The organism is Microlunatus sp. YIM B11417 (genome assembly GCF_059617205.1).
The window spans coordinates 167,265-224,935 of sequence record NZ_JCAMPJ010000006.1; the positions used below are offsets into that span (position 1 = coordinate 167,265).

The following is a 57,671-nucleotide window of genomic DNA, read 5'->3' on the forward strand; positions in this document are numbered from 1 at the left end:
CACGATCGAGGTGACTCCGTCGACGAGCCAGCCGGCCGCGATCAGGATGGCGATCACGAGGAGCGACGTGCCGGGGCGGACGAAGCAGATGATGCCGGCGATGACGGTCAGGCCGCCGAGCACGCCGACCAGGCCGCGCCACCAGCCGGGCGCGGCCCTGGTGGTGACCGCGACCATGATCCGGAACGCGCCGACGAGCAGCAGTTGCAGGCCGAACAGCAGGGCGATGATCAAGAGCGTCTGACCGGGCCAGACCATGACCAGGATGCCGAGGACCGCGGTCAGGACACCGAGCACGATGGCCAGCCCGCCGAATCGGGGTGGTGAACTGGAGATCGCGCTCTCGGTTGCTTCAGTGCTCACACCGCACCTCCTGGTGCCTCGACGATGTTCCCGCAGCAGCGACTGAACGCCTCAGTTCATTGAATCCCCGGGAACCTGCCGTGGCAAGGCAAAACGCTGAACCCGTCGCGTGCAGCGACGGGTTCAGCGGCAGGTCGGTCAGCCGGCCGGTGCGATCGCGGTCAGCGGCTGGCCGGCGGGGGAGCCGGAACCGTCCCGGCGGCCGTCCGCCGCGGGCAGGTCGATCGGTGCGCCGCTGGCCGCCGCGGCGACGGCAGGGGCCGGACCGGCCCAGGCCAACAGCAGCGTGTCTTCGCCCTTGAGGAAGCGGTGGCACCGGACGCCGCCGGTGGCCCGGCCCTTGCCCGGATATTCGGAGAACGGGGTGACCTTGATCGTTCCCGAGTCGGTGCCGGGCAGCGCGCCGGAACTCCCCGCCACGGTGACGACGACAGCCTCGCCGGCCGGCACCGCACCGAAGAAGACCGCGGTCGCGCCGAGGGACAGCTTGATGCCCGCGATGCCGCCGCCCGACCTGCCCTGCGGCCGTACCGCCGAGGCGGGGAAGTGCAGCAGTTGCGCGTCGGACGAGACGAAGGCGAGCTCGGTCTCGGCGGTGGTCAACTCCAGCGCGCCGACCACCCGGTCGCCCGGTTCCAGTCGGATCACGTCCCAGCTGTCCTTGGCCAGCACCTCGGGATTCACCCGCTTCACGATGCCGCGAGCGGTGCCGAGCGCCAGCCCGAGGGAGTCCTCGGCGAGCGTCGTCAGAGCCAGGACGGTCTCGCCGTCGTCCAACGTGACCAGTGCGGTCAGCGGCACGCCACCCTGCAGGTTCGGCGCCGCCGCGGTGGACGGGACCGTGGGCAGGTCGATCGCGTTGACCTTGATCACCCGGCCGGCCGAGGTGACCAGCCCGAACTCGCCGCGCGCCGTCGCGACGATCCGCGAGGTGATCACGTCGTGGTTGGCCCGGGCGATCGCCGGCGGCAGGGGCTCGGCGTGGTCGGTCCGGGCCAGCAGCCCGGCGGAGGAGAGCAGGATCCAGCACGGGTCGTCGGCCACCTCGAGCGGGGCGGCGGTCGCCGAGGTGGCGACGCCGTCGGCCGCGAGCAGGATGGTCCGGCGGGGCGTGCCGTGCTGCTTGGCGATGTCGGCCAACTCGTTGCCGACCAGGCTGCGCAGCTGGTCCTCGTTCGCGAGGATCGCGGTCAGTTCGGTGATCGTCTGCTGCAGCTCGTCGCGCTGACTCTCCAGTTCGATCTTGGAGTACTTGGTCAGCCGGCGCAGCGGCATGTCCAGGATGTAGTTGGCCTGGATCTCGGAGAGGTCGAAGACCTCCATCAGCCGAGCCCGGGCCGCCGCCGAGTCGTCCGACGCTCGGATGATCGCGATCACGTCGTCGATGTCGAGGATCGCGGTCAGCAGGCCCTCGACCAGGTGCAGTCGGTCGTTCGCCTCGCCCAGCCGGTACTGCGTCCGTCGTCGTACCACCTCGAGGCGGTGGTCGAGGTAGACGGTCAGCATGTCCCGCAGCGTCATCGTGCGCGGCTGGCCGTCCACCAGGGCGACCGCATTGATCGAGTACGAGTCCTCGAGCTTGGTCAGCTTGTAGAGCTGCTCCAGCACCGCGTCCGGGTTGAACCCGTTCTTGATCTCGATCACCAGCCGGGTCGGGTTCTCCATGTCGGAGAGGTCGACCACGTCCGCGATGCCCTGCAGCCGCTTGCTGGTGACCAGCTGCTTGATCTGCTCGATGATCTTCTCCGGGCCGATCAGGTACGGCAGCTCGGAGACCACGATGCCCTTGCGGCGCGGATGCACCTGCTCCACCCGAGCGGTGGCCCGGATCCGGAACGAGCCCTTGCCGGTGGCGTAGGCCTCCCGGATCCCGTCCAGGCCGATGATCTTGCCCCCGGACGGGAGGTCCGGGCCCGGCACGAACCGCATCAGCGCGTCCAGGTCGGCGTCCGGGTGCTTGATCAGGTGCCGCAGTGCCTGGACGACCTCGATCAGGTTGTGCGGCGGGATGTTGGTGGCCATGCCGACCGCGATCCCGGTGGTGCCGTTGACCAGCAGGTTCGGGAAGGCGGCCGGGAGCACCGACGGCTCGACGTCCTTGCCGTCGTAGTTGGGCTTGAAGTCGACCGTGTCCTGGTCCAGGTCGGTCGTCATCGCCAGCGCCGCGGGCGCCATCCGGCATTCCGTGTAACGCATCGCGGCCGGGCCCGCGTCCAGCGACCCGAAGTTGCCGTGGCCGTCGGTGAGCGGGAGCCGCATGTTCCACGGCTGGGCGGTCCGGACCAGGGCGTCGTAGATCGCGGTGTCGCCGTGCGGGTGGTACTTACCCATGACCTCACCGACGACGCGCGCACACTTCACGTGCGGTCGGTCCGGCCGGACCCGCATCTCGTCCATCGCGTACAGCGTGCGCCGCTGCACCGGTTTCAGCCCGTCCCGCGCGTCCGGCAACGCCCGGGCGTAGATCACCGAGTAGGCGTACTCCAGGAAGCTGTTCTGCATCTCCGACGAGACGTCGATGTCGACGATCCGTTCGGTGAAATCGTCATCCGGCGGTGCTGGGGTCTTGCGGGCCATGGGGCTGTTCGTGGTCCTCACTGCGATCTGATCGGGGGCGCGGTTCACCCCTCCCTGCATTCTGCCTGTTCGGTACGACAGTGGCGCGGACCGGCACGCAGCGGGCGGCGACCGGGTCGGTCAGCCGGGCGTACCCAGCGGCGGCCGCCAGCAGTCCGCATCCCCAGGCCGTGTGGGCGCCGATCATCAGCCAGGCCGCCGGCTCGGCCGGAGTGCCGCCGGTCAACAGGGCGCCGATCCCGCCGATCCCGAAGTAGACCGCCAGCCAGGTGCCGATCAGCAGGCCGGCGACCGCCAGCCGGCCTCCGGCGACGGCCCAGCCCGGGGACCGGTGCGCAACTCCGGGCGCCGGGCTCCGCAGCGCCGCCAGGCGGACCACGAGCCGGTTGAGGTCGTCGACCGACAGCGGCAGCCCGAACGACACCATCAGCAGCATCAGCAGACCGATCCAGGCCGGCAGGCTGTACGCCAGCAGCGCGGGCCCCGGCCGCCGGCGCCGCCACGATCGCCGGTGGCCGGGACCGTCCGGGACAAGATCATGATCATGATCGGCCCGGCCGCGATCACGGCGGGGACCACCGGGACCCGGCCGCCGGGGAACACCGAGATCCCGCGGGCCAACTGGGTTCGTCCATGATCATCCAGCTGGCATGGACCAGTGCATGGCCGAGGGTGACCACGACCGCGGCCCCGGCGAGGAGCTCCAGATGTCGGTTCTCGATCATGGTCCGCGGCCCGGAGTGGGTGGCTCCCGGTGCGGGGGAACGGCCCCCTTGCCCGGGTGAGCAGGGAAATCTCGAGCCGGTGTGCAACCTCGGCGAAGGTTCGGCGGTAGTTCAGGACAAGAGGCCTCGAGACAGCGACACCGAGCGACGAAAGGCACATTGATCATGAAGACGACCGTTCGTACCAAGATCATGGCGATCCTGGGCGGCGTCGCGGCCGCCGGAACGCTGGCCGGCGGGATCGCCGCAACGGCACCGGTCGCGGCCCACGCCGACACCGGATCCGGGCCGCGGGCGATCACCGCGGCGAACCTGCGGATCGGCCCCAGCACGCATGTCGGGATCCGCGCGGTGGTGCCGGCGGGCGACGACCTCGCGATCGCCTGCGTCTCGCCCGGCACTCCGGTCGACGACAACCGCGACTGGTACGCGCTGACCGACCAGAAGGGTTGGATCTCGGCCACCCTGGTCGAGGGTGCCGGTCGGGTCGAGCCCTGCCAGGGCGGGCTGGCGGGCCCCGAGGCGATCGCCGGCGCCACCGTGAACGTCCGCCGCGGCCCGTCCACCCTGGACGAGAGCGTCGGCATCCTGGCCGGCGGCACCAGCGTGACCGTGGTCTGCGGCGCGAAGGGTGAGGTGATCGACGACGCCCACCGCTGGTTCCTGCTGGCCGGCGGCAATTGGGTGACCGGCGCCTACCTCCCGTCCGTCCCGCCCGAGGACGTACCCGACTGCGACGCCTGATCCCTCCCGCGTCGATCGCCCCGCTCCAACCCCTGGGAGCGGGGCGATCCCTGGCGTGGCGGCGTCGTTGTCAGTGGGTCGTCCTAGGGTCCCTGACATGCGGGACAACCGGATTGGAGCGTGGTGGCGATGGGGGCACTGACGGGACGCGTCGCGGTCGTGGCCGGAGCGACGCGCGGCGCAGGCCGAGGCATCGCGCGCGCCCTCGGGGAAGCGGGCGCGACCGTCTACTGCACCGGGCGGAGCGTCCGCGGCCGTCCGTCCTCGTTCGGTCGCCCGGAGACCGTCGACGAGACCGCCGAACTGGTCACGGCGGCCGGCGGCATCGGGATCGCCGTTCGGCTCGACCACACCGAACCGGAACGGGTGCGTGCGCTGTTCGACCGGGTGGACCAGGAGCAAGAGGGCCGACTGGACGTCTTGGTCAACGATCTGTCCGGCAACGACCAGCTCGATCACGGCATGTTCAGTGATCACAGACCGCCACCGTTCTGGGAGAACGATCCCGTTCAGGATCTCAAGGCTCTCGAGGTCGGAATCGGTGCGCACTTCACGACCAGCCATTACGCCGCTCGGCTCATGATCAAACGGCGTCGCGGCCTGATCGTCGAGATCGGTGACGGAAACTTCGTCGGCTACAACAACGCCGGGGTCGCCTACAGCCTGATGCGGACCTCGGCGGTCGTGCTGGCCCACCTGCTGGCCGAGGAACTCCGTCCGTACGACGTCGCCGCGGTCTCCCTCACGCCCGGATTCCTCCGCTCGGAGGAGATGCTCGAGGCGTTCTCGGTCGGTGAGGGCAACTGGGCCGAGGCGATGCCGGAGACGGCGGAGTCGCCCCTCTACATCGGGCGGGCCGTCGTGGCGCTGGCCTCCGATCCTCGGGTGCTGGACCGGACCGGGCACGCCCTCAGCGCCGGCTTCCTGGCCGAGGAGTACGGCTTCACCGATGTCGACGGACGCCGACCGCCGGGCTATCGGCCGGAGAGCCACTTCGAGGAAGGGCTCTTCGTCCGGACGCCGAGCCGCGCCTCGCCGGGCTAGCTAGGAGAGTCGGGTCTCGTCGGCGATCGATCGTTCCCGGTCGAGCAGGCGGCGCCGCACCGCCGCAGGTTCTGTCGCGTCCGCCGATCTCGCCTCGAGGAACTGGGTGGCGACGACCGCGTCCTGGTGCCGGCCGAGGCGCTGGTGCAGTTTGCGGCTGCGGCGGGACCGGCGGCGGTGCTTCTTGCGCTTCTTCTTCGAGCGGTGGAGGGGGAGCAGGTCCTCGAGTTCGAGGGCGTAGCGGTGCCGCTTCGCGGCCTTGCGGGCCCGGTGCAGGGTCTCGTCGTCGGCGTCGTCCTGGGCGGCGCGGCGGACCCGCTTCTTCTGGGTACGGCCGGCGCGCCGGATCAGGTCGACCAGGTCGGCGGGCGAGACGTCGTCGACGACGATCGGCGGTGCGTTCCGCCACCGTTCGAGCTCGGCGCGCAGGCTTGCGTACCGCTCGGACTCGAGGGCTTCGGCGGCGGACTGCCGGGCCTGCTGCCGCCGGTCGTCCAGGTCGGCCAGGACCGGCGCGACCTGGGCGGCGTCGAGGTCGGGTTCCTGATCGGCGTGCTCCGTGATGCGTTCGGCCAGGACGTCGGGGTCGCGGATGTCGCCGAGCACTCCGGTCAGCCAGCGGGCTTCTTCCTCCAACGGCCCGGCCCGGTCGGGGTCGATCACCGGGGCGAAGGTCCGTAGGGTGCTGCGCAGCCGGCGGAGGGCGATCCGGGTGTCGTGGACGACCTCGGTGTCGTCCAGGCCGGCGGCCGTCAGCCCGGCGACGATCCCGCACTGCTCGCTCAGGTAACCCTGCAGCGCCGCCCCCGTCGTGTCGCCCATGGCTCGATGGTTCGGGTCGTGATCAGAACGCGAAATCGGAGTCGTAGAACTCGCCATCGGCGCGGCCGTCCCGCCCGTCCTCGGCGGTTCGGAGCTCGACCCGGCGGATCTTGCCACTGATCGTCTTCGGCAGCTCGGTGAACTCGAGTTTGCGGATCCGCTTGTACGGCGCGGCATGATCACGAACGTAGGCCAGGATCGAGCGAGCGGTGTCGGCGTCGGGGGCGTGGCCGGCGGCGAGCACCACGTACGCCTTCGGCACCGCATGCCGGATCGGGTCGGGCGACGGCACGACGGCGGCCTCGGCGACGGCCGGATGTTCGATCAGCACCGACTCCAGTTCGAACGGGCTGATCCGGTAGCCGCTGGCCTTGAACACGTCGTCGGCGCGTCCGATGAAGGTCAGGTAGCCCTCGTCGTCGATCGCCACCACGTCGCCGGTGTGGTAGACGCCGCCGGCGAAGGCGCCGTCGTTGAGCTCGCCGTCGTACTCGCCGGCCCGGTGCTGATAGCCGGTCATCAGCGGCAGCGGCCGGTCCGGCGCCGGGCCGGGATCGCTGTCGCAGCCGCTCCGGGCGGTGCCGGTCAGCTCCAGGCAGAGTTCGCCCTCCCGCTCGGCGGGTTCGCCGGTGGCCGGGTCGACCAGCTTGATCGCGTACCCGGGCAGTGGCCGGCCCATCGAGCCTGGCTTGAGCGGCTGGCCCGGCGGGTTGCCGATCTGGGCGGTCGTCTCGGTCTGGCCGTAGCCGTCGCGAACGGTGAGGTGCCAGGCCTGGCGTACCTTCTCGATCACTTCGGGATTCAGCGGTTCACCGGCCGAGACGCACTCGCGGAGGGTGTGCCGGGCCGTGGTCAGGTCGGCCTGGACCAGCATCCGCCAGACGGTCGGCGGCGCGCACAGGGTGGTCGCCCGGGTCCGTTCCAGCACTCGCATCAGGTCGTTCGGGTCGAACCGGGCGTAGTTGTAGACGACGATCGTGGCGCCGGCCAGCCAGGGTGCGAAGAAGCTGCTCCAGGCGTGCTTGGCCCAGCCCGGTGAGGCGGCGTTGAGATGGACGTCACCCGGTTTCAGGCCGATCCAGTACATGGTCGACAGGTGCCCGATCGGGTACGAGGTCTGGGTGTGCTGGACCAGCTTGGGCTGCGCGGTCGTCCCGGAGGTGAAGTAGAGCAGCAGCGGATCGCCGCTCTTGCTGGCCCCGGGCAGGTGCGGGTTTGCGCCGCGGAACTCCGCGGCCCGGCCGTAGTCGACCCAGCCGTCCACCGGTCCGTCGGCGCCGACCAGGATCCGGCCCAGCTCGGGGCGCAAACCGGCGAGCCGTTCCGCGTCGGCGGCCTGGGCCACCAGCAGCCGGGCACCGCCGCGGTCGATCCGGTCGGCCAGGTCGGCCGCTGCCAGTTGCTGGGCGGCCGGAATGATCACCGCGCCGAGCCGGATGGCGCCGAGCATGATCTCCCAGAGCGGGGCGATGTTGCCGAGCACGAGCAGCAGCCGGTCGCCGCGGCGCAGCCCGAGATCGGCGAGCAGGTGGGCCACCGCCACCGACCGGGCCGACAACTCCGCGAAGCTCGACTTCTCCTCGCGGTCGCCGTCGATCACCCACAACGCCGTGCCGTCCGGATTCTCCTCGGCGAGGCCGTCGAACCAGTCGGTCGCGAAGTTGAACACCGGCAACTCGGGCCAGGTGAAGCCGGCCTGGGCCGTCGGGTGATCCTCCCGATGTTGGATCAGGAAGTCACGAGCTGCCCTCAACGACGCCGGCTGCACCATGGGGGCGACGTTACCGAATCCCGTCCACGGCGTGGGCCCGCGTCAGGAACCGCCGCCCATCCGGACGTCCGGGGCACCGAGCCGGGCCGCGTCGGCGGACAGGTCGTCCGGCTGGTGCTGCGACTCGCGCTCGGCGGCGACCCGCTTGCGGTAGTGCTCCACCTCGCGGGCGATCGCGGCGGCGTCCCAGCCCAGGACCGGGGCGACCAGTTCGGCGACCTCCTGGGCCGCCGCGTCGCCGCGGTCCCAGGTCTCGATGGAGATCCGGGTCCGCCGGGCCAGGATGTCGTCCAGGTGCAGGGCGCCCTCGTGCGAGGCGGCGTAGACGGCTTCGGCCTTCAGGTAGTCCGGTGCGGTGTCCAGCGGCCGGCCCAGGCCGGGGTCCAGCTCGATCAGGTCGGTCAGTTCGCCGATCAGGGACCCGTACCGGTTCAACAGATGCTCCACCTGGCCGACCCGCAGCCCGACCCGCTCGGCCAGGATCGCGCGGCCGTTCCAGAGCGCGGTGAAGCCGTCCGCTCCCAGCAGCGGTACGTTCTCGGTGCAGGACCGCGGCACCGTGCTGCTCGCGCCCGGCGGCACAAGATCATGTACGGCGGCGTCGACCGCGTCCTTGGCCATGATCCGATAGGTGGTGTACTTGCCGCCGGCGACCATGATCAAACCGCGCACCGGCGAGGCGACCGCGTGTTCCCGGGACAGCTTGCTGGTCGAGTCCGACTCGCCGGCCAGCAACGGCCGCAGCCCGGCGTACACGCCGACCACGTCGTCGCGGACCAGTTTGTCGGCGAGCAGCGTGTTGGCGTGCTCCAGCAGGTAGTCGATGTCGGCCTGGCTGGCCGCCGGGTGCGCCTTGTCCAGGTCCCAGTCGGTGTCGGTGGTGCCGATGATCCAGTGCCCGCCCCACGGGATGATGAAGAGCAGGCTCTTCTCGGTCCGGGTGATCAGCCCGGTGGAGGAGTTGATCCGGTTCCGCGGTACGACCAGGTGGATGCCCTTCGAGGCCCGTACCTGGAACTGACCGCGGCCACCCAGCATGGCCTGGATCTCGTCGATCCAGACGCCGGTCGCGTTGATCGTCTGCCGGGCCCGGATCTCGAACTCGCCGCCGCCTTCAAGATCACGGACGATCACGCCGGCGACCCGGTCCTCCTCGCGGAGGAAGCCGACCACCCGGGTGCTGCTGGCCACCAGTGCGCCGTAGTGGGCGGCGGTCCGGGCCAGCATCATCGTGTGCCGGGCGTCGTCGACCTGTCCCTCGTAGAAGGCGATCGAGCCGACCAGCGCCGACCGGTCCGCCGACGGGAAGTACTCCAGGGTCTTCCGCCGGGACAGGTGCCGCAGATGATGCGGTACGCCACGGCCGGCGCCCATCACGTCGTAGAGGCCGATGCCCAGCCCGGCGTAGCCGCGGTCGATCACCTTCTTCCGCAGCGGATAGAGGAACCGGACCGGCTTGGCCAGGTGCGGACAGAGCCGGTTCAGCGCCAGCGAACGCTCCTTGAGCGCCTCGAAGACGAGCGAGAAGTTCAGCTGCTCCAGGTAGCGCAGGCCACCGTGGAAGAGCTTGCTGGACCGGCTCGAGGTGCCGGCGGCGAAGTCGCGCGCCTCGACCAGGCCGACCCGCAGGCCGCGGGTGACGGCGTCCAGGGCTGCGCCGGCACCGGTCACACCGGCCCCGATCACGAGCACGTCGAGCTCGTCGGCCGCCAGCCGGGCCAGCGCCTCCCGCCGGCTCTCCGGGTTCAGCGGTGCGGTCACCGATGTCACAGGTCCTCCTCCGATCGGAAGCTGATCATGATCCCCGATGATCGTGAGCTGGAGTTGATCATGAGACGTCGACCCAGTCGAGCGTCCGGTCGACGGCCTTCTTCCAGGTGGCGTAGCCGGCGGCCCGGTCGTCGTCGGACCAGGTCGGCCGCCACCGCTTGTCCTCCCGCCACTGCCGGCGCAGCTCGTCGGTGCCGGACCAGAAGCCGGTGCTCAGCCCGGCGGCGTAGGCGGCGCCCAGCGCGGTGGTCTCCGCCACCACCGGCTTGCTCACCTCGACGCCGAGGATGTCGGCCTGCAACTGCATGCAGAGTTCGTTGGCGGTGATCCCGCCGTCCACCTTGAGCACGTCCAGGTGCACGCCGGAGTCGGCCTCCATCGCCTCCACCACGTCCCGGCTCTGGTAGCAGATCGCCTCCAGTGCGGCCCGCGCCAGATGGCCGGCCGTGTTGTAGCGGGACAGGCCGACGATCGCGCCGCGGGCGTCCGAGCGCCAGTAGGGCGCGAACAGGCCGGAGAACGCCGGCACGAAGTAGACCCCGCCGTTGTCCGGCACGCTGCGGGCCAGCGTCTCGCTCTCCTCGGCCGCGCCGATGATGCCGAGTTGATCACGGAGCCACTGCACGGCCGAGCCGGTGACGGCGATCGAGCCCTCCAGGGCGTACACCGGCTTGGCGTCGCCGAACCGGTAGCAGACGGTGGACAGCAGGCCGCTGTTCGAGCGGACCAGTTCCTCGCCGGTGTTCAGCAGCAGGAAGTTGCCGGTGCCGTACGTGTTCTTGGCCTCGCCGGCTTCCAGGCAGACCTGACCGACCATCGCCGCCTGTTGATCACCGAGGATGCCGGCGATCGGCAGTTCGGCGCCGAACGGCCCGTCGGCCCTGGTGCTCCCGTACGGGCTCGTCGGCGACGACGCGGCGATCGTCGGCAGCATCGACCGGGGGATCGAGAAGAACGACAGCAGCTCGTCGTCCCAGTCCAGCGTCTCCAGGTCCATCAGCATGGTCCGGCTGGCGTTGGTCACGTCGGTCACGTGCACGCCGCCATCGGTGCCGCCGGTCAGGTTCCAGAGAATCCAGGTGTCCATGGTGCCGAACAGCACCTCGCCGGCCTCGGCGTCGGCTCGTACCCCGTCGACGTTGTCCAGGATCCACTGGGCCTTGCCGGCCGCGAAGTAGGTGGCCGGCGGGATTCCCGCCTTGCGGCGGATCACGTCGCCCCGTCCGTCGGCGTCCAGGGCCGCGGCGATCCGGTCGGTGCGGGTGTCCTGCCAGACGATCGCGTTGTGGTACGGGCGCCCGGTCCGCTTGTTCCACAACACCGTGGTCTCGCGCTGATTGGTCAGGCCGACCGCGACCAGATCGGCCGCGGTGATCTTCACCGCGTCCAGGGCGCCCTTGATCACCTCGCCGGTGCGCTGCCAGATCTCCACCGGATCGTGCTCGACCCAGCCCGGGTTCGGCAGGAGCTGTTCGTGCTCGAGCTGGTGCCGGCCCGCCTCGTGGCCTTCGCGGTCGAACACCATGCAACGGGTGCTGGTGGTGCCCTGGTCGATGGCCGCGATGTAGTCCGCCATGAACTGCCTCCTCGGTGATCGTGCCCAGCCAACCACACCCGGCATGCCGATCCGTCGACCGTGCCCCGGTCGGGCCGGATTACGATGTTGCCGGACGCGAGGGACGGCGCGAGGGAGCGATAGGGATGTCGGTTCTGGAGCAGGTCGGCGGCGGGGTACGGGACGCGGTACGAGCCGTCGCGATGGCCGGGTTGCGGGCCAAGGGCGACCTGCTCGGCGAGCTGATGAGCCCGAAGATGATCACGGACCCGTACCCGATGTATCGACGGCTGCGGGAGTCCGGTCCCGTGGTGCAGACGGCGATGGGAGCCCTGTCCACGCGGTACGCGGTCTGCGACGGACTGCTCCGGCACCCGGCGACGGTGACCGGCACCAGCCGCCGCCGTGAGATCACCGCCGGCACCGGACGGGTGCAGCAGTGGCTGTTCGGCAGCCCGTCGCGGGACGGCCTGGTCGACCCGACGGGCCCGGATTCCATGATCAGCAAGAACCCGCCGGACCACACCCGGCTGCGGAAGCTGGTCAGCAAGGTCTTCACCCCGTCCTCGATCGGCGCCCTCAAGCCGCGGCTCACCGAGATCGCCGCCGGCCTGATCGACCGGGCCCGGACCGCCCCGTCGTTCGACCTGATGCGCGACGTCGCCGGCGTCTTCCCGGTGCTGGCGATCTGCGAGGTGCTGGCGATCCCGCAGCCGGACCACGAGCGGTTCCGGCAGTGGGGCAGCGATCTGGCCGCGGACCTGGACGCGATGGCCCCGGCCTCGAAGCAATTGGCGGCGAACCGGTCGCTGGCGGCGCTGCAGGTCTACTTCCTCGACCTGTTCGAGCGGCGCCGGGCCGATCCGGGCGACGACCTGGTGTCGAAGCTGATCGCCGTCGAGGAGGAGGGCGAGCGGCTCACCGCGGACGAGCTGCTGGCCACCTGCATGCTGCTGCTGTTCGCCGGCTTCGAGACCACGGTGAACCTGATCGGCAACGGCACCCTGGCCCTGATCCGGCACCAAGATCAGCTTCAGCTGCTCCGCGATGATCATGACCTGGTGCCGGGTGCGGTGGAGGAACTGCTCCGGTTCGATCCGCCGATCCAGCTCAGCTCGCGGGTGCCGACCGAGGACCTGGAGATCGACGGAGCGCTGTTGCCGGCCGACCAGCCGGTGTCGCTGATGCTGGCCGGCGCCAACCGCGACCCGGCCGTGTTCGCCGATCCGGAGACGCTCGACATCACCCGGTCGAACGCCCGCAAGCACCTGTCCTTCGCCGCCGGCCCGCACCACTGCCTCGGCGCCGCGCTGGCCCGGCTGGAGGCCGACATCGTGTTCCGGCTGCTGCTGGACCGGCTCGGCGACCTCCGGCTGGCCGGCGAACCGCGACGCCGGCCGACCTTCGTCCTGCGAGGGCTCACCTCGCTGCCGCTGCGCGGCGGGAGTTGATCATGGCGCAGGCGACGGTGGAGGCCTATCTGGCCGGGCTGCCGGAGGACGTGCGGCCGGTGCTCGAAGAGGTCCGGGCGACCATCCGCCGGGCGTTGCCGGAGGCCGGCGAGCGGATCAGCTACGGGATGCCGACGGCGACGCTGGACGGCCGCAGCGTGATCCACTACGCGGCCTGGAAGACGCATATCTCGGTGTATCCGGTGCCCGATGGCGACGCGGACTTCGAGGCCGAGATCGCGCCCTACCGGTCCGGTCCGGGCACCCTGAGGTTCCCGCTGGACCGCCCGCTCCCGTACCAGCTGATCGGGCGGGTCGCCCTGCTCAACGCCGGCCGCTAGCAGTCCCCGTGCCCTGAGCCTGTCGAAGGGCCAAGGCTGATCGGGCCTTGCCCTTCGACAAGCTCAGGGAACGATCCGAACGTCGGGGCCCTATTTCTACGATTCGGCAGGCGGGACGCCTCGACCACCGTACGAACACGGGCGATACTTGACCGGACAGCGCAGTTGATCATGGTCGGCGGAGTTGATCATGAGCGGGTACGGCGAGGGAGCCGAGCATGGGCAGGCAGGCGGAGGAGATCAGCGAGTCGGTCGACCGCGGTGGCGGCGACTACGATCCCGGGCTCTACCGGGCGGCCGAATCCGTACCCGCCGAGCCGTTCGACGGCCTGACCGACGCCCTGCGCGACCGCTATCGCCGGAACGGTTTCCTGTCCGCCGCCAGTCTGGTCGACGAGGTCCGGGTGGGCCGGGCGATGGCGGGGATCGACCGTCTGATCGGCGGTGGGGCGCCGGGCTTCCGCGGGATCCAGTGGGAGGCGGGGGTGAAGGGCCGGCTGGCCGAGCTGGACCTGGAGCAGCGCCGGCACGCGGTTCGCAAGCTCGTCTACTACGTTGATCATGAACCACGGCTGCACGCGATCGCCCACGACCCGGCGATCCTCGGCCTGGCCGCCGACCTGCTCGGCGCGGAGCCGGAACTGTTCGCCGACCAGGCGCTCCTGAAGCCGCCGGGGATCGGCCGGGAGAAGCCGTGGCACCAGGACATCGCCTACTTCGACGTCCGGCCCGGGGCCCCGGTGGTCGGCCTGTGGATCGCCCTGGACCGCACCGACCCGGACAACGGCTGCATGCACATCATCCCGGGCAGCCACCGGGCCGGGCCGGTGCCGCACTTCAACCGGCGGGACTTCCAGTTGTGTGACACCGACGTGGCCCGGGACCGGGTGGTCGTGGTGTCGCTCGACCCGGGCGGCTGCCTGATCTTCGACGGGCTGCTGCACCACGGGACGGCAACTCCTCGACCCGCAGGCGGTGGGCGTTACAGTTCCACTATGCGCCGGCGGAGGCGATCTGGCGGTCTCGCGAGGAACGAGCCGCCTACCGGGAACGACGGCTCGCCGTCTTCGGCGGCGACGGACTGGACGTGACCTGCTGACGAAGCGGAGGTGAGCGCGGTGGCGAAGGGCGCACCGGGGCCGGACCAGGGCGACGCGAACCTCAAGATCAAGAAACCGAAACGCTGGGCCGCCGGCGTGCCCGGGGTGGCGGCCGCGCTCAGAATGAGCCAGGAGCAGATGGGGGTACGGCGCAGCGCGCTGACCCTGCTCCGGGTCAACCAGCCGGACGGCTTCGACTGCCCGGGCTGCGCCTGGCCGGAACCCCACCACACGCACACCGTCGAGTTCTGCGAGAACGGCGCCAAGGCGGTTGCCGAGGAGGCGACGCTGCGCCGGGTCACGCCCGAGTTCTTCGCCGAGCACTCGATCGCCGACCTGGCCGCGAAGTCCGACCACTGGCTCGGCGCGCAGGGCCGGCTGACCACGCCGATGTACAAGCCCGCCGACGCCGGTCACTACCAGCCGATCTCGTACGCGGGAGCGCTGGACCTGATCGCCGACCGGCTGCGGGCGCTGGACACCCCGGACCAGGCGATCTTCTACACGTCGGGCCGGACCAGCAACGAGGCCGCGTTCTGCTACCAACTGTTCGTCCGCAGCTTCGGCACCAACAACCTGCCGGACTGCTCCAACATGTGCCACGAATCGAGCGGCTCGGCGCTTACCGAGACCCTCGGGATCGGCAAGGGTACGGTCACCCTGGACGACCTCGGCCGGGCCGAGTTGATCATCATCGCCGGCCAGAACCCGGGCACGAACCACCCGCGGATGCTGACCGCCCTGGAGACCGCCAAGCGCGGCGGCACCAAGATCATGGCGGTGAACCCGCTGCCCGAGGCGGGCCTGCTCCGGTTCAAGAATCCGCAGCGTCCGAGCGGCGTCGTCGGCTCCGGTACCGAGCTCGCCGACCTGTTCGTGCAGCTCCGGCTGAACGGCGACCTGGCCTTCTTCCAGGCGCTGGGCAAGCTGGTGCTGGAGGCCGACCGCGCCGGGCGTGGAGTGATCGACACCGACTTCATCGCCCGCCACACGGACGGCTTCGCGGACTACGCGGAGGCGCTGGACCGGCTCGACTGGGACCAGGTGCTGCGCGCCACCGGGCAGACCCGGGAGCAGCTCCAGCAGGCGGCCGAGTTGGTACTGGGCTCGAAGTCGATCATCGTCTGCTGGGCGATGGGGTTGACCCAGCACAAGAACTCGGTGCCGACCATCCGGGAGATCGTCAACCTGCTGCTGCTCGGCGGCAACATCGGCCGCCCCGGCGCCGGCGTCTGCCCGGTCCGCGGCCACAGCAACGTGCAGGGCGACCGGACGATGGGGATCTACGAGAAACCGGCCGAGGCGTTCCTGGCTTCGCTCGACGCCGAGTTCGGCATCACCGCGCCGCGCCGGCACGGGCACGACGTGGTGGACTCGATCCGCGCCCTGCGGGACGGTACGGCGCGGGTGTTCATCGGGATGGGCGGCAACTTCGTCCGGGCCACGCCCGACACGGCGCTGACCGAGCGGGCCATGGCGAACGCGGACCTGACCGTGCACGTCTCGACCAAGCTGAACGGCTCGCATGCCTGCGTCGGCCGGGAGGCGCTGATCCTGCCGACGCTGGGCCGGACCGAACGGGACCGCCAGTTGACCGGTGATCAACGGGTCACGGTCGAGGACTCGATGGGGATGGTGCACGCCAGCCGCGGCCGGCTGGCCCCGGCGTCGGACGAGTTGCTCAGCGAGGTGGCGATCGTCTGCGAGCTGGCCCGCCGGACACTGCCCGACTCGCCGGTGCCGTGGTCGACGTTCCGGGCCGACTACGACCGGATCCGGGACCGGATCGCCCGGGTGGTGCCCGGCTTCGACGGGCTGAACAGCAAGATCGACAGCCCCGGCGGCTTCGCCCTTCCCAACGGTCCCAGGGATTCCCGGACCTTCAACACCGCGACCGGCAAGGCTCGGTTCACCGTGAACCGACTCGAGGTGATCGAGCCCGGCCGGGGCCGGTTGATCCTGCAGACGCTGCGTTCCCATGATCAGTACAACACGACGATCTACGGCCTCGATGATCGTTACCGGGGCATTGCCGAGGGTCGCCGGGTGGTCTTCGTGAACCCGGATGATCTTGCCGACCTCGGTTTCGCCGACGGCCAGCTGGTCGATCTGATCTCCGAGTGGCCGGGGCCGCGCGGGCTGGAGGAGCGGCGCGCGGAGCGGTTCCGGGTGGTCGCCTATCCGACGGCCCGGGAGTGTGCGGCGGCGTACTTCCCGGAGGCCAACGTGCTGGTGCCGGTCGACTCGACCGCGGAGATCAGCAACACCCCGACCTCGAAGTCGGTGATCATCCGCCTGGAGGCGGCGACTCCCTGATCAGAGGTACGCACGTGAAAGTAGGTACTTGTCCGGACGGCTGGGCCCGGGTGAGATCGGGACCATGCACACCACAGACGTCACCGTCCTCGGGCTCGGCGCGATGGGCTCCGCGCTGGCCCGGGCCCTGATCAACGACGGGTACGCGGTCACCGGGTGGAACCGTACGGCCGGCCGGGTGCCCGAGCTGGCCTCCCACGCAGAGCCGGCCCTCGACCGGGCCATCGCCGCCAGCCCGGTGATCATCGCCTGTCTGACCACGTACGACGCCACCCGGTCCGCCCTCGAGCCGATTGCGGCCGGGCTGCGCGGGCGTACCTTGATCACGCTGAACAGCGGCACCCCCGGCGGTGCCCGGACCTTCGCGGACTGGGCCGCCGGGCAGGGTGCCGCCTTCCTGGACGGCGCGGTCAAGAACGTGCCCGAGGCGGTCGGCAAGCCCGACACCCTGCTCTACTACAGCGGTGATCGCGCGGTGTTCGACCGCCACCACGCCCTGCTCCGCACGCTCGGCGGCGACACCGTCTTCCTCGGCGAGGACGTCGACCTGGCCATGCTCTACGAGTCGGCGGTCGGCGGCACGCTGCTGCCGGCGCTGCTCGGCTTCTTCCAAGGCGCGGCCCTGGTCACCGCCCGCGGCCTGCCCGCCGCTTCGCTGGTGCCGTCCACGGTGAAGTGGCTGGAGATGATCGGCCAGGTGCTGCCGAGCCTTGCCGAGCACATCGACAGCGGCGACTACAGCAACCCGTCGTCGGCGCTCGGCCTGTTCCACGAGGCGATCGCGTACGACCACGAACTCGCCCGTGAGTCCGGGGTCGACTTCTCCTGGAACACGCCGATGCACGAGTTGTTGATGAAGGCCGTCGAGCTCGGTCACCGCGACCACAGCATCGCGGCGCTGACCGAACTGCTGCGACGGCCGGCCGCCGAGGACGCCGCCCAGCCGACCTCAGCCCTCGCCGGGGCGGCGGGCCAGCAGCCTGAGCAGGGCGGGATTCTCTTCCCGGTAAGGGGAGAGACCGGTGCCCTCCTCCCGGTCGACGACGGTCCAGCCGCGTTCGGTGAGCTGGGTGATCACCTCGTCCGGAGGTGGGAACCGGCGCACCGAGCGGAAGTTCGCCTTGGGGCGGTTCCGGTCGGCGTCGGTCCGGAGCTCCAGCGCCAGCAGGTCGCCGGGACGGCCCGCGGCGGCGGCGAGGCGGTCGAGCAGGGTCAGCCACGCGGGCTCGGGCAGCGTGCCGGCCAGGCCGCGGGCGTAGTGCAGCAGGGGCGCGTCGGACTGGCCCCGGGCTCTTCCCAGCAGGGTCGTCAGAGCACCGGCGTCGTTGAGATCCGCTTCGGCGAAGTCCGCCGCCCGCGCGCCGGTACGGCCTCGGGCGAGGGCCACCGCGGCCGGGATGCGGTCGATGCCGAGCACCGAGCGACCGCCGGTGGCGAGCAGAACGCTGTCCCGGCCGTCGCCGCACCCGAGGTCGACGGCCCGGTCGGGCAACTCCGGATGATCAAGGACCCAGCGAGCGAACCGGGACGGCTCCAGCGGCTCCGGCCGGGCATAGAAGTCGGTCCAGTAGAGGCGGTCCTGTTGATCATGATCGAGCAGCGCCCGGCTCTCCCGGGTGGTCCGTGCGGTCAACCAACTGAAGCCGGGATCGGGCACCCGCCAGCCCGGTCCGTAGAGATGCTCGACGATCGCGGCGGGGTCGGCCGGCACCAGGACCGGACGGCCGGCCAGGGTCGCCGGCTGCAGGGGCTCGATCGCCGACACCGGCAGCGCCGTGGAGCCGACGCTGCCGAACGGGAAGCCGACGGTGCCGTCCGGCCGGGCCACCAGATGGAACAGGTCGATCTGCGCGGCACCGGAGCCGAGGTCCTTGATCGCGAGGCAGGAGGCCTTCGGGATCACCTGGAAGCCCTTGCGGATCAGGAATTCGGCAACGGTGATCAACTGCTCGGCCGCGGCGGCGGGATCCGCGTGGCGGGCCAGGTAGGCGCCGTCGAAGTCGCGGTCGTGATCGATGAAACCATGATCGCGGACGTGCCCGAGCAGGGTGCCGTAGCCGAGGAAGGTGCGCAGACCGAACTCGGCCTCGAGCTGCCGGTGGACGGCGTCGTGCAGTCGCAGCACCTGGTCCTGCCAGCCGGTGTCGATCAGTTTGCCGAGCTGGATCTTGCCGCCCTGGCCGAAGATGTGGCCGGACCGCAGCAGCGTGATCAACTCCGCCGGGGTGGACCGCCCGTCCGTCTTCGGGCGGTAGCCGTAGCTCTTCCGGGCCGCCAGCAGGATCGGCCGCTCCTGGTACCTGACGGAGACCGTGTCGGTGGTCCGGGCGAACCGCCAGAAGTCGTACAGCACGAACCGGAACCGGCGCCGCTGCAGCCCGCCGGCACCGCCGGGCTCGGGGTGCGCGACGACCTCGGTGGCCGCGACATCGTTCAGGCACAGGGACACCCGAGACTCCGGCGTGTCCGGCGGCACCAGCAGCCAGCCGGCGATCTCCTGCCGGGTGAAGGTCTCCACCAGGGCCCGTTCGGCCGGCTGGCCGGGGACGGTGCGGTCGCGCGCGACCCGGCGTCGCACGCCGCCGAGCAGCGTCCGCAGGGTACGGCTCCGTTGACTCACAGGCGCTGAGGGTAGCGGCGAACCATGAGAGGTCGGTGCCAGGATGGGGGCGTGGTGATCGGACAGGCGCTGGAACCGTTGCGACGTCGCTATCTGCACTGGCTCGGGCTCTCCGGCGACGAGATCATCGACGACCGCGACGAGGCGGCCGAGGACATCCGGGCGATGCAGTTGGTGCTCCGGCTGGAGCGGACCGCCGAGCCCTCCTGGCACGCCGCGGCCGGCCTCGCGGCGACCGCCGCGGCCAGGCTCTGCCTCGATCCGCGCGCCGAACCGGGCGGGCCGTGGGCGGAGGCGATCGCCGCTTACTGCGCCGGCCACATCCGCAAGGTCACCCGCCGGGCCCGCGGTGCGCACTGGGCCGCGCTGGCCGACCTGCCGGGGATCGCGCTTGCCGACGGCGACACCGAGGTGGTCGCGCTGCTGCCGGGGCGGATCGCCGACCTGGACAAGCGGGTCGCGCGGCTCCAGGTCGGCGGTACGGATCTGCCGGTGGACGAGCCGGCGGAGGGGGAGAGCCCTTCGCCAGGCTCCGGGAACGTGGGGCTGCGGTTGTGGCTGCCGCCGGAGCCGGTGATGACGCTGGGCAAGACGATGGCCCAGACCGGTCATGCGGGCATGATCGCGGCCGCGCTGCTGGCCGCCGACGACCCCGCGACGCTGGCCGCCTGGGCCGATGCGGGCAGCCCGGCCACGGCCCGGCGGGTCGACGCGGCCGGCTGGCGGGCGTTGTCGGACCGGCTGGCCGACGCCGGTGCGGCCTGGCGGGATCACCGGCTGCTCGCCGTACGCGATGCCGGCTTCACCGAGATCGCCCCGGGCACCATCACGGTGATCGCCCAGGTGGTCGATGAGAGCCAGATCTCGTCCGCCGACTCTCGTGATCCGGTCTCGGGCGAATAGGCTCAGCGATGTGTCAGCGGCGCAGCAGAGCGGCAACCCGCCGGGCTATCCCACGCAGTGGGAGGCGGACGTGCTGCTCACCGACGGTCGGGTGGCCCGGCTGCGCCCGATCAAGCCGAGCGACGCCAATCTGCTGGTCGAGTTCTACGACCGGGTGTCGCCGGAATCGAAGTATCTGAGGTTCTTCGCGCCGTACCCCCGGCTGAGCCAGCGCGACGTGCAGCGGTTCACCGAGGTCGACTACGTGGACCGGGTCGCGTTCATCCTCACCCTGGGCGAGCTGATGATCGGCGTCGGCCGGTACGACCGGATCGAGAACGACCAGGCCGAGGTCGCGTTCCTGATCGAGGATGCGCACCAGGGCCGGGGCATCGCGCAGCTGCTGCTGGAGCACCTGGCCGAGGCGGCCCGGGAGCGGGGGATCACCAAGTTCGTCGCCGAGATCCTGCCGGAGAACCGACGGATGGCGCAGGTGTTCGCCGACGCCGGCTACCGGGTGTCCAAGGACGTCGAGGACGGCGTGCTGTCGGTGGAGTTCCCGATCCTGCCCACCGACACGTCGGTCGGGGTGATGGAGCGGCGCGAGCACCGGGCCGAGGCGGCGTCGATGCGGCGGCTGCTGACCCCGGAGCGGGTGGTCGTGCTGGGCCGCGGCCGGCGAGTGCAGGGTCTGGTCAATTCCCTGCTGAGCGGGGGATTCCGGGGTGAGGTGATCGCCGTCAGCACGGACGCGACGGCCGTCTCCGGGGTCCGTACCGCGACCTCGATCGCCACCATCGAGGGGTCGATCGACCTGGTCCTGGTGTCCATCCCGACCAACGAGCTCGGCGCCGTCGTGATCGACGCCGCGCACAAGGGCGCCACGGCGATGGTCGTCCTCACCGGTACGGACTCCACGCAGGACAACCGGACCGTGGTCAGCCTCGCCCGGGCGTACGGGATCCGCGCGCTCGGCCCGGACGCGCTCGGCCTGATCAACACCGACCCGGTGGTCGGGCTGAACGCCAGCCCGGGGCCGATGCCGCGGACCGGCGGCGTCGGGCTGTTCTGCCAGTCGGCCGCGGTCGGCGTGGCCCTGATCAACCGGGCGCTGCGGCAGCAGATCGGGCTGTCCTCGTTCATCAGCTCGGGGGCGTACGCGGACGTCACCGGCAACGACGTGATGCAGTTCTGGCAGGACGACGACGCGACCCGGGCCTGCCTGCTGACCCTGGACTCGCTGGGCAACCCGCGCAAGTTCTTCCGGATCATCCGGCAGCTGACCCGGACCAAGCCGGTGGTCGTGTTCGCGCCCGGGCAGGCCCGGCGGTCCAGCCACATCGGGGTCCGCGGCGGCCTCGGGCACGCGCCCGAGCAGGCGGTCGACGCGCTGTTCCGGCAGGCCGGCGTGATCGTCGTGCACCGCCGCGGCGCCATGTTCGACATCGCCAAGATCGCCGCCCGGCAGCCGCTGCCGGCCGGCCCGCGGGTCCGGGTGATCGCGAACTCGGCGACCCTGGTGGAGCAGCTGATCCATACGGTGACAGCGGTCGGTCTGCTGGCCGGCGGCGACCCGGTGGTGCTGGCCGGCGACGCGGCCCCGGAGCGCTATGCCGAGGCGGTCCGGGAGGCGCTGGCCGACGACGGCTGCGACGCCGTGGTCTGCGCCGCGGTGGCGATCTTCGACAGCGGTACGGATGCGATCCACGACGCGCTCGCCGAGCTGGCCGCCGAGGCGAAGAAGCCGCTGGTCGGCGTGCTGATCGACTTCCACGAGTACTCCGACCTGGACAACGGCGACGACGACCGGCCGGGCGGGCTGCCCACCTTCGACGCGCCGGCCGACGCGATCCAGGCGCTGTCCGCCCTGAGTGCGTACGCGCACTGGCGGGAACGCGACCCGGGCGCGGTGCCGCTGCTCGACGTCGACGAGCTGGCCGCCAAGCGGGTGGTCAACCGGGTGCTCTCCCGGGACCGGGCGGGCCGGGAGCTGACCGGGCCGGAGGCGACCGCGCTGCTGGCCACGTACGGGATCACGCTGGTGCCGCGGCACCGGGTGTCCAGCCTGGAGCAGGCGACCGAGGTGGCCGCCCGGCTCGGCTGGGACGTGGTGCTGAAGGCACGGTCCAAGGCGGTTCGCGGGCGGCCGGACCTGGCCGGCGTCTACCGCAACCTGGAGACCCCGGAGGCGCTCCGGGACGCCTGGGCGGAGCTGGGCGAACTGACCGCGGAGCTCGGTCTCGGCTCGGATCCGGTGGTGGCCGATCCGGTGGTCCAGGCGATGGCGCCGCCCGGCGTCCCGTTGATCATGACCAGCCGGGAGGACGCCGCGTTCGGCCCGATGCTGTCGCTCGGCCTGGACGGGATCGCCAGCGAACTGCTCGGCGACACCGTCTACCGGGTGCCGCCGCTGACCACCGCCGACGCCGCCGCGATGGTGCGCGACCTGCGGGCTGCGCCGACCCTGTTCGGCCGGGACGGCTCCCAGGGCGTGGACGTGGCGGCGGTGCAGGACCTGCTGCACCGGCTGGCCCAGCTCGCCGACGACGTACCTCAGCTGGCCTCGGTCCGGCTCAGCCCGGTGATCGCGTCGGTGACCGGCGTGCACGTGCTCGGTGCCCGGGTCCTGATCGCGCCGACCAGCGACCAGCGGGATCCGATGGCCCGGACTCTCTGACTCCGATGGCTGGTCCGAGGCGGCCACGGATCCATGGCAGGATGACCGCCATGAAGGTGAACTCCGGCACCCGAAAGGGCCTGCGCGCCGAGATCGACGCCAGCGGCTACTTTCCTGAGCTGGTCGAGGACTCGGTCCTGCTGGCGCTCGGCGACGAGGAGCTCATCGACTTCGTGGTGCACCACGCGCCGACGTTCTCCGGTGACGAGATCCACCGCCACGTCACCGTACTGGCGCTGACCCCGACCCGGCTGATCGTCGGGCACACGGATGATCATCCGGCGGACCCGCCGACCGACGGCGCGTACGCGTCCGCGTCGACCGAGTCGATCCGGCTGACCAAGATCAACAACGTGGTGGTGACCCGGGTGGTGGCCCGGCCGGAGCACTACCACGGTGCGCCGGACGCGGTGGTCGAGACCTGGCTGACCATCGGCTGGGGAGCGATGAACCGGCTCGACCTGGAGCCGGCCGGCTGCAACGACCCCAACTGCGAGGCCGATCACGGCTACACCGGCAATCTGACCTCGGACGATCTGACGGTCCGGATCAGCGCCGCGATCGAGGGGTCCGAGAGCGTGGCCCGGTTGGTCCAGTTCGCCACGAACCTGCAGCGGGCGACCTCCTGAGCTCGATGATCATTCCGCGTTACGGCTCCGCGACCCTCGCCGAGCTGCTCCCGGGCCTGGCCTCCCACCTCGGTGTCCCTTCCTACGACAGCGATCCGCTCGGTCTGCCGGACGCGCGACGGTACGTGCTGATCGTCATCGACGGTCTCGGCGATCAACTGGTCCGGCGGGCGATCCGGCAGGCGCCGTATCTGGCCGGACTGCTGGACCGGGCCCGGACGATCACAGCCGGCGTGCCGAGCACGACCGTGACCAGCCTGACCTGTCTCGGCACCGGGATGCCGCCCGGCCGGCACGGCATGGTCGGCTGGACCGCCCGGGTGCCGCAGACCCGGGAGATCCTCAACCACCTGTTCTGGGACTCGGCGATCGACCCGGAGTCGTACCAGGCGCTGCCGACGATCTTCGACCGGGCCAGTGCGGCCGGCGTCGCCACCACGACCGTCTCGCTGGACCGCTTCACCGACAGCGGCCTGACCCGGGCCGCCCTGCGCGGCGCGGAGTTCCGCGGTTTCAGGGACGAAGATGATCTTGACGGACGGGCCGCCCTGGTGGCCCGGGCCTCCGGGCGCGGGGAGCGCAGCCTGGTCTACGCCTACGAGCGGCGACTTGATCATGCCGGGCACGCGCACGGCGTGAGCTCGCACGACTGGCACGCCGCCCTGTCCGACGCGGACGCCCTCTGCCGGGCGATCCGGGACCGGCTGGACGACGACGTACGGCTGATCATCACCGGCGATCACGGCATGATCGACATCCCGAATGATCACCGGATCGTGATCGAGGACGATCCGGAGCTGGACGCGGGCGTGACCGACGTCGCCGGCGAGGGCCGGTTCCGCCAGCTCTACGTCGATCATGATCGGCCGGAGGCCGTCGCCGCCCGCTGGCGGGACCGGCTCGGCGACCGCGCCTGGGTCCGGACCCGGGACGAGGCGATCGACGAAGGCTGGTTCGGCCCGGTCGAGGAGTCGATCAAGGACCGCTACGGCCACGTCGTGGCCGCCTTCCGGGACGACTGGGCCGCGATGACCCGCCGGATGGAACGCGAGATGGGCCTGATCGGCATGCACGGCTCACTCACCGAAGCCGAGATGATCGTTCCGCTCCTGGTCGACTGAGGAGGCGTCGCGAACGTCCCGCGGTGTGGCTGGTCCATCGATGGCATCGACGTTTTGGTCCAACACGGGGGACATTCGCGACGAAGACGCCCAGAATGGGGTGCCATGACCGAATTCGACGGCGAAGACTTGCAGGGATCCCGCTTCCACAAGGTGAATCTGTCCGGGTCGTCGATCCGGCGCAGTGACCTGGGCGGGGTGGTGATGCGGGCGGTGAACGTCGACGGGGCGGAGATCGACGCGCCGTGGTTGTACGACGGGTCGCTCAAGATCAACGATGTCGACGTGGTGCCGCTGGTCGAGGCCGAGCTCTGCCGGCGGTTCCCGGGCCGGGCCGAGCGGCGGGCCGGTGATCCGGACGGCCTGCGGGCGGCCTGGGCGAAGCTCGAACAGGCCTGGGCGATGATCATGGAACGGGCCGCGGCGATGCCGGCGGGGACGGTCGACGTCTCGGTGGACGACGAGTGGTCCTTCGCGCAGACCCTGCGGCATCTGGTGCTGGCCACCGACATGTGGCTCGGCAAGGCGGTGCTGCGGCGGGACCAGCCGTTCCATCCGCTCGGCCTGATGAACGCCGAGTCCGCGAAGGACTTTCCCGGGGTGTTCGCGACCGAGCAGCCGAGCTACGACGAGGTGCTCGCCGCGCGCGCGGACCGGGTCGCGCTGGTCCGCGACTTCATCGCCACCGCGACCCCGGAGCTGCTGGCCGAGCAGCGTCCGAATCCGCACGCGCCCGACTACGCCGAGACCGTACGTTCCTGTCTGCACACGATTCTCGAGGAGGAGTGGGAGCACCAGCGCTACGCCGTACGTGATCTTGACCGGATCGCGGGCGGGCCCGGGTGAGTGAGCTCTGGCCGGTGCTGCCGGCGTTCCTGCTGGCCGTCGTCGTGATCTCCGCGACGCCCGGACCGGCGTTCGCGCTGATCGTGCGCCGGTCCGCGTTGCGCGGCCGGCGGCAGGCGATCGCGACGATCATCGGGCTCGAACTCGGCCTCTACACCTGGGCACTGCTCGTCGCCTCGGGAGCGGCGGTGGTCGCCGCGTCCGAGCTGGGCTACCTGCTGCTCAAGATCATCGGCTGCGGCGTCCTGGCCTGGCTGGCGTACCGCTCGTTCCGCAGTTGGTGGCGGGAGCGCCGAAGGCCGACCGAGGTCACGGTGCCCGAAGCGCCGGTGCCGGACCAGCCGCTCGGGGCCCGGACGTTGATCATGGCGGTGGGCGAAGGGTTCGTGGTGCAGCTCGCGAATCCGAAGGCGGCGGTGTTCCTGCTCGCGCTCTACCCGCAGTTCGTGCCAGCGGACCTGCCTCTGTTCCAGACCACGGCCGCGCTCGGGTTGCTCCAGGTGGCCGTCGAGACGGTGATCTACCTGTCCCTGGCGCTCGCCGTGAACCGGGCCGGTGGCTGGTTCCGCCGCTCGGTGGTCCGGCGCCGGCTGGAGGCGGTGACGGGGTTGGTTCTGGTCGGTCTCGGCGTCCGGCTGGCCGCCAGCCAGCGCTGACCGACCGCGTGTCGGAGGGTGCTGCCAGGATGACCCGCATGGACGGCGACCCGACGCAGGGGCCTCGATGACGCGCCCGACCCGGCGCGTCCTCGAGGTGCGCGGCGCCGCCGAACACAACCTGCGCGACGTCGACGTCACGTTCGGGCCCGGTCTGACGGCCGTCGTCGGGGTCTCGGGTTCGGGAAAGTCGTCGCTGGCGTTCGACGTGGTGTACGCGGAGGCGCGGCGACGGTTCGTCGAGGCGCTGGCGCTCGGCGCGAACCGGGGCCGCGTGCCGCCCGCGCGGTTCCGCGCGATCACCGGGCTGGGGCCGGCGGTCGCCGTCGCCCAGAACGTGCTCAATCGCAACCCGACGTCGACCGTGGCCAGCTCGGTCGGGCTGCATCCGTTCCTGCGGATCCTGTACGCGCGGTTCGCCGAGGTGGGCTGTCCGCGGTGCGGGATCCCGGTGCGGGCGGTCTCGAGCGAGGAACGCCTGGCCGTCGCGCTGGACCTGATCGGGCGCGCCGGTGCGGTGGACGTCGAGGTCGCGGTGGTCCGCGGCCAGGCCGGCAGCCACGCCCGGCTGCTGGCCGGCCTCCGCGGCGGGTTCGACAGGATCACCGTCGACGGCCGGACCTGGACGGGACGGCCGCCGCGGCTCGACCCGGCGAAGCCGCATGACGTCGTGGTCCGGGTGGCCACGCTCCAGCCGGACCGACCGGCCGCCGAGGTCAGAGCCGTGCTGGAGCAGGCCGATGCGTTGGGCCGGCCGGAGGTCAGGATCGGCGGCACTCCGGTCCTGCGGGCTCCGATCTGCCCGGGTTGCGGGGCCTGGGTCCGACCGCTCGACCCGGCGGCGTTCCGCGACGGCACCGAAACGTCCTCGCACCGGATCGCCGGTCTCACTCTGCCGGAACTGACCGGCCGGGCGGTGACCGAGGTGCTGGAGTTCGTGGAGCGGCTCCCGGAATCGTCCCGGATCCAGCGGCTCCGGGACGAGCTGCTGCGCCGACTGCGTCCGCTGCAGACGCTGGGACTGGGCCATCTCGCGCTGGACCGCCCGATGCCGACCCTGTCCCGGGGCGAGGCCCAGCGGACCCGGCTCGCCGTCGTCCTCGCGGGCCGGCTCGAGGACCTGCTGCACGTTCTCGACGAACCGACGATCGGCCTGCACCACACCGATCTGCGGCGGCTGCTGGACGCCATCGTCGAGCTGCCCGGCCCGGTGCTGATGGTCGAGCACGACCCGGCCGCGGTCGCGCTGGCCGACGACGTCGTCGAGATCGGGCCGGGCGGTGGAGCGGCCGGCGGCCGGCTGGTGTTCCAGGGCCCGCCCGCCGAACTCTGGCGTTCCGGTACGGCCTCCGGAGCCGCGTTCGCCGCCCGGGCCGGCCGCGCCGGGCGCCGCCGACGGGCCGCTTCCGGCGAGCGGATCCGGATCGAGGGGGCTCAGCTGCACAACCTTCGCTCGATCGACTGCGAGTTTCCGGTCGGCGCGCTCACGGTGATCACCGGCCCGTCCGGAGCGGGCAAGACGACCCTCGCCCGCGAGGTGCTGCTGCCGTCGTTGCAGGAGGGCGGCCCGGTCGGCTGCCGGGCCTTTGCGGCGCCAGCGCTCCGGGCGCTCTCGGTCGACCAGGCACCGCTCGGCAACAACCCGCGGTCCAACCCGGCCACGTACACCAAGGTCTTCGACCGGATCCGCGACGTGTTCGCGGCCGAGACCGGCCGCCCGGCCTCGGAGTTCACGTTCAACCGGGCCGAGGGCGCCTGCCCGGCCTGCGAGGGGATGGGCGCGGTCGAGATCAGGCTCCGCGAGGTGGAGCCGGTCTGGGTGCCCTGCGAGGAGTGCGAGGGTCGGCGGTTCCGGCCGGAGGTCCTGGCGGCGACCTGGGCCGGGCGGTCGATCGCCGACGTCCTGGCGGCCAGCGTCGACGACGCCAGGACCCTGTTCGCCGAGCACCCGGCCGTGGCGAGGATCCTGGACACGCTGATCGAGGTCGGCCTCGGCTATGTCACCCTCGGCCAGCCGTCGCCGAGCCTGTCCGGTGGTGAGGCGCAGCGGGTCCGGCTCGCCCGTGAGATCACCAAGGCGAAGGCCGGTGACCTGGTGCTGCTCGACGAGCCGACGACGGGCCTGCACCCGGCCGATCTGGACCGGCTGCTCGCGGTGCTGCAGCGGCTGACCGGCCGGGGCTGCACGGTGGTGGTCGTCGAGCACCAGGCCGACGTGATCGCGGCGGCCGACTGGCGGATCGAGCTCGGCCCGGGCGGGGGACCGGACGGCGGCCGGCTGCAGCACTGCGGAGAGTCGGGCCGGGTCGAGCGGGCGATCGCGCGTCCTCGGGACGCGGCCCGGGCCGGACGACGGTCGAGCGAGGCGATCAGCGTCCGTGGCGCCCGGGCCCATAACCTGCGGTCCGTCGACGTCGACTTCGCCAAGAACCGCTACACGGTGGTCACGGGGGTCTCGGGCTCCGGCAAGTCCTCCCTGGTCAACGACATCCTGGCGGCCGAGGCGACGCGACGCCTGCTGGAATGCCTGTCGGTGTACGAACGTCAGTCGGTCCGGGAGGGTCCCGAGGCGCCGGTCGACTCGCTGACCGGGCTGGGCCCGACGATGATCATCGACGGCTCCGGCCGGATCTTCGATCCCGGCGGCCCCGGCCGGTGGGACGCCGCCCGGACCACGGTGGGCCGATCCACAGACCTGGACCGGCTGACCGCTGTCGTTCTGGCCCGGGCCGGCGTCCGGCGCTGTCTCGATTGCGGCGGCGAGAACGTACGCCGGACGGCACCGATTCCGGAGGCCCCGTGGGCCTGCGCCGATTGCGGAACGACGGCCGTGCCCATCGAGCCGCGGCACCTGCTCGGGACGGCCGCCTCGATCTGCCCGCAGTGCCTGGGGCTCGGCGTCGAGCGGGAGTTCGACCTCGACCGCGTGGTCCGCCCCGAGCTGCCGCTGACCCGCTGCTTCGTCGGGTCCCTGGCCTGGTTCCGGCCGTCGGCGTCCGGTGCTCGGGTCGTGATCGACGGCCTCGCCGAGCGGTACGGGTTCGATCCGTCCGGGACCCCGTGGTCGGAGCTGACGGAGGAGGTGCGACGAGCGGTGCTGGACGGCGACTCGGCGTGGGGCGGCCTGAACGCGTGGGCCAGGCTCGACCTGGGCGGCGCCGAGACCACGGTGTTCCGGTGCCGCGACTGCGGTGGCGCCCGGTTGCGTGCGCCGTACCTCGCGATCCGGCTCCAGGGCCGCGACCGCAGCGCACTGTTCGCATCGTCGGCGGCCGCCCTCGAGGACGTTCTGACGTCGATCGCCGAGCCGGCCGACGAGCAGGCGGCGCAGGCCCGGCGGGTCGCGCTGCGCCGGCTCGCCTTCCTGAGGTCGGTCGGGCTGGGCTATCTCGGCCTGGACCGGACGACCTGGACGTTGTCGGCCGGCGAGGCGCAGCGGATCAAGCTGGCGTCGGTGCTGGGCAGCGGGCTGGTCGGCACCACCGTGCTGCTCGACGAACCGTCGCGCGGCCTGCACCCGTCCGAGTCGGCCGCCCTCGTCCGTACCCTCGGCGAACTGCGGGATGCCGGCAACACGGTCATCGCCGTCGAACACGATCCGGCCTTCATCCGTGCGGCCGACCAGATCATCGAACTGGGACCTGGTCCCGGCCGGGAGGGCGGCCGGCTGGTCGACCCGGCCGACCCCGCGTCGGTCACCCGGGCGGTGCTGCGTGGCGAGGCGTCCGTCCCGGCCCGGGACCGGCGCGAGCCGAGCGGCTGGCTCCGGGTGACGGGCGCCCGGGAGAACAATCTGCGCGGCGTCGACGTGCGGATCCCGCTCGGGGTGCTGGCCGGCGTCTGCGGCGTGTCCGGCTCCGGCAAGTCGTCGCTGGTCGTGGACACCGTGGTGCCCGGACTGACCCGGCCGCGGACCGACGTCCCCGGCGGTGAGGTGGCCCGGGTCGAGCCCGGCGTTCACGACGCCATCTCGGGCGCGCCGGAACGGACCGTGGTGGCGGACCAGTCCCGGGCCGAGATCACGTCGCCCGGGATGTACCTCGGGCTGATCGACGCGGCCCGCAAGTTCTTCGCCGGCAGCGAAGCCGCCGCCGATCTGGGGCTCACGCTCAAGGACCTGAGGTACGGCTGCGATGCCTGCAAGGGGCGCGGCGCCTGGCAGGAGAAGCTTGCCTTCCTGCCGTCGGTGACGCAGGCCTGCGACGCCTGCCGGGGCACCGGCTACCGGCACGAGGTCGCCGGGCTCGTCCTGCGCGGCCGCACCCTGGCCGGCCTCGAGGCGCTCACCCTGGCCGAGCTCGTCGAGGAGTGGGGCGACCTGGACTCCGTGCGCCGCCGGGGTGGGGCCGCGATCGACCTCGGCCTGGGTCATCTCGTGGTCCGGCAGCCGGGCTGGAGCCTGTCCGGCGGCGAGGCGCAGCGGCTCAAGCTGGCCAAGGAGCTGGCCCGGCCGGTCAAGACCGGCACCCTCTATCTGCTCGACGAGCCGACGGTCGGGCTGCAGGCCACCGACGTCGCGGTCCTGGTCTGGGCCCTCGACGCGATCGTCGGCGCCGGCCACAGCGTCCTCGTCGTCGAGCACGATCCGCTGCTGCTCGCGGCCTGCGACTGGCTGATCGAGCTGGGCCCGGGCGCCGGGCCGGACGGCGGCACGATCATCTTCGAAGGTCCGCCGGAGAAGTTGATCAACGCCGGCACGGCGACCGCACCGTACCTGGCGGAGGTGCTGGGATGATCATGAACGCCTTGCTGTACGGCGACCCGTCGCCGTCGCTCCGCTGGCGTACCGCCGTCGAACTCGACGGTGCCGACGAGGGCGATGCCGAGGTCAGGGCGTGGCGGGCCGAAGTTGATCATGACGACGAGATCGGCGCGTTGATCACCCGGCTGGAGACCGCCGGAGCGGACTCCCGGGAGGCCGGCTACCTGCTCTGCCGGCTTGCGTACCTGGGCTGTCGCGGCCCCGCGCTGGAGGCCGGCGTGGAGGCCCTCTTCGCCCGGCAGCGGGCCGACGGTTCCTGGTCGGACGCCGCTCCCGGCGACGACGGTCCACGGTTCGTCACCGTGCAGACGGCGGTGCCGTTGCGGGGGATCGCCGCCACCGGCTACGCGACCGACCCGCGGGCGGAACGGGCCTTCGACTGGCTGCTCGGGGTACGGCTGCGGGACGGTTCCTGGCCCGCCGGGCCGAAGGGCGACCTGGGTGTGGGGGACCGGCCGGTGCCGCCGGAGAAGGAGTACCGCCGGCTGACCCGCGGTCTCGGCTGCCGGTCCGCGACCACCGGGGCCGTCGCCTGCCTCGCGCTGCATCCGGAGCGCCGCCGCTCGGACGAGGCCAGAGTCGGTGTCGATCACCTGTTGTCCCGGGAGAGCCGCGACGGCGCCGCCCTCGGCTGGGAGGTGGCGCGGCTGACCGGGCTGGAACGGGCGCAGGGCCAGGTCACCTTCTACGCGACCTTCGACCTGGCCTTCCTGCTCGACCTCGCGTCCCGCTGCGGCGTCTCGGCAGCAGACCGCCGCGTCCGCGAACTGGTCGGCCATCTCGCCTCGCTGCGCGGACCGTACGGACTCTGGCAGCATCCGACCCACCCGCAGTTGTCCGGCTGGCTCACCTTCGACCTGGAGAGCAGCCTGCGCCGGCTCGGCGACGGCGACTGGGTCGGCAACGAGGAGCCGGCCGCCTTCACCCCGTACCGCCGCGGCCCGCGCCGCCACTGATCACCGAGGAGCGAGACCCATGGAGCCAGCCGGAGAATTCGTCACCGAGAGCTTCGACTACGACGGCGGCCGCCAGGTCACCGCCTACGTGCCGCGGCAGCCGCCCGAGGCGATCGTGTACGCGGGCGACGGACAGGGGCTCTCGGAGTGGGGCCCGGACCTGGAGTCGGCCGACGTGCCGCCGACGATGGTGGTCGGCGTGCACCGGACCGACGACCCGGACGAGATGGCCCGGATCAAGGAGTACTCCCCGCAGTTCGACGAGGAGATCTTCGGCGCCCACGAGCGGTTCTTCGTCGACGAGGTGCGGTCCTGGGTCCGGGCGCGGTTCGACCTCGACCTTCCGGCCGAGCGGACCGCCGTCTGCGGAGTCTCCGCGAGCGGTGAACTGGCGCTGGTGCTGGGACTGCGGCATCCCGAGGTCTACGGTGCGGTCTTCTGCGCCTCGCCCGGCGGGATCCACCCGCCCGCCGACCTGCCGAGCAGCTATCCGCGGACGTACCTGCTCGGCGGGACCGAGGAACCCTGGTTCCTGGAGAACGCGACCCGCTGGGCCGACGCGCTCCGAGCCGCCGGGGCGGACGTGATCATGCAGGAGCGTCCCGGTGAGCACGGCGGCGGATTCTGGCGTGCCGAGTTCCCGTTGATGGTGCAGTGGGCGTTCGGACGATGATCATCCTCACGCCGCGGGACCCGGAGAATTCGATTGGAAGACCTGGGCCATACGGCGCAGGCCCTCGGCGATCTGCTCCGGCGGGTACGTGACGAAGGACAGCCGCATCGTGTTGGCCGGCGCCGGGTCGGTGAAGAACGGGGCGCCGGGGACGAAGGCGACGTCGCGGTCGATCGCGGCGCCGAGCAGGGCCGCGGTGTCGTACGACTCGGGCAGGGCGGCCCAGACGAACATGCCGCCGGCAGGCCGGTTCCAGGTGCTGCCTTCGGGCAGGGCCGCGGGCAGGCCGGCGAGCATGGCGTCGCGTCGCTCGGCGTAGCCGGCCCGGGACCGCTCGACCGCGGCGTCGAGCCGCCCAGATGCCAGGTAGCGGGCCGCGGCGGCCTGGTCCAGCGTCGAGGTGTGCAGGTCGGCGGCCTGCTTGGCGATCACGACGGCCGACTTGATCGACGGGTCGGTCCGGACCCAGCCGAGCCGCAGGCCTGGCGCCAGGATCTTGGAGAAGCTGCCGGTGCTGACCACCCGGCCGGGCTCGGCGCCGATCGCCAGCGACGCCGGGGCGGGCGCGCCGAAGCTCAGTTCCCGGTACGGGTCGTCCTCGATCACTCGGAAGCCGTACCGCTCCGCCACGACGAGGATGCCGGCCCGGTTCTGAGGGGTCAGCGTGCGGCCGGTCGGGTTGTGGAAGTTCGGCACCGTGTAGAACGCCTTCGGCCGGTGCTCGGCGGCCAGCTCGGCCAGCGCCTCCAGATCGACCTCGTCGCCGGCGCCGGGCACGCCGACCAGCCGGGCCCCGGCCAGCGTGAAGCACTGCAGCGCGGCGAGATAGCTGGGCCGCTCGACCAGCACGACGTCGCCCGGGTCGACCAGCGTCGACGCGAGCAGGCTGATGCCCTGCTGCGAGCCGGTGGTGATCACGATCTGCTCGGGATCGGTGGCCAGGCCCAACGCCCCGTACCGGTCGGCGATCCGGGCCCGCAGTTCGGCGTTGCCCTCGGACGGCGAGTACTGCAGCACGGCGGGGGAGCCCAGTGCCTCCTGGACCGCCGCCAGCGCACCGTCGAGGTCGAAGAACTCCGGCGCCGGCAGCCCGCCCGCGAACGAGATGACTCCCGGCCGCTGAGTGAGGGCCAGCAGTTCGCGGACGACGGACGGCTTGACGGTCGCGAAACGCGCGGACAGTTCGGGCAGGTGTTGGACTTCTGCGGGCACGAACCCACCTTAAGGAAATTCTCAACTCGCCGCGCGACGTGTCCAGCGAGGAGGTTGAAGTTTGGCACACTGCGTCGGTGGCCGAGTTCGTGTACTTCACCGGGCCGATGGATTGCGGGAAGTCGACCCTTGCGCTGCAGTTCGATCACACCCACTCGGCCGGTGGCCGGGCCGGCCGGCTGTTCACCAGCCAGGACCGGGCGGGGGAGGCGACGATCTCGTCCCGATTAGGCCTGGAGCGGCCGGCCATCGAGGTCGTCGAGGACTTCAACTTCTGGCGGTACGTGGTCGAGCAGCTGACCCAGGGCAGCCGGATCGACTACCTGATCTGCGACGAGACCCAGTTCTACCTGACCGAGCAGATCGACGACCTGGCCCGGATCGTGGACGAACTCCAGATCGACGTGTATGCCTTCGGGATCCTGACCGACTTCCGGACCACGCTGTTCCCCGGCTCGCAGCGGCTGGTCGAGCTGTGCGACCGGATCGAGCTGCTGCAGGTGCAGCCGCTGTGCTGGTGCGGCGCCCGGGCCACCCACAACGCCCGCACCGCCGACGGCCGGATGATCACCGAGGGCGCGCAGGTCGTCGTCGGCGACACCGAGGTGGAGCCGTCCGAGAACATCGGGTACGAGACGCTCTGCCGCTCCCATCACCGCCGCCGGATGACCCGCGCGGTGGCCCGGGAGACGCTCACCGAGCCGGCCTAGGGAGCCGCCGAACGCGCCCTGAGCCCGTCGAAGGGCCGAGCCGGCTCTGACCTTGCCCTTCGACAAGCTCAAGGAACGGCGTTCTCAGGGCCGGAAGGCGTAGACCGCATCGAGCCGGTCCCGGGCCAGCGCGAGATAGCCGGGCAGCCGGGACCGGAGCGCCAGGCCGGGCCGGTAGCCGTTCAGGACCGCCTCGATCAGCGGCTCCGGATCGGCGATCACGCCCTGGTCCGCGCGGAGTTCGAGGTGGGCGATCAGGTTGGCCAGGTCGAGCGCCGGGTCCCCGACGGCGATCAGGTCGAAGTCGATCAGTCCGGCCTTGCCGTCCTCGTCGATCAGCAGCTGGCCGTCGTGCAGGTCCCGGTGCAGCAGGACGAGCCGGTCCGGCGGCTCCGGCTGGTCGCCCCGGTGCGGCCGGGACGGTCGCCAGGCCGGCCGCGGCGCCCCGTACTCGGCGGCCAGTCGTTGCCAGCGTGCCGTGACCGTGCGTTCGGCCGCCAGGTCGTGGCGGGCCGGGGCGGCCCGGCCCGCCGTGGCCAGGGCGGGGTCGAGCCGGTGCAGGGCGGCGAGGGTACGGCCGGCGGCCCGGCAGGACTCGGCGGCCGCGGGCCCGGTGAGCAGGTCGGTGAGGGTACGACCGGGCAGCGCGGCCGTGGTGACCGAGGCCTGGACCGGGTCGGCGTCCAGGACCGACGGAGTGGCCAGCGGCAGCGACTCGGCCAGCCGGGTCGTCTCGACCAGGCGCCGCCACCGGTCCGGCCGGACGATCTTGGTGAAGCTGCCGTCTGCCTCCCGGAGCACGGCCCGGCGTTCCGGCCGGTGCCCGAGCAGGGTGGCACCCGGCCACTGCAGCCGGCGGGCCACGGCCGGCAGCCGCCGGTCGGCACCCGCGGGCTGCAGCACGAACGAGCCGGCCAGGCGTGACCCGGGCGTCGCCGCGGCGACCGCGGCGGCCCGGCCCGGCGCGGCCAGCCACTGGCCGGCCAGCGGGCGATGATCATGGTCGGTGAGGTCCAGCAGCAGCCGGTCGGTACCGCGCGGCCAGGACCGGACCAGGCGCAGTCCCCGTTCGGCCAGCTGGTGCGTGATCGATTCCAGGTCCGGGACGGTCAGCACGGTGTTGATCATGGAAGGGTCTCCTCGATCCGGTCCAGCAGGAGGGGGATCCGTTCCGGCCAGTCCGGTGCCGCGGTACGGAACGGGTCGGCGGCCCGGAGCAGCAGCGCCCGGGCCCGGTGCCACGCCAGCCCGGCCGGGACCGGGCGGACGGTCCGGTAGCCGGCCAGCACCCGGTCGACCGCGGCCGGCCCGAGCCCGGCGGCGGACAGCCCGGCCAGGTCGGCTGCCGGATCGCCCAGCCCGGACCGGTCGAAGTCGATCAAGGTCGGCGGCGACCCGGCGGCCGGGATGATCACCTGGTCGGCGGAGAAGTCGCCGTGGCACGGCACGGGCGGGACCCGGGGCGGAACGGCGGCCCGCAGCCGGTCCAGGAGCGCCTCGGCCCGGGGCGCCTGGCCGGGCAGCAGGACGCCGAGCAGGGCGACGGTCGCGGCCGGGTCGGCCTGCCGGACCGCTGGGCCCGGCACCAGCGGCTGATCATGGAGCCGGGCCAGGGCCACGCCGCAGCCAGTCAGCATCGCGGCGGTCGCGGCGCCGGACTCGATCAGCTCGGCCAGGCTGCTTCCGGGCTCGAACCGGGTCGCGATCACCGCGTACCGGTCGTCCCGGCCGAGGGCGCGCCGCGTACCGGTGAGCCGGTCGAACCAGGCCAGCCGGGCGTGCGCGTCGGCCACGGTGGACCGTCGGTAGGCCCGGAGCAGCACCGGCACGGTACCGGCACGTGAGGCGAGGGCGACCCAGCGGCGCTGCGGCTTGTAGGCGAGGGTACGGAACGCGGGCGGTGGCCCGGGCAGCACCGACGCCGCCGCGGCGTCCGGTTCGGCGAGCGCGGGCAGGTCCCGGTCCGCGCCGGCCCGGGCGATGATCAGATTCCGTTCCCGATCATGGTCGATGATCGTTCCGGGCGGCGCCTTGCGGATCAGCTTGTCCAGCTTGGGCCGGGCGTCCGCCGAGACCGCGTACCCGAAGGCGGGGCCGTCCGGCCGGGCGATCGCGGCCACGCAACTGGTGCCCGGCTTGTAGCGCAGCTGGGTCAGTCCGGGCAGCCGGAGCAGGGCCTCCAGTCCGGGCAGGGCGGTGTCGGTGATCATGTGGCTCGGCCCTTCGACAGGCTCAGGGCGTGGAGAGCCGGTGGGCCGAGCACGGCGGAAGGCGTACCGCCGCGGACCAGGCGGCCGTCGTCGATCCAGAACACCAGGTCGGCATCCCGGGCCGCGTCCAGGTCGTGCGTGATCACCAGGGTGGTCCGGCCCTCGGTGAGCCGGCGCAGCGCGGCCGCGACCTCGGCCTCGGTGCCCGGATCGAGACCGGTCATCGCCTCGTCCAGGATCACGATCGGCGCGTTCCGGATGGCGGCCCGGGCGATCGCGATCCGTTGCCGCTGGCCGCCGGACAGGGTCGCGCCGCGTTCCCCGATCACGGTGTCGTAGCCGTGCGGCAGAGCCCGGATGAACTCGTCCGCGCCGGCCAGCCGGGCGGCCCACCGGATCCACTCCTCACCGACCGGGCGGCCGTGCAGGTCCGGCGCGCCGTGCGCGATGTTGGCCCGGATGGTGTCGGCGAACAGCACGCTGTCCTGCAGCACCACCGCGACCTGGGACCGGGTCGAGTCGAGGGTGAGGTCGCGCAGGTCCCGGCCGTCGATCAGCACCTGGCCGGCGTCCGGATCCCGGAGCCGGCTGAGCAGTCCGGCGATCGACGACTTGCCGGCGCCGGACGGGCCGACCAGGGCGACCCGGCGACCGGGCGGGATGATCAGGTTCAATCCCTTCAGCACCGGCCGGCCGGGCCGGTAGCCGAACACGACGTCGCGGAACTCGATCAGGCCGCGGAACCGCGGCGCCGGCCGGGCCCACGGTGCGTCGACGATCTCCGGCCTGGTGTCCAACAGGTCCACGACCCGTTCGCCGGACGCGGCCGCCTTCGCGATCCGCCCGGTGTATTTCGCGATGTCGCGGAGCGGCCGGAACGCCGTCTTCAGGTAGGTGAGGAACACGGTCAGCTCACCCGGCGTGAGTGCCCCGGCCAGCACCCGGTGCCCGCCGAGCAGCAGCACGACACCGGTGGCCAGCCCGACCAGTACGTCGGTCTTGCGCTCCAGCCCGGCCGACAGCTTCTTGGCGCGGACCCCGTCGGCGAGGGTCCGCTCGTTGCTGCCGCCGAACCGCTGCTCCATCCGGGACTCCAGCGCATAGCTCTGCACCACCGGCATTGCGCCGAGCGACTCGGTGGCCAGCGAGGCGAGCGCGCCCTCGGCCTCCCGCTGGCCGCGGGAGACGGAGTTGATCTTGCGGGTGAGCCGGCCGCCGAGCAGCAGGAACAGCGGGAACACGACGGCGACGGCCAGGGCCAGCTGCCAGTCCATGATCACGATCACCACGAACATGCCGACGAGGGTGATCACGTTGCCGGCCAGCGGGATCGCGGCGGTGACGGTCGCCTCCTGCAGCCGGCCGATGTCGCCGGTCACCCGGGTGACCAGGTCGCCGGTGCGGCGCGACTCGTGGAACCGCAGCGAGAGCCGGTTCAGGTGGGCGTACAGCTCGGTCCGGACCCGGGTCAGCACCCGGTTGCCGGCCAGCGCGAAGCAGACCGTCATCGCGTACGCGGCGGCCGCGCGGAGCGCCACCACCCCGACCACGGCGGCGGCGCAGATGATCAATAGGACGGTCAGGTCGGCGATCCCCGGAAGGCCCGGCACCGGTGCGCCGCGGGTGGCCAGGTCGGCCCCGGTGGCGGCCACGATCGCGTCGATGACGTACGCCAGCGGCCACGGCTCCAGCAGCCGCAGGCCGACCTCGGCGATCAGGGCCAGCAGCCCGAGGAAGATCAACTTCCGTTCCGCGGCGACCTGGTGGCGGAACCGGTGCAATGTGCGGCGCAGCCCGGGCATGGCCCCGGACAGCCCGGTCTTCGCGGTGCCCGAGCTCATCAGGCGACCGCCTGGCGGTCGACCAGGGCGAGCGAACGGTCCACCACGCCGGCCCAGCTGTGCCGGGTGACCGCGGCGCGGCGGCCGGCGTCGCGCAACCGCAGCCGGGCGGCTCGGTCACGCCGGAGCAGGACCAGCGCGTCGGCCAGCGCGGCCGGATCCCCGGGCGGTGCCAGCCGGCCGAGCCGGCCATGATCGAGAACGGCCGGGATCTCGCCGATCGCGCTGCCGATCACCGGCAGCCCGGCGGCCAGGTACTCGTACACCTTGAGCGGCGAGAAGTAGAACCGCCCCAGCGCCGGGTACGGGGCGCAGGCGACATCCATCCGGTGCAGTTGCGCGACCACCTGATCGGCGCTCAGGGCGCCGGTGAACTCGAGCGCGTCGGCGACGCCGAGCTCGCCAGCGAGCCGCTCCAGGTCGGCCCGCATCGGCCCGTCGCCGACGATCAGCCCACGCCAGGGACGACGGTCGCCACGGAGCCGGGACAGCGCCCGGACCAGGGTGTCGACGCCGTGCCAGGCCTTGAGTGAGCCGACGAAGCCGACCGTGAAGTCCGCCGCGTCGGCCGGTGCGACCGGCCGGGACGACGGCGTGATCCGGACCGGGTCGACCCCGTTGCCGATCACCGCGATCCGGTCCGGCCGCCGGGTCAGCGTGCGGGCCCAATCGGCCACGCCGCCGCTGACGCAGACCACCGCGGTCGCGCCGCCGATCGCGGCGGCAGCGACCCGGTCCGCGCCGGCGGCGTCGACCAGGCTGCGGAAGGTGGCCTGTTCGGTGGTCAGCGGCGCGTTCACCTCGAGCAGACTCGGCACGCCGCGCCGCACGGCCCAGGCGGTGGCGGTCCGGCCCCAGAGCGCGTACCGCTCGTAGACGAGGTCCGGCTGCAGCGTGTCCAGCACCTCGGCGACGGCCGCGTCGCTGGCCTGCGCGGACCGCTCCCGGTCGGCGGGCTGGTCGCCGCGGACCGCCGGCAGTCGGTGCACCGGCACCTGGAGCGTCGGCCGGTCACCCGGTCGCGGGGTGATCAGGTGCACGTCGTGGCCGCGCCGGAGCAGCTCGGTGATCACCGCGCGGACATGGATCGCGGCCCCCTTGGTGCCGAAGATCTCGATCCCGGGATCCGTGCAGACATAGGCGATCCTCATGATCAACTCCTGTTGGTCAGCGCGTCGGTACGGAAGCCGGCCGCGAGCTTGGCGGCCTGGCGGGCTGCGTCGAACTCGATCTCGATCAGGTCCCGGGCCGCCTTGGCCAGGCCGCTGCGCAGCTCCGGGGCGTCCAGCAACCGGGCCAGCGCGGCGGCCAGCCCGGCCGGGTCGTGCTGCTCGACCTGCAGCCCGGTCCGGCCGTCCTCGACGATCTCGGGCAGCCCGGTCACGTCGGTGGCGACCACCGGCGTGCCCAGTGCCATCGCCTCCAGCACCACGGTCGGCAGGCCGTCCCGGTTGCCGTCGGCGCCGATCACGCACGGCGCGGCGAACACGTCAGCCCGGCCGACCAGGGCGGCGACCTCGGACTGCGGCAGCGCACCGAGCAGCCGCACCACGCCGCCCAGCCGGTGCCGGTCGACCCGTGCCCGCAGTTCCTCGGCCAAGGGCCCGGTGCCGGCGAGGTCGACCCGGAACGTACGGCCGTCGTCGCGGAGCAGCGCCGCGGCATCGATCAGGTCGGCGAAGCCCTTCTTCTCCACCAGCCGGCCGACGGCGGCGATCACCGGAGGTCGCTCGGCCCGGACCGCGGGGTCGCCGAACCGGAACCGGCGCAGGTCGATCCCGTTGTAGAGCCGCTGCACGCGGTCGGCAGCGGCGCCGAAGGTCCGCCGAAGATGATCAAGGTTGAAGTCGCTCACCGTGATCACCCGGGTCGCGTCGGCCAGCCGCTCCCGGAGTCGATCATGGTCGACCTCGGCGTGGAAGATGTCCTTGGCGTGCGCGGTGAGGCTGTAGCCGACCCCGGCCAGCTTCGCGGCGACCCGGGCCACGGCGGCCGAGACCGAGGCGAAGTGGGCGTGCAGGTGGGTGATCCGCTGCTCGCGTACGGCGACGGCGAGCCGGATCGCCTGGTGCGCGGAGGCCGCCTCCAGCCGGAGCAGGTCGGGCAGGGCGGCGGCGAAGCCGGGCAGGTCGGCGCCGTCGGCGACCGTCTGCCACAGGTCGTCGGCCCGGATCCCCGAATGGCGCAGGTAGTGCACCGGCGCGCGTACCTCGGCGAGGGCGGGATGGAACCGGCCGTCGTTCGGCAGCCGCAGCGAGAAGACGGTGAGGTCGAGGCCGAGCCGTTCCAGTTCCAACAGCTCGGTGACGATGAACGTCTCGGAGAACCGCGGATACATCTTGACGACGTAGCCGATCCGCGGCGAGGTCGGGGAATCAGGCAGCATCCTCGGTCACCCCCAGCAGCGTGTCGGCGAGGTGGGGGATCCGGGCCAGGCCGTCCAGCCGGACGGCGGTCGAGGACCGCAGCGTGGCCTGGGCCGAACCGGCGACGGCCGACGCCAGCCAGTCCGCCAGCCGGCTGGGGGAGAGCCGGTCCGGCGGCAGCAGATCGACCAGGCCACGGCCGGCGAACCGCTCGGCCCGGATCAGCTGCTCGGCCCGCGGCCGGGTGCGCGGCACCAGCAGCGCCGGCGTCGCGGTGGCAAGGATCTCGCAGACGGTGTTGTAGCCGGCCATCGAGACGACGGCGGCGGCCCGGTCGATCACCGCGTCGGCGCCGGGCACCACGTCGAGCAGCACCAGGTCGGTCCGGCGCCCGGCGAGTTGCCGGAGCCGGGCCCGCCGTTCGGCCGCGAGGTACGGGCCGCAGACGACCGCCCCGAGATGATCCTCGGGCAGCTCGGCCTCGGCGAAGGCCAGCGCCAGCGCGTCACCGTCCTGGCCGCCGCCGACCAGGCAGGCGACATAGGGACGGGCCGGGTCGATCTCGCCGATCGAGCCCCGGCCGCCGGTCAGGCCGCTGGTCCGGCCGCGGCTCAGGTAGCCGGTGAACTCGAGCTTGGCCGCCACCGAGTCCGGCAGTCGGTATTCGGTCCGCGGATCGTAGACCCGCGGGTCGCCGTACACCCAGACCGCGTCGTAGAACTCGTCGATGGCCTGGGTGGTCTCCTCGGCCCGCCACTGGGCGGCGGTGCTGGCCGGATCGTCCAGCACCTCCCGCAGGCCGAGCACCGCCCGGCCGCCGTCGCGGGCGAGCTGCCGCAGCGCCGGCTCCAGCTCACCGCCCGCGCCGCGCGGCACCTTGTCCACGATCAGCAGGTCCGGCCGGAACTCGCCGAGCACGGACCCGAGCAGGGCCCGGCGGACGTTGATCACCTCCGGGTACGACAGCGACAGCACCCGCGACCGGTACTCACCGGCGGCGTCCTTGCCGATCGTCGGCATCGTGATCACGTCCGTCCGCCGCGGCAGCGGCAGCCGGGTCGCCTCCGGGTTCCCGGTGATCATGAGCAGATCGGCGTCCCGCCGGGACAACGCCGCGGCGATGGTCAGATTGCGCCGGGTGTGGCCCAGCCCGACCGTGTCATGGGAATACAGCGCGACGCGCAACGGACGCATGATCAACTCCTCAACTCGACTCGTTCACACTTTGATCATGGTTCGTTAACCCGTGATGAGCCCGGGATGAGGATGCTTTCATCAAGGTGGCGTTGATCAACTCGATGGGCCAGGCTCATGATCATGTTGATCTCCGTCATCGGCTGCGGCTATCTCGGCGCAGTCCACGCCACCTGTCTCGCCCATCTCGGACACACGGTCGTCGGCATCGATTCGGACCGGGAGCTGGCCGCCCGGCTGGACGCCGGCCGGCCGTCCTTCTACGAGCCGGAGCTCGAAGCGCTGCTGACGGCGACGCTGGCCACCGGCCGGCTCCGGTTCACCGGCGACCCGGCAGCCGCGGCGGGCTCGCGCGTGCACTTCCTGTGCGTCGGCACGCCCCAGCTGCCGGACCGGCCCGGGGCCGACCTGTCGGCCCTGGACTCGGCGGTCGGCGCCCTGCTGCCGTACCTGAGCGACAGGGATCTCGTGGTCGGCAAGTCGACCGTGCCGGTCGGTACCGCCGAGCGGGTGGCGGAGCGGCTTGCCGCGGCCGGCTCCGGCGCCACCGTCGCCTGGAACCCGGAATTCCTGCGCGAGGGCCACGCGGTGGCCGACACGCTGCGGCCCGACCGGCTGGTCTACGGCAGCGGGCCCGGCGACGACCGGGCGGTGGCGATCCTCGACGAGGTCTACGCGCCGGTGATCGCGGCCGGCACCCCGGTGATCCGCGCCGACCTGGCCACGGCCGAGCTGGTCAAGGTCGCCGCGAACTCGTTCCTGGCGACCAAGATCTCGTTCATCAACGCGATGGCCGAGATGTGCGAGGCGACCGGTGCCGACGTCACCGTCCTCGCCGACGCGATCGGCCGGGACGCCCGGATCGGCCGGCAGTTCCTCAACGCCGGCCTCGGCTTCGGCGGCGGCTGCCTGCCGAAGGACATCCGGGCCTTCGGAGCGCGGGCGGCCGAACTCGGCGTGGACCGGGTGGCCGGCCTGCTCGACGGGGTCGACCGGATCAACCTGGCCCGCCGGGAACGGCTGGTGGAGCTGACCGCCGACGCCTGCGCCGGCGACCTGGTCGGCGCCCGGATCGCGGTGCTCGGCGCCTCGTTCAAGCCGGACAGCGACGACGTCCGCGACTCGCCGGCGCTGGCCGTGGCGCTGGAACTGCAGCGGCGCGGGGCGCACGTCCGGGTGACCGACCCGCAGGCGGCCGACAACGCCCGCAAGCGCAGCGCCGACCTGACCGTCGTCGACACGCTGGCCGAGGCGGCCGAGGATGCCGACGCGGTGCTGCTGCTCACCGAGTGGCGGGAGTACCGCGACCTCGGCCCGGCCGACCTGGCGGGGCTGGTCCGGCACCGTCGCCTCGTCGACGGCCGCAACGCGCTGGACCCGGCCCGGTGGCGCGCGGCGGGCTGGAACTATCGGGCCCCGGGACGGCCGTGACGCTAGGGTCGGCCCTGTGGATGCGGACACGGCCAGGTCGGCGCTGCGGATCACGCCGTTCGTGATCTGGGGCAGCCTGCTGCTCGCCTGGGGCATCCTCGTCCTGCCCGGCCTGCTGACGTACGTCCTCGGCAGCCCGACCACCGCGACCGTCGATCGTTGCGAGGTCACCGTGTCGACGAACAACCAGGGGACCACGACCGCGGAGACCACCTGCTACGGCAGCTGGCCCCTCGGCGCGGGGAGCGGCAAGGGCAAGATCGAGGGCGGCGGACAGCTGCAGGAGGGCGATCGGACCGAGGTGCGTGGCACCGCCTGGGCGGCGGCGACGGACGGTGTGCCGGGCCAGGCCCTGCTGATGTCCTCGATCGGCCTCGGCCTGGGCGTGATCACCCATCTGGTCTGCTGGTGGAGCTTCAGTCGCAAGATCCGGAAGGCCGACGCAGCGAAGGAGTGAGCCCGCTCAGTCCTTGCGGGGCGGCCCGCCGAACATGATCTCGTCCCAGCTCGGGATCGAGGCCCGCTTCTTCTTGGTCCGCTTCGGCTTGGCCGGCTCCGGTTCCGGCTTGGGTTCAGGCTCGGGGGCCGGGATCAGCGCCTCGGGCTCCGGGTCCGGTTCGAGGTCGAGCTCCGGTTCTGGGTCCGGCTCGCCCTCGAACTCCGGCTCGGGCGGGTGGTTGACCACGATCTCCGGTTCCCAGCCGACCGGTTCCGAGGGCGGCTGGTCGCGCAGCCCTGGATAGACGGCCACCGAGTCCTCGGCGTACCCGTCGCCGCCGAGCATCCCGTACAGCGTGGTCATGCCGCCGTCGGCCGCCGAGCTCTCGTAGTCGGCCTCCTCGTACGCGGCCGGCCGGTGGTCGTCCGGGATGCCGGGCTCGTCGTCGTCCGGTTCCGGGGCCGCGGCGGTCCGGGGCTCGTCGACCTGGACCGCGCGGACCAGGGCGAGCTCGTCGTTCAGGTCGAGGGTCGGCTCGGCCGCCTCGTCGAAACCGTCGTCGAACGACACCTCGCGGGTCGGCTCGTTCCGGCCGGACTCAGAGCGAACAGCCCGCAGATGCTGCTCGGGCCGCGGCGGCCGGCGTCGGTTCGGTGGCGAGGCCTTGGTCGGGGTGGCTTCGCCGAGCACCCAGCGCGCCTCGTCGTTGCCGGCCAGCGAGTAGCGCCCGCGCGGGTCGAAGTGGAACTCCGCGGTGCGACCGGACTCGCCCGAATTGTAGGCGGCGGTCACCGCCCAACGACCGTCCTCCAGCCGGCGGGCGTCCCAGTCGACCGTGTCGGGGTCGATGCCGCGGTCGGTCAGCCGTTCCGTCACGGCGACCCGGAGGTTGCGGTGGCCCGAGGTCTCACCGCGTCTCCGTACCGACGACGCCATGGCCTGACCGGCCATGTGCTGGCGCTCCAGCAGGACCGGGCCGGCGAATCGCTCGACCCGGTCGGCGGGCATTCCGGAGACCCGGGCGACCTCCTCCAGGGTCGCCCCGGCCCGGATCCGTGCCTGAATATCGCGTGGGCTCAGTACGCTCTCCATCTCGATCTCCAGTTGTCCGAGTCGGGGGCGATCACCACGCAACACCGCTCGCAAACGCTCGTCGACCGGAAGCGCGAACTCCTCTCCACCATCGGTCGCAACAACGAGGGACTGACCATCCTGACTCAGCCCCACCAGCCGCGCCGTGCGCATCGCCTCAGCCGATCCTCCCCGTGGTGTTCGTTCCTGGTTAACCTACTCCGCCGCCTGTTTGCGGCGCGGTAGGCGGAGCCGGAGGGCGCACTTTCGCCCGGAGTGTCCGAAAAAGTTCGACGTCTACCTGAGGTACGGACTTGTCCGGACCAGGTGCTCGCCGGGGTCCAGCGGGACCTCGCAGGTGAGCCAGCGGCCGTCCGGACGCAGCCGTACGGTAGCGCCGTCCAGTTCGACCTCGGGCACCGGGCCGGTCGGTAGCGAGAGCCGGCCGGTGCTGCCCGGCGGGACCTGGAGCCGGTACTCCTGCCGGTCGCCGGTGCGGTCGGCCCGCACCGCGATGGTCCCGGCCGGCACCGGCAGCCGTACCTCCGCGTGGTCGAGCGTCCCCGGTTGCGGCCGGAACCTGAACGACCGGTAGCCCGGCTCCAGCGGCCGCAGCCCGAACAGTCCCTGCGGCAGTAGGAATGCGGGCGACGCCGCCCAGGGATGGGAGTGGCTGAGGTTCGGCTTGAACGCGACGTCCCAGGCCTCCATCGTGGCGCCCGCGCCGAGGTCCAGCATGTGCCGCCAACTGCGGTTTCCCGGTGCCGTGATCAGCGGCAGCGCGACGTCGCCGGCCGCGTGGTCGAACAGGCCCTCGAGCAGGAACGCCGCGGCGTAGACGCTGCAGGCCATGCCGCGTCCGGCCAGGTCGGCGACCACCCGGTCGACCCGGTCCGCCGGCACCGCGCCGGCCCAGAGCGGGAACAACTGCGCGTGGATCGCATGGTGGTCCAGCCGCCGGCCGTCGGCGTCGAGGCCGTCAACGTAGGCCTGCCGCTCGGGGTCGAACAGGTGCCGCTGGATCGCGTCGCGCAGCCGGTCGGCGGTCGCGGTGTAGCGCTCGGCGTCGGCCGGTTCGCCGACGGCTCGGGCCAGGTCGGCGGCCGCCCGGAAGCAGCGGTACGCCAGCGCGTTGATCACCGTGTTGACCTCGCCGAACAGGTAGCCGTCCCGTTCGCTCGGCGGCCAGTCGACCAGGTCCCGGTCGAACCCGCCGCGGTCCAGGTCGCCCGGTCGGCCGCCGTCGCTCGGCTTGCGGACCAGCCCGGTGCCGGGGTCGATCCAGCGCAGCGGCAACAGCTCCGGCAGCCGGTGGTACTGCTCGCGGACCTGGCCGTCGTCGCCGGTGGTCCACCACAGGTCGTGGACGGCGAGCAGTCCGAACAGCGGCCATTCGGTCGGCCAGGTGCGATGCGCCAGCGTGAAGTCGACCGAGTAGCGGGCCAGCGCGGGATCGGGGTCCAGGCACAGGTGGGCGCGCTGCTGCAGATAGGCGTCCGCCTCGTACGGCAGCCGCTCGCGGGTCCAGGAATCCACGTAGAGATTGAGGTTCAGCGCCTCGATCGTGTCTGCCGACAGCCGCCAGACGCGGTCCAGGTCCGGAGCGGACGAGGAGAAGGCCGCCGCCTCGCTGTCGTAGGGGGACCGGTAGGCGGCCGCTCGCACCTCGGTCAGCTCGGGATCGCCGTCGAGCGTCCGTACCTCCAGGTAGCGGAACACCCGCAGTCCCCAGGTGGCGAGCTCCTGGTCGCCGTCGGCGAGGGTCCAGACGTCGCGGTAGACGTTGCCGGTGCTGAGCCGGTGGCGTACCGCCGGCTGCTGCTGAGCCTCGGGATCGAGGACCTCGCCGAAGCGGAGCTCGATCCGGTCACCGGCTCTCGCCCGGGCGCGGACCAGCGCGCCGCCGGCCCAGGTCCGGCCGAAGTCGAGGACCAGCCGGCCGGGCTCCCGGGCGATGACCCGGGCCGGCGGCTCGGCGTGCCGCCGGACCGGCGGGACCGCCGACGGCTCCAGACGGTCGAACGGATCACGGACCGCAGCAGCCGGCCACGGAGCGGCGAAGCCGGGGGAGTCGAACCCGTGCGGATAGCGGCGGGCGTCCAGGTCCTCCACCGGTGCCGCGAAGACGGCGGTGCCGATGCTGCCGGCCTCCGGATGGACGTCGTCGCCCGGGAACGCCTGCCAGTCGGCGCCGCTGCCGAACCTGGCCCGGGTGCCGTCGGCGTACTTGATCGTGATCATGGCCTGGCAGCGGTGGTCGGCCGTCGTGTACAGCAGGGCGCCGACCGTGTTCGGGCCCGCCCGCAGCAGCCCGGTCAGGTCGTACGTGTCGTAGCGGGACTCGTCGCCGATCGGCCGGGTCGGCCCGACGCCGAGCACGGTGCCGTTGAGGTGGGCGCGGTAGACGTACTGCAGGGCCGGGCGCGTCGAACTCGCGGTGATCGCCAGGGTCGCCCGGGTCACCGGGCCGGGTGCGGCGTCGAAGTCGTACCGGAGGAAGCACCAGTCGGGCAGCGGATCACCGACGGCCCAGATCGGCGTCGACCCGGTCCAGTCCATGAGGACGACCTCCTGGTTGAAATGTTTCAGGCGGGCTCAGCCTAGCGTGGGAACCCGGGTGGCGTAACTCTGGCGGAAGTGGGTACGGTGGAGCGATGCCGCCCTCCGCCGACCGCCGACCGCGTCGGATCCCCGCCGACCAGACCTCGGCGCGGCCGCGCCGGGACCGGGCCGAGCGACTGGCCGACGACCTGCGCGGCCGGATCCTGGCCGGTGCCGTGCCGCCGGGCGACCGGCTGGACGAGGCGTCGCTGACGGCCGAGTTCGGGGCCTCCCGCAACGCCGTCCGCGAGGCCCTGGACCTGCTCCGCGGCGAGGGCCTGATCGAGCGTCGCCGCGGCGCCGGGACCCGGGTGCTGGCGGCGAAGTTCGGCCACGGGCTGGACCGACTGGCCGGCCTGGCCGAGGCCCTGGCCGACCGGGGCGCCGTCCGCAACGAGGTGCTCCGGGCCGAGGAGCTCGCCGAACATCCGGAGCCCGGTTCGGACCGGCTCGGCCTCGGCCCGGGCGAACCGGTCGTCCGGTTGGAACGACTGCGGCTGATCAACGACGAACCGTTGTCGCTCGACCTGAGCTACCTTCCCGCCGACGTCGGCCGGCCGTTGCTGGACGCCGACCTCGAGGGCACCGACGTGTTCGCGCTGATCGAGGCCGGCGGGCACCGGCTCGGGCTCGCCGAGGTCACGGTCCACGCGACGAACGCCACGGCGGCCGTCGCGCAGGCGCTGCGGATCGAGCCCGGGGACGCCGTTTTCACCATCGAGCGGTTGACCCGGCTCGCCGACGGCCGCCCGGTCGACGACGAACTGCTCCGGGTCCGGGCCGACCGGTTGTCCCTGCACGCGACGCTGCACCGCGGCGCCGGGCCGCGATGACCGACGTCTCGCTTCCGGTGGCGATCCTGCTCGGCGTGATCGGGGTGGCCGGCGGCATCGGCATCACCGCGGTCGGGCCGGGCGGCGTGCTGCCGACGATCGGACTGTTCGCCCTGACCGGGCTCACGCCGAGCGCGGTCGCCGGCACCGCGATCGTCACCCACGTCGCCACCGGCCTGGTCGGGACCGCCGCCTACCACCGGTCCGGCCAGCTGCGTGACCCCGCGACCCGGCGCACTGCCGGCTGGCTGGCCGGCACCGCCCTGCTCGGCACGCCGGTCGGCATCATGATCAACTCCGTGCTGTCGCCGCGCTGGTTCGGCGTGCTGCTGGGGGCGTTGGTGATCACCGCTGCCGCCCTGGTCCTGGTCCGCGAGGTGAGCCGGAAGCCTTCCCCCGTACGGCATCCGCCGGTCTCGCTGGTCGCCGGCCTCGGCCTCCTGGTCGGTGCCGCGGCCGGCGTGATCGGGATCGGTGGCCCGATGCTGACCGTGCCGCTGCTGGTCGCCGCCGGCACCGAGATTCTGGAATCCCTGGCCGCGGCGCAGGTCCAGTCGGTGATCATCTCGGGCGTCGGGACGATCGGCTACCTGGCGCAGGGCGCGGTCGACTGGCGGCTGGCGCTGATCGTCGGGGTTCCGGAGCTCATCGGAGTCCTGATCGGCTGGCGGATCGCGCACGCCCTCCCGACCAAGGTGCTGCGCTATGCGCTGGTGATCATGATGATCGGCCTGGCCCCGTACCTGGCCCTGTCCCACTGACCGTTCGGGCTAGCCGGGCCGGACCTCCGTCGGCGTGAACACATCGGTGCCCGGGTCGTACCTGCCGGTCACGACGAACTCGCCCCAGCGCGCTCCGCCGGCCTCCTCGAAGTGGCCCCGCAGATCGGTCCAGTTCCAGCCGGCGAGTTTCGGCCCGGTGCACTGCGGCGGGTACGACTCCGCGACGCCGTCCAGGCACAGTTCGGCCCCGGAACCGTCGTCGATCACGGTGGCGTGATGCTTCCTGATCTCCTGCTCGGACGAACCGGAATGCAGGCGGCGCAGAGCAGGACGACCCCGGCGACGCCGCCGGCCACGGTGAGAACTCGGCTCATGATCCGAGTATCCGCTTGCGGGGCAGTCGTAGGGTCGATTCATGAGCCTGCATGATCATGCCCGGCCGGCCAATCTCGGCGAGCTTCGGGCTTCCGGCTATCAAACCCGTACGGTCAAGGAGGAGCTCCGGGCCAATCTGCTGCGCCGGCTCCGGGCCGGCGAGGAGGCGTTCCCCGGCATCGTCGGCTTCGGCGACACGGTGCTGCCCGACCTGGAGACGGCGCTGCTGGCCGGCCACGACCTGGTGCTGCTCGGCGAACGGGGGCAGGGCAAGACCCGGCTGATGCGGACCGTCGCCGGGTTGCTGGACGAGTGGAGCCCGGTGATCGCCGGGTGCGAGATCAACGACGACCCGCTGGCACCCGTGTGCGTACGGTGCCGGCGGCTGGCCGCCGAGCGCGGCGACGACCTGCCGATCGCCTGGCGGCACCGGGACGACCGGTACGCCGAGAAGCTGGCCACGCCGGACACCTCGGTCGGCGACCTGATCGGCGACGTGGACCCGGTGAAGGTCGCCGAGGGGCGCACGCTGGGCGACCCGGAGACGGTGCACTACGGCCTGGTGCCGCGGGGCAACCGCGGCATCTTCGGCCTGAACGAGCTGCCCGACCTGGCCGAACGGATCCAGGTGGCGCTGTTCAACGTGCTGGAGGAGCGGGACATCCAGGTCCGCGGCTACTCGCTGCGGCTGCCGCTCGACCTGTTCCTGATCGCGACCGCGAACCCGGAGGACTACACCAACCGGGGCCGGATCATCACCCCGCTGAAGGACCGGTTCGGCGCCGAGATCCGTACCCACTACCTGACCGAGGTGTCCGACGAGATCGGCCTGCTGCGGCAGGAGGCCCGGCTGGTGGCCGACGTCGGTGATCATCTGCTCGAGGTGATCGCCCGGTTCACCGCGAACCTGCGCGAGTCCTCCTCGATCGATCAGCGGTCCGGTGTCTCGGCCCGGTTCGCCATCGCGGCCGCGGAATCCGTGGCGGCTGCTGCCCTGCGCCGGTCGGCCCGGCTCGGCGAGGACCCGGCGGTGGCCCGGGTCGGTGATCTTGCTCCGGTGCTGCCGACCCTGCTGGGCAAGATCGAGTTCGAGCTGGGGGAGGAGGGCCGGGAGCGGGCCCTGCTGGAGCACCTGCTCCGGCTCGCGGTGGCGGTGACGTTCCGGGAGCGGCTGGCCGGCGAGGACCTGTCCGGCTTCACCTCCGTGTTCGCCGAGGGCGGGCTGGTCGAGACCGGCGACGGCACCACGGCCGAGGGCCTGCTCGGCCAGGTCGGCCCGGTGGCCGGGTTGGCCCGCGTGCTGGACCGGCTCGGCTACCGCGACGGCGCCAACCGGAGCCAGGCCGCCGACGCCGTCGAGTTCGTGCTGGAGGGCCTGCACCTGACCCGGCGGATCGACAAGGACACCATCGACGGCCGTACCGTCTACGGCTCGGCCGACCGGGAGGACCTGGAATGAGCCGTTTCCGGTACGGGCCGTGGCGCGGCGGGCCGGACCCGCTCGCGCCGCCGTTCGACGTGCGCGCGGCGATGGACCGGATCGGCGAGGACGTACTGGCCTCGTCCAGCATCGAGGAGGCGCTGCGGGACCTGCTCCGGCAGGGACTGGACGGGCAGGGCGGCCTGGACCGCTTGTCCGAACGACTGCGCCGGCTCCGGGAACTGGCCCGCCGGCGCGGTGATCTCGGCGGCACCCTTGATCAGGTACGGGCAGCGCTGGACCAGGCGCTGGCGACGGAACGGGACGCACTGGCCCGGTCGGACAGCCCGGACGCCCGGCTGGCCGAGATGGAACTCGCCACGCTGCCCGACAACGCGGCCGGCGCGATCCGGGCCCTGGCCGACTACCGGTGGACGTCGCCCGAGGCGAAGGAGATCTTCGACTCGATCGCGCACCAACTGCGCCGGGAGGTGCTGGACTCCCAGTTCGCCGGACTGAAGCAGGCGATGGAGTCGCCGGACCCGGCCGCGATGGCGGCGGTGAAGGACATGCTGGCCGACCTCAACGCGCTGCTGGCGGCGCACGCCCGGTCCGAGGACACCACCGAGCAGTTCCGGGAGTTCATGGCCAAGCACGGCCAGTTCTTCCCGGAGAACCCGCAGAACGTCGAGGAGTTGATCGACGCGCTGGCCCGGCGCCAGGCCGCCGCGCAACGGATGCTGAACTCGCTCAGCCCGGAGCAGCGTGATCAACTCGGCCAGTTGATCAACCAGGCACTGGCCGACGCCGACCTGGCCTCCGAGATGGCCCAGCTGTCCGACAACCTGCGTGCGCTGCGCCCCGGCCTGGACCGGGAGTCCCGGGTCGGCATGCGCCAGGGCGGCGAACCCCTCGGGTATTCGGAGGCGGTCCAGGCCGTCGCCGAGCTGGCCGAGCTGGAGGATCTCGGCGCCCAGCTGTCCCAGTCCTATCCCGGAGCGACCCTGGACGACATCGACGTCGACGCGCTGGAACGGCACCTGGGCCGGGACGCCGTGGCCGATCTCGACGCGCTGCGTGATCTTGAACGGGAACTGGAGCGGCAGGGCTTCCTGCGCCGCGACGAGAACGGGCTCCGGCTGACGCCGCGGGCGGTGCGGCGGATGGGGCAGACGGCGCTGCGCCGGGTGTTCCAGCAACTCGCGGCGTCCGGGCTCGGTGATCATGATGATCACCGGACCGGTTCCGCCGACGAGCTGGTCGGCTCGACCCGGCCCTGGGTGTTCGGCGACGAGCTGCCGATCGACGTACCGCGGACGGTGGCGAACGCGTACCGCCGGACCTCTTCCCTGGAACGGATCCCGGGCCGCGCGCTGAAGCTGGACGTGGCCGACTTCGAGGTCGCCGAGACCGAGCGGCGGACCGCGGCGGCCGTCGCCCTCTGCGTCGACCTGTCGTTCTCGATGCTGCAGGACGGCCGCTGGGCCCCGATGAAGCAGACCGCACTGGCGCTGACCCAGTTGATCGAGACCCGGTTCCGGCAGGACGCGCTGCAGGTGATCGGCTTCAACCGGCTGGCCCGCCAGCTGTCCGGCGTCGAGCTGGCCGAGATCGAACCGGAGTGGATCCAGGGCACCAACCTCCAGCACGCCCTGATGCTCGCCGGCCGCCACGTCCGGCGTCACCCGGAGGCCGAACCGGTGGTGCTGGTGATCACCGACGGCGAGCCGACCGCCCACCTGACCGTCGGCGGCGACGCCGTCTTCCACTACCCGACCACGCCGCAGACCGTCCGCGCGACCGTCGCCGAGGTGGACGAGCTGGCCCGCTACGGCGCGGTGATCAACACCTTCATGCTCGGCGACGACCCCGGCCTGGCCCGCTTCGTCGACGCGATCGCCCGCCGCTGCGGCGGCCGCGTCTTCACCCCGGACACCGACCGCCTGGGGGAGTACGTCGTCTCCGACTACCTGAGATCGCGCCGCGGCCGCCGCGCCGCTTAGCATCGGCAGGGTGACCGATCTGCAACGAGGCCTCGACACGGTCGACCAGTGGTTCCTGCCGAGCGACGGCTTCGATCTCTACGTGCGGGAGGCCGGGACCGGGACGCCGGTGATCATCGTGCACGGCGGCCCGGGCGTCGAGCACAGCGAGCTCGTCGAGCCGATGACTCCGTTGACCGAGCGGCATCGGGTGCTCTGGTACGACCAGCGCGGGTCGCTCCGCTCACCGTGCGCGGACCTTGATCAGTTGGAGTCGATCACCTTCGAGGCACACGTCGGAGACCTGATCCGGTTGGCCGAGGAAGTCGGCCCGGCGTCGGTCGTCGCGCACTCGTACGGGACCGTGATCATGATGACGGCGCTCCGAAGGCGGCCGGAGCTGTTCCGGTCCATCGTGCTGACTGGGGCCATCCCGTCGACGGGCTTCAACCTCGCAGGGCGTGACCGCTGGAACGCTCAGCGGCGAGACCTGGCGGCAGCCAGGATCGCCGAACTCGGCCTCGACCGGGACGATCTCTCGGCCCGGGAGGCCCAGCTGCGGTGGCGGATCGAGTTCGCGACGTTCAACGCCGTCGCCGAGGATGCGTGGCTGACCCTGCGCTGGCCGGGCCGCTCCTGGTATCGCGCCGACGTGGCGGTCCGTGGCGGTCAAGGCTGCCCCGAGTCCTTCGACTACACGGCCGACCTGGCCGCCCACCCACATCCGGTCACGGTGATCATGGGCGACTCCGACTACGCCGACCTGGACCTTGAGACCTGGCGCTCGATCTGCGCAACGCACCGGTCGCTGCGGCTCCGGGTGCTCGATGGCTGCGCTCACAGTCCCTGGTACGACCGGCCGGACCTGTTTCGGACCGAGCTGCGGGCGGCGTTCGGGCTGGACTGACCTGGCTGAATAACCCGGTGCGACGGCCGCCCGTTCCGGCCTAGGGTGGGCAGCGCTGACGTCTTCGGGCGTCCGCCGGGCCGCCGCGCAGAAGATCGTCCTCGCCGCCTGCTCCTTCTCGAGCAGCTGCGGCCGCTGGTTCCTGCCCGAGGAGAATCCCGGTGTCCACCGTCACCACGCCCTTTTCCGTTGCCCTGCGCCTCCTGGTCGGCTATGTCGCGAGCACCGACCGACTGCGGTTCGCCGGGTTCGTCCTGCTGGTTGTCATCGAAGGGCTGCTCGGTCCGCTCGCGATCGCGGCCGGCGGCCTGGCCGTGGGCCGGGCGCAGCCGGCCTTCGACGCCGGCCTGGGTTCCCCGGCCGCTGCCGAGCTGGCGGCCGCGATCGGGCTGGCCGGACTCGCGTTCGCGGGCGGCCAATTGATCACGCCGCTCCGGGATGCCGTCGCCACGTCACTCGGGTCAAGGGTGGCGCAGCGGATGCGGGAGCAGTTGCTCACGGCGACGGTCGGGCCGCCGGGGCTGGCGCACCTCGAGGACCCGGGAACGGCGGAGGAGATCCGGCGGGCCGGCGAGTACGAGTGGGCCGACCTGGCGCCGTTGACCACGATCGTCCAGCAGCTCGGCCACGCGTTGAAGACCGTGATCAGCGCCGCGGGAGCTGGAGTCCTGCTGGCCGGGTTCGCCTGGTGGGCCCCGCTGGTGTTGATCGTGGCCGCGATCGGTACCCACCTCTGGATGGCGGGCAACGAGCACGAGATCGTCGAGCAGCACGAGGCGCACGCCGGCGAGCAACGCCGGGCCGACTACTTCCGTGATCTTGCGCTGGACCCGCCCGCGGCCAAGGAGGTCCGGTTGTTCGGGCTGGCCGGTTTCCTGGCCGGGCGGGCGCGGCGGCACCGTACCGCCTACCTCCGGCACGTGTGGCGGGCCCGCCGGGCCAACCTGCGGCCGGTCCTGCTCACCCTCGGCACGATCGCGCTCTCCAACGGTGCCGTCCTGGCGGCCCTCGGCCACACGGCGGTCGCCGGGCAGCTGAGTGCGGCCGATCTGACCGTGCACGTCCAGGCGTTGATCGCCCTGCAGTCCCTGGGCCATCCGCTGCTCGCCACCTGGTGGGTTCGGCAGGGCGCCGCCGCCCTGCCTCATCTGCAGGGACTCGCCGAACGCACCCACCGGCTGAGCTTCCGGACCCGAGGCTCGGTCCCGGCGAGCGGAACCCCGCGCCGGGAGCTCAGGCTCAGCGGCGTTCGCTTCCGCTATCCAGGGCACGATCGTCCGGTCCTCGACGGGGTGGACCTGACGATCCCGGCCGGGAGTTCACTGGCCATCGTGGGCCGCAACGGTGAGGGCAAGACGACCCTGCTGAAGCTGCTGGCCAGGTTCTACGACCCCGACGAGGGCGCGGTACGGGTCGACGGCACCGACCTGCGCGACCTCGACCTGCCGAGCTGGCGGGCCCAGCTCGCGGTGATCTTCCAGGACTTCATCCGGTACGAGCTCACGGCGCACCAGAACGTCGGCTTCGGCAGACTCGCTGCGGCCGGCGATCTCGAGGCAGCCGAACGGGCGGCGCGGCGGGCGGGCGCCCTGGAGTTGATCAAGGACCTGCCCGACGGCTGGCAGACCGTCCTGTCCCGGCATTACCGCGGCGGCGTCGACCTGTCCGGCGGCCAATGGCAGCGGATCGCGCTGGCCCGCGCGCTGCGGGCGGCGGAGGCCGGGGCCCGGCTGCTGGTGCTGGACGAACCGACGGCGGCGCTCGACGTCCGGGCCGAGGCGGCGCTGTTCGAACGGTTTCTGGAGCTGACCGCCGGTACGACGACGGTGCTGGTCACCCACCGGCTGTCCAGCGTCCGGCACGTCGATCGGATCGCCGTGCTGGACCAGGGCCGGATCGTTCAGCACGGCCCCCACCAGGAACTCATGACGACCGACGGACCGTACCGCCGGATGTATCGGCTGCAGGCCCGGCGCTTCGACGAAGGAGCCCACGATGCATGATCGACAACGGCATGATCACGATCTGCCCGGATCGTTCCGGACGCTCGCCTTCACGTTCCGGATCGCGGCCCGCTCGCACCCGGGCCTGACCGCCGGGACCCTGCTGCTGATCCCGGCCAGCTGGGCGGTCGGCAGCCTGCAGGCCCTCTGGTTGAAACAGCTGGTCGACGGCACGGTCGGCGGACTGGCCGGTGCCGTGGTCCTCGCGATCAGCCTGCTGGCGTTGACGAATGTGATCGGCTGGACGGCCGGTGCGATCGGCGACCGGATCCGCCACACCTACCAGGAGAAGGCCGGCCTGGTGCTGGAGCAGCGGCTGATCGAGACCTCCGCCGGGCTGACCGGCATCGAGCACCTGGAGCACCCGGAGCAGCTGGACCGGCTCGATCCGCTGCGCAAGCAGGCCTGGATCGTGCACTGGACGTTTGAAGCGCTGGCCGAGACCGTCGGCGCCGTCGCCCAGACCACGTTGACCCTGGTGCTGCTCGTCGCCGTGCACCCGGCGCTCCTGCTGCTGCCGCTGTTCGGCCTGCCGGCGGTGCTCGTGGCCAGAGGTGCCGCTCGGGACGAGCAGGCCGCGCAGGAGCGGACCGGTGAGCAACGACGCCGGCAACGGCACCTGGTGAACCTCGGCTCGGGAGCCTCACCCGGCAAGGAGCTCCGGGTGTTCGGCCTCGGCCCGGCCCTGTTCGACCTGAGTCGCAAGGCATGGCGGACCGAGCATCGGGACCGGACCCGGGTCGCCTGGGTCGCGGCCGGCCGGAAGGCGGCCGCCACGTTGATCATGGCGGTGGGCTTCAGCGGCACCCTGCTGCTGGTCGGCGCCGGAGTCGCGACCGGGCAGGCCGTCGTCGGTGATCTTGCTCTGGCGGTCGTCCTGGCGGCGACGATGAGCGGCAACCTCGGCCTGGTGGTGGACATGACGCAGTGGTTGGTCGGCTGTCTGGCGGTCGGCAGCCGGTTCCTCTGGCTCCATGATCGTGCCGAGCGCGAACGGGTCCGGCTGGAACGCCTCAGGTCGGCCGTACCCGAGCGGCTGCGGTCCGGGATCTCCCTTCGTGGCTTGACCTTCCACTACCCGGGCACGAAACGGTTGATCTTCGACGATCTCTCCGTGGAGCTGCCGGCGGGGCGTGTCACGGCCGTCGTCGGCGAGAACGGGGCCGGCAAGTCGACCTTGATCAAACTGCTCTGCGGGATGTACCGGCCCGACGGCGGCGCCGTCCTGATCGACGGAATTGATCTTGACGAGCTGGACCTGGAGGCTTGGCGACGCCGCTGTACGGGCGCCTTCCAAGATCACGCCGCGTTCGAGCTGACGGTACGGGAAGCGGTGACCCTCGGCGATCTCGACCGGGCCCCGACCACCGGGGACGAGACGGTGCACCGGGCCCTGGCCGAGGCTGGGGCGGCGGGGCTGCTCGGCAAGCTGCCGCACGGGCTGGACACGCAGCTCGGCACCACCTGGCCGGGCGGCGTCGCCCTGTCCGGCGGCCAGTGGCAGCAGCTGGCGCTGGCCCGCGGACTGCTCCGGGAGCAGCCACTGCTCACCGTCCTCGACGAACCGACGGCGGCGCTCGATGCCCACACCGAGGACGCCCTGTTCAGCCGCTATGCCGAGTCGGCCCAGGACCGCAGCCTCGCGGGCGGGATCACCCTGCTCGTCTCGCACCGCTTCTCGACCGTACGGGCAGCCGACCACATCATCGTGCTCGACCGGGGCCGGGTGATCGAGCAAGGTGATCATGAAACGCTGCTCCGCCGGAACGGGCACTACGCCGAGCTGTACCGGCTCCAGGCCGACGCCTACACCGACTGACGCAGCTACTGGACGAGCAGGCAGAACGGGTGCCCGGTGGGATCGGCGAGGACGTAGAGCGGCTCGCCGTCGTCGTCGTTCCGGTCGTGCAGCAGCCGGTCCCGAGCTCTCGGCCCGGGCCCGGTGTCACTCGA

General features: G+C 72.2%; 44 protein-coding genes and 1 pseudogene (1 of these 45 only partly in view). 27 read left to right on the top strand and 18 right to left on the bottom strand.

The genetic code is table 11. The annotated features are described in order from the left end of the window. The 3 genes from AC6CCG_RS25675 to AC6CCG_RS25685 all read right to left on the bottom strand — a co-directional run. Positions 1–363, bottom strand: partial view of an HdeD family acid-resistance protein gene (locus AC6CCG_RS25675; RefSeq protein WP_496657594.1) — the 5' portion only. The gene continues 222 nt to the left of window position 1, outside the view; the window shows 363 of its 585 coding nt (coding positions 1–363); its start codon is at positions 361–363; its stop codon lies beyond the left edge, outside the window. A gap of 138 nt (positions 364–501) precedes the next feature. Next, positions 502–2,940, bottom strand: a complete 2,439-nt coding sequence (locus AC6CCG_RS25680; RefSeq protein ID WP_496657595.1) for a DNA gyrase/topoisomerase IV subunit A — start codon at positions 2,938–2,940, stop codon at positions 502–504. After that, positions 2,909–3,376 (bottom strand): hypothetical protein, encoded by a 468-nt coding sequence (locus AC6CCG_RS25685; protein ID WP_496657596.1) that lies wholly within the window; start codon positions 3,374–3,376, stop codon positions 2,909–2,911. The genes AC6CCG_RS25680 and AC6CCG_RS25685 overlap by 32 nt, the downstream gene beginning before the upstream one ends. A gap of 75 nt (positions 3,377–3,451) precedes the next feature. Between AC6CCG_RS25685 and AC6CCG_RS25690 the strand changes: the two genes are divergently transcribed. The 3 genes from AC6CCG_RS25690 to AC6CCG_RS25700 all read left to right on the top strand — a co-directional run bounded on the left by AC6CCG_RS25690 (position 3,452) and on the right by AC6CCG_RS25700 (position 5,453). Continuing rightward, complete coding sequence (locus AC6CCG_RS25690; RefSeq protein WP_496657597.1) at positions 3,452–3,577, top strand: hypothetical protein; 126 nt, start codon at positions 3,452–3,454, stop codon at positions 3,575–3,577. Between the two features lie 253 nt (positions 3,578–3,830). After that, the gene (locus AC6CCG_RS25695; protein WP_496657598.1) at positions 3,831–4,409 is read left to right on the top strand and encodes a hypothetical protein; all 579 of its coding nucleotides are present in this window, start codon (positions 3,831–3,833) and stop codon (positions 4,407–4,409) included. A 129-nt stretch (positions 4,410–4,538) separates the two neighbouring features. Beyond that, on the top strand, positions 4,539–5,453 hold the full coding sequence (locus AC6CCG_RS25700) for an SDR family NAD(P)-dependent oxidoreductase (protein WP_496657599.1): 915 nt from the start codon (positions 4,539–4,541) through the stop codon (positions 5,451–5,453). On the opposite strand, the gene AC6CCG_RS25705 is transcribed toward AC6CCG_RS25700, so the two are convergent. From AC6CCG_RS25705 to glpK, 4 genes are all read right to left on the bottom strand, one after another. Further along, complete coding sequence (locus tag AC6CCG_RS25705; RefSeq protein WP_496657600.1) at positions 5,454–6,275, bottom strand: CHAD domain-containing protein; 822 nt, start codon at positions 6,273–6,275, stop codon at positions 5,454–5,456. 22 nt (positions 6,276–6,297) lie between these two features. Then, on the bottom strand, positions 6,298–8,046 hold the full coding sequence (locus AC6CCG_RS25710) for an AMP-binding protein (RefSeq protein ID WP_496657601.1): 1,749 nt from the start codon (positions 8,044–8,046) through the stop codon (positions 6,298–6,300). A 42-nt stretch (positions 8,047–8,088) separates the two neighbouring features. Then, on the bottom strand, positions 8,089–9,807 hold the full coding sequence (locus tag AC6CCG_RS25715; RefSeq protein ID WP_496657602.1) for a glycerol-3-phosphate dehydrogenase/oxidase: 1,719 nt from the start codon (positions 9,805–9,807) through the stop codon (positions 8,089–8,091). A 67-nt stretch (positions 9,808–9,874) separates the two neighbouring features. After that, positions 9,875–11,392 carry a glycerol kinase GlpK gene (gene glpK, locus AC6CCG_RS25720; RefSeq protein ID WP_496657603.1) on the bottom strand — a complete coding sequence of 506 codons (1,518 nt, stop codon included), beginning with the start codon at positions 11,390–11,392 and terminating at the stop codon, positions 9,875–9,877. 125 nt (positions 11,393–11,517) lie between these two features. Here glpK and AC6CCG_RS25725 point away from each other — a divergent pair, with 125 nt between their 5' ends. The 5 genes and pseudogenes from AC6CCG_RS25725 to AC6CCG_RS25745 form a co-directional block, all read left to right on the top strand. After that, complete coding sequence (locus AC6CCG_RS25725) at positions 11,518–12,822, top strand: cytochrome P450 (RefSeq protein WP_496657604.1); 1,305 nt, start codon at positions 11,518–11,520, stop codon at positions 12,820–12,822. 2 nt (positions 12,823–12,824) lie between these two features. Further along, positions 12,825–13,163 (top strand): iron chaperone, encoded by a 339-nt coding sequence (locus AC6CCG_RS25730; protein ID WP_496657605.1) that lies wholly within the window; start codon positions 12,825–12,827, stop codon positions 13,161–13,163. Between the two features lie 218 nt (positions 13,164–13,381). Continuing rightward, positions 13,382–14,254, top strand: coding sequence for a phytanoyl-CoA dioxygenase family protein (locus tag AC6CCG_RS25735; RefSeq protein ID WP_496657606.1), 873 nt, complete (start codon positions 13,382–13,384; stop codon positions 14,252–14,254). Between the two features lie 27 nt (positions 14,255–14,281). Then, complete coding sequence (locus AC6CCG_RS25740; RefSeq protein WP_496657607.1) at positions 14,282–16,579, top strand: FdhF/YdeP family oxidoreductase; 2,298 nt, start codon at positions 14,282–14,284, stop codon at positions 16,577–16,579. 103 nt (positions 16,580–16,682) lie between these two features. Continuing rightward, positions 16,683–17,438 (top strand): annotated as a pseudogene (locus tag AC6CCG_RS25745) (NAD(P)-dependent oxidoreductase); the annotation flags it as partial. Positions 17,439–17,528: 90 nt separating this feature from the next. On the opposite strand, the gene AC6CCG_RS25750 reads toward AC6CCG_RS25745, so the two are convergent. Beyond that, on the bottom strand, positions 17,529–19,199 hold the full coding sequence (locus tag AC6CCG_RS25750) for a LicD family protein (RefSeq protein ID WP_496657608.1): 1,671 nt from the start codon (positions 19,197–19,199) through the stop codon (positions 17,529–17,531). Positions 19,200–19,250: 51 nt separating this feature from the next. Between AC6CCG_RS25750 and AC6CCG_RS25755 the strand changes: the two genes are divergently transcribed. The 9 genes from AC6CCG_RS25755 to AC6CCG_RS25795 all read left to right on the top strand — a co-directional run bounded on the left by AC6CCG_RS25755 (position 19,251) and on the right by AC6CCG_RS25795 (position 32,401). Then, entirely contained in the window at positions 19,251–20,102 is an 852-nt protein-coding gene (locus AC6CCG_RS25755; RefSeq protein ID WP_496657609.1) for a peptidyl-tRNA hydrolase, read from the top strand. A 10-nt stretch (positions 20,103–20,112) separates the two neighbouring features. After that, on the top strand, positions 20,113–22,758 hold the full coding sequence (locus AC6CCG_RS25760; protein ID WP_496657610.1) for a bifunctional acetate--CoA ligase family protein/GNAT family N-acetyltransferase: 2,646 nt from the start codon (positions 20,113–20,115) through the stop codon (positions 22,756–22,758). A gap of 50 nt (positions 22,759–22,808) precedes the next feature. After that, a complete protein-coding gene (locus AC6CCG_RS25765) occupies positions 22,809–23,387 on the top strand; it encodes a DUF5998 family protein (RefSeq protein ID WP_179757971.1) in 579 nt (192 codons plus the stop codon). 5 nt (positions 23,388–23,392) lie between these two features. Continuing rightward, entirely contained in the window at positions 23,393–24,508 is a 1,116-nt protein-coding gene (locus AC6CCG_RS25770; protein ID WP_496657611.1) for an alkaline phosphatase family protein, read from the top strand. Positions 24,509–24,613: 105 nt separating this feature from the next. After that, a complete protein-coding gene (locus AC6CCG_RS25775) occupies positions 24,614–25,354 on the top strand; it encodes a DinB family protein (protein ID WP_496657612.1) in 741 nt (246 codons plus the stop codon). Continuing rightward, positions 25,351–26,010: a LysE family translocator gene (locus tag AC6CCG_RS25780; RefSeq protein ID WP_496657613.1), complete on the top strand. Its 660-nt coding sequence runs from the start codon at positions 25,351–25,353 to the stop codon at positions 26,008–26,010. The genes AC6CCG_RS25775 and AC6CCG_RS25780 overlap by 4 nt, the downstream gene beginning before the upstream one ends. A 67-nt stretch (positions 26,011–26,077) precedes the next feature. Continuing rightward, on the top strand, positions 26,078–30,745 hold the full coding sequence (locus AC6CCG_RS25785) for an excinuclease ABC subunit UvrA (protein WP_496657614.1): 4,668 nt from the start codon (positions 26,078–26,080) through the stop codon (positions 30,743–30,745). After that, positions 30,742–31,728, top strand: coding sequence for a prenyltransferase/squalene oxidase repeat-containing protein (locus tag AC6CCG_RS25790; protein ID WP_496657615.1), 987 nt, complete (start codon positions 30,742–30,744; stop codon positions 31,726–31,728). Before AC6CCG_RS25785 ends, AC6CCG_RS25790 begins: the two co-directional genes overlap by 4 nt. Before the next feature lie 19 nt (positions 31,729–31,747). Beyond that, positions 31,748–32,401 (top strand): alpha/beta hydrolase, encoded by a 654-nt coding sequence (locus AC6CCG_RS25795; RefSeq protein ID WP_496657616.1) that lies wholly within the window; start codon positions 31,748–31,750, stop codon positions 32,399–32,401. Positions 32,402–32,407: 6 nt separating this feature from the next. Here the strand turns inward: AC6CCG_RS25795 and AC6CCG_RS25800 are convergent, their stop codons facing one another. Further along, on the bottom strand, positions 32,408–33,613 hold the full coding sequence (locus AC6CCG_RS25800) for an aminotransferase-like domain-containing protein (RefSeq protein ID WP_496657617.1): 1,206 nt from the start codon (positions 33,611–33,613) through the stop codon (positions 32,408–32,410). A 77-nt stretch (positions 33,614–33,690) separates the two neighbouring features. Here AC6CCG_RS25800 and AC6CCG_RS25805 point away from each other — a divergent pair, with 77 nt between their 5' ends. Then, positions 33,691–34,323 (top strand): thymidine kinase, encoded by a 633-nt coding sequence (locus AC6CCG_RS25805; RefSeq protein WP_496657618.1) that lies wholly within the window; start codon positions 33,691–33,693, stop codon positions 34,321–34,323. A gap of 84 nt (positions 34,324–34,407) precedes the next feature. Here AC6CCG_RS25805 and AC6CCG_RS25810 read toward each other — a convergent pair whose 3' ends face one another. From AC6CCG_RS25810 to AC6CCG_RS25835, 6 genes are read right to left on the bottom strand one after another with little or no spacing between them, the layout of a single operon-like run. Beyond that, positions 34,408–35,451 (bottom strand): aminoglycoside phosphotransferase family protein, encoded by a 1,044-nt coding sequence (locus tag AC6CCG_RS25810; RefSeq protein WP_496657619.1) that lies wholly within the window; start codon positions 35,449–35,451, stop codon positions 34,408–34,410. After that, positions 35,448–36,533: a phosphotransferase family protein gene (locus AC6CCG_RS25815; protein WP_496657620.1), complete on the bottom strand. Its 1,086-nt coding sequence runs from the start codon at positions 36,531–36,533 to the stop codon at positions 35,448–35,450. Before AC6CCG_RS25815 ends, AC6CCG_RS25810 begins: the two co-directional genes overlap by 4 nt. Beyond that, positions 36,530–38,374, bottom strand: a complete 1,845-nt coding sequence (locus tag AC6CCG_RS25820; RefSeq protein WP_496657621.1) for an ABC transporter ATP-binding protein — start codon at positions 38,372–38,374, stop codon at positions 36,530–36,532. Before AC6CCG_RS25820 ends, AC6CCG_RS25815 begins: the two co-directional genes overlap by 4 nt. Further along, positions 38,374–39,525 carry a glycosyltransferase family 4 protein gene (locus AC6CCG_RS25825; RefSeq protein WP_496657622.1) on the bottom strand — a complete coding sequence of 384 codons (1,152 nt, stop codon included), beginning with the start codon at positions 39,523–39,525 and terminating at the stop codon, positions 38,374–38,376. The genes AC6CCG_RS25820 and AC6CCG_RS25825 overlap by 1 nt, the downstream gene beginning before the upstream one ends. A gap of 2 nt (positions 39,526–39,527) precedes the next feature. Next, positions 39,528–40,760, bottom strand: coding sequence for a glycosyltransferase family 4 protein (locus tag AC6CCG_RS25830; RefSeq protein ID WP_496657623.1), 1,233 nt, complete (start codon positions 40,758–40,760; stop codon positions 39,528–39,530). Beyond that, positions 40,750–41,934, bottom strand: coding sequence for a glycosyltransferase family protein (locus AC6CCG_RS25835; RefSeq protein ID WP_496657624.1), 1,185 nt, complete (start codon positions 41,932–41,934; stop codon positions 40,750–40,752). The genes AC6CCG_RS25830 and AC6CCG_RS25835 overlap by 11 nt, the downstream gene beginning before the upstream one ends. Positions 41,935–42,057: 123 nt before the next feature. On the opposite strand from AC6CCG_RS25835, the gene AC6CCG_RS25840 reads away from it, so the two are divergent. Together AC6CCG_RS25840 and AC6CCG_RS25845 are read left to right on the top strand one after the other, a co-directional pair. Continuing rightward, complete coding sequence (locus tag AC6CCG_RS25840) at positions 42,058–43,365, top strand: UDP-glucose dehydrogenase family protein (protein ID WP_496657625.1); 1,308 nt, start codon at positions 42,058–42,060, stop codon at positions 43,363–43,365. 16 nt (positions 43,366–43,381) lie between these two features. Beyond that, positions 43,382–43,822, top strand: coding sequence for a hypothetical protein (locus AC6CCG_RS25845; protein WP_496657626.1), 441 nt, complete (start codon positions 43,382–43,384; stop codon positions 43,820–43,822). Between the two features lie 6 nt (positions 43,823–43,828). Here AC6CCG_RS25845 and sepH read toward each other — a convergent pair whose 3' ends face one another. Both sepH and AC6CCG_RS25855 read right to left on the bottom strand, forming a co-directional pair. Next, positions 43,829–45,049 carry a septation protein SepH gene (gene sepH / locus AC6CCG_RS25850; protein WP_496657627.1) on the bottom strand — a complete coding sequence of 407 codons (1,221 nt, stop codon included), beginning with the start codon at positions 45,047–45,049 and terminating at the stop codon, positions 43,829–43,831. 123 nt (positions 45,050–45,172) lie between these two features. Beyond that, entirely contained in the window at positions 45,173–47,434 is a 2,262-nt protein-coding gene (locus AC6CCG_RS25855; RefSeq protein ID WP_496657628.1) for a family 78 glycoside hydrolase catalytic domain, read from the bottom strand. A gap of 95 nt (positions 47,435–47,529) precedes the next feature. On the opposite strand from AC6CCG_RS25855, the gene AC6CCG_RS25860 reads away from it, so the two are divergent. Together AC6CCG_RS25860 and AC6CCG_RS25865 are read left to right on the top strand one after the other, a co-directional pair. Beyond that, a complete protein-coding gene (locus AC6CCG_RS25860) occupies positions 47,530–48,309 on the top strand; it encodes a GntR family transcriptional regulator (RefSeq protein WP_496657629.1) in 780 nt (259 codons plus the stop codon). Next, a complete protein-coding gene (locus AC6CCG_RS25865) occupies positions 48,306–49,070 on the top strand; it encodes a sulfite exporter TauE/SafE family protein (RefSeq protein ID WP_496657630.1) in 765 nt (254 codons plus the stop codon). The genes AC6CCG_RS25860 and AC6CCG_RS25865 overlap by 4 nt, the downstream gene beginning before the upstream one ends. A 9-nt stretch (positions 49,071–49,079) precedes the next feature. On the opposite strand, the gene AC6CCG_RS25870 is transcribed toward AC6CCG_RS25865, so the two are convergent. After that, positions 49,080–49,298, bottom strand: coding sequence for a hypothetical protein (locus AC6CCG_RS25870; RefSeq protein WP_496657631.1), 219 nt, complete (start codon positions 49,296–49,298; stop codon positions 49,080–49,082). 148 nt (positions 49,299–49,446) lie between these two features. On the opposite strand from AC6CCG_RS25870, the gene AC6CCG_RS25875 reads away from it, so the two are divergent. From AC6CCG_RS25875 to AC6CCG_RS25895, 5 genes are all read left to right on the top strand, one after another. After that, positions 49,447–50,865: a magnesium chelatase gene (locus AC6CCG_RS25875; protein ID WP_496657632.1), complete on the top strand. Its 1,419-nt coding sequence runs from the start codon at positions 49,447–49,449 to the stop codon at positions 50,863–50,865. Further along, the gene (locus AC6CCG_RS25880) at positions 50,862–52,829 is read left to right on the top strand and encodes a vWA domain-containing protein (protein WP_496657633.1); all 1,968 of its coding nucleotides are present in this window, start codon (positions 50,862–50,864) and stop codon (positions 52,827–52,829) included. The genes AC6CCG_RS25875 and AC6CCG_RS25880 overlap by 4 nt, the downstream gene beginning before the upstream one ends. A gap of 10 nt (positions 52,830–52,839) precedes the next feature. Continuing rightward, positions 52,840–53,715, top strand: coding sequence for an alpha/beta fold hydrolase (locus AC6CCG_RS25885; RefSeq protein WP_496657634.1), 876 nt, complete (start codon positions 52,840–52,842; stop codon positions 53,713–53,715). A gap of 161 nt (positions 53,716–53,876) precedes the next feature. Further along, positions 53,877–55,718, top strand: a complete 1,842-nt coding sequence (locus AC6CCG_RS25890) for an ABC transporter ATP-binding protein (protein WP_496657635.1) — start codon at positions 53,877–53,879, stop codon at positions 55,716–55,718. After that, entirely contained in the window at positions 55,711–57,537 is a 1,827-nt protein-coding gene (locus AC6CCG_RS25895; RefSeq protein ID WP_496657636.1) for an ABC transporter ATP-binding protein, read from the top strand. The genes AC6CCG_RS25890 and AC6CCG_RS25895 overlap by 8 nt, the downstream gene beginning before the upstream one ends. The last annotated feature ends 134 nt before the right edge of the window (positions 57,538–57,671 follow it).

Coding starts and splice junctions, on each gene's coding strand:
- AC6CCG_RS25680 (WP_496657595.1), bottom strand. CDS start 2,940: ATGGCCCGCAAGACCCCAGCACCGCCGGATGACGATTTCACCGAACGG.
- AC6CCG_RS25685 (WP_496657596.1), bottom strand. CDS start 3,376: ATGCTGCTGATGGTGTCGTTCGGGCTGCCGCTGTCGGTCGACGACCTC.
- AC6CCG_RS25695 (WP_496657598.1), top strand. CDS start 3,831: ATGAAGACGACCGTTCGTACCAAGATCATGGCGATCCTGGGCGGCGTC.
- AC6CCG_RS25700 (WP_496657599.1), top strand. CDS start 4,539: ATGGGGGCACTGACGGGACGCGTCGCGGTCGTGGCCGGAGCGACGCGC.
- AC6CCG_RS25705 (WP_496657600.1), bottom strand. CDS start 6,275: ATGGGCGACACGACGGGGGCGGCGCTGCAGGGTTACCTGAGCGAGCAG.
- AC6CCG_RS25710 (WP_496657601.1), bottom strand. CDS start 8,046: ATGGTGCAGCCGGCGTCGTTGAGGGCAGCTCGTGACTTCCTGATCCAA.
- glpK (WP_496657603.1), bottom strand. CDS start 11,392: ATGGCGGACTACATCGCGGCCATCGACCAGGGCACCACCAGCACCCGT.
- AC6CCG_RS25725 (WP_496657604.1), top strand. CDS start 11,518: ATGTCGGTTCTGGAGCAGGTCGGCGGCGGGGTACGGGACGCGGTACGA.
- AC6CCG_RS25730 (WP_496657605.1), top strand. CDS start 12,825: ATGGCGCAGGCGACGGTGGAGGCCTATCTGGCCGGGCTGCCGGAGGAC.
- AC6CCG_RS25735 (WP_496657606.1), top strand. CDS start 13,382: ATGGGCAGGCAGGCGGAGGAGATCAGCGAGTCGGTCGACCGCGGTGGC.
- AC6CCG_RS25765 (WP_179757971.1), top strand. CDS start 22,809: ATGAAGGTGAACTCCGGCACCCGAAAGGGCCTGCGCGCCGAGATCGAC.
- AC6CCG_RS25770 (WP_496657611.1), top strand. CDS start 23,393: ATGATCATTCCGCGTTACGGCTCCGCGACCCTCGCCGAGCTGCTCCCG.
- AC6CCG_RS25775 (WP_496657612.1), top strand. CDS start 24,614: ATGACCGAATTCGACGGCGAAGACTTGCAGGGATCCCGCTTCCACAAG.
- AC6CCG_RS25785 (WP_496657614.1), top strand. CDS start 26,078: ATGACGCGCCCGACCCGGCGCGTCCTCGAGGTGCGCGGCGCCGCCGAA.
- AC6CCG_RS25790 (WP_496657615.1), top strand. CDS start 30,742: ATGATCATGAACGCCTTGCTGTACGGCGACCCGTCGCCGTCGCTCCGC.
- AC6CCG_RS25795 (WP_496657616.1), top strand. CDS start 31,748: ATGGAGCCAGCCGGAGAATTCGTCACCGAGAGCTTCGACTACGACGGC.
- AC6CCG_RS25810 (WP_496657619.1), bottom strand. CDS start 35,451: ATGATCAACACCGTGCTGACCGTCCCGGACCTGGAATCGATCACGCAC.
- AC6CCG_RS25815 (WP_496657620.1), bottom strand. CDS start 36,533: ATGATCACCGACACCGCCCTGCCCGGACTGGAGGCCCTGCTCCGGCTG.
- AC6CCG_RS25820 (WP_496657621.1), bottom strand. CDS start 38,374: ATGAGCTCGGGCACCGCGAAGACCGGGCTGTCCGGGGCCATGCCCGGG.
- AC6CCG_RS25825 (WP_496657622.1), bottom strand. CDS start 39,525: ATGAGGATCGCCTATGTCTGCACGGATCCCGGGATCGAGATCTTCGGC.
- AC6CCG_RS25830 (WP_496657623.1), bottom strand. CDS start 40,760: ATGCTGCCTGATTCCCCGACCTCGCCGCGGATCGGCTACGTCGTCAAG.
- AC6CCG_RS25835 (WP_496657624.1), bottom strand. CDS start 41,934: ATGCGTCCGTTGCGCGTCGCGCTGTATTCCCATGACACGGTCGGGCTG.
- AC6CCG_RS25840 (WP_496657625.1), top strand. CDS start 42,058: ATGTTGATCTCCGTCATCGGCTGCGGCTATCTCGGCGCAGTCCACGCC.
- sepH (WP_496657627.1), bottom strand. CDS start 45,049: ATGCGCACGGCGCGGCTGGTGGGGCTGAGTCAGGATGGTCAGTCCCTC.
- AC6CCG_RS25855 (WP_496657628.1), bottom strand. CDS start 47,434: ATGGACTGGACCGGGTCGACGCCGATCTGGGCCGTCGGTGATCCGCTG.
- AC6CCG_RS25860 (WP_496657629.1), top strand. CDS start 47,530: ATGCCGCCCTCCGCCGACCGCCGACCGCGTCGGATCCCCGCCGACCAG.
- AC6CCG_RS25865 (WP_496657630.1), top strand. CDS start 48,306: ATGACCGACGTCTCGCTTCCGGTGGCGATCCTGCTCGGCGTGATCGGG.
- AC6CCG_RS25875 (WP_496657632.1), top strand. CDS start 49,447: ATGAGCCTGCATGATCATGCCCGGCCGGCCAATCTCGGCGAGCTTCGG.
- AC6CCG_RS25880 (WP_496657633.1), top strand. CDS start 50,862: ATGAGCCGTTTCCGGTACGGGCCGTGGCGCGGCGGGCCGGACCCGCTC.
- AC6CCG_RS25895 (WP_496657636.1), top strand. CDS start 55,711: ATGCATGATCGACAACGGCATGATCACGATCTGCCCGGATCGTTCCGG.